At 60.3% G+C, this 56,196-nt stretch carries 53 protein-coding genes and 1 pseudogene (2 of these 54 running past the window's edge); 26 read left to right on the top strand and 28 right to left on the bottom strand.

Annotated features, from left to right (window positions below):
- A protein-coding gene (radA, locus tag CGA21_RS13520) for a DNA repair protein RadA (RefSeq protein ID WP_020798677.1) crosses the window boundary here: on the bottom strand, positions 1-397 show its start. The gene continues 971 nt to the left of window position 1, outside the view; the window shows 397 of its 1,368 coding nt (coding positions 1-397); it begins with the start codon at positions 395-397; the stop codon falls past the left edge of the window.
- A gap of 619 nt (positions 398-1,016) precedes the next feature.
- On the opposite strand from radA, the gene mscL reads away from it, so the two are divergent.
- Entirely contained in the window at positions 1,017-1,430 is a 414-nt protein-coding gene (mscL, locus tag CGA21_RS13525; RefSeq protein ID WP_110751009.1) for a large-conductance mechanosensitive channel protein MscL, read from the top strand.
- A 31-nt stretch (positions 1,431-1,461) separates the two neighbouring features.
- On the opposite strand, the gene CGA21_RS13530 is transcribed toward mscL, so the two are convergent.
- Positions 1,462-2,238, bottom strand: a complete 777-nt coding sequence (locus tag CGA21_RS13530) for a ferredoxin--NADP reductase (RefSeq protein WP_188264341.1) — start codon at positions 2,236-2,238, stop codon at positions 1,462-1,464.
- A 351-nt stretch (positions 2,239-2,589) separates the two neighbouring features.
- Between CGA21_RS13530 and CGA21_RS13535 the strand changes: the two genes are divergently transcribed.
- Both CGA21_RS13535 and CGA21_RS13540 read left to right on the top strand, forming a co-directional pair.
- Positions 2,590-3,321, top strand: a complete 732-nt coding sequence (locus CGA21_RS13535; protein WP_188264342.1) for a helix-turn-helix transcriptional regulator — start codon at positions 2,590-2,592, stop codon at positions 3,319-3,321.
- A gap of 165 nt (positions 3,322-3,486) precedes the next feature.
- Positions 3,487-4,611, top strand: coding sequence for a methyltransferase (locus CGA21_RS13540; RefSeq protein WP_188264343.1), 1,125 nt, complete (start codon positions 3,487-3,489; stop codon positions 4,609-4,611).
- A 75-nt stretch (positions 4,612-4,686) separates the two neighbouring features.
- On the opposite strand, the gene CGA21_RS13545 is transcribed toward CGA21_RS13540, so the two are convergent.
- Genes CGA21_RS13545 through CGA21_RS13555 form a run of 3 tightly spaced genes read right to left on the bottom strand, consistent with a single transcriptional unit; the run spans position 4,687 to position 7,359 of the window.
- Entirely contained in the window at positions 4,687-4,854 is a 168-nt protein-coding gene (locus CGA21_RS13545; protein ID WP_110751002.1) for a DUF2474 domain-containing protein, read from the bottom strand.
- A 57-nt stretch (positions 4,855-4,911) separates the two neighbouring features.
- The gene (cydB, locus tag CGA21_RS13550; protein WP_110751000.1) at positions 4,912-5,919 is read right to left on the bottom strand and encodes a cytochrome d ubiquinol oxidase subunit II; all 1,008 of its coding nucleotides are present in this window, start codon (positions 5,917-5,919) and stop codon (positions 4,912-4,914) included.
- 3 nt (positions 5,920-5,922) lie between these two features.
- The gene (locus tag CGA21_RS13555) at positions 5,923-7,359 is read right to left on the bottom strand and encodes a cytochrome ubiquinol oxidase subunit I (RefSeq protein ID WP_110750998.1); all 1,437 of its coding nucleotides are present in this window, start codon (positions 7,357-7,359) and stop codon (positions 5,923-5,925) included.
- A 400-nt stretch (positions 7,360-7,759) separates the two neighbouring features.
- Between CGA21_RS13555 and CGA21_RS13560 the strand changes: the two genes are divergently transcribed.
- The gene (locus CGA21_RS13560; RefSeq protein WP_188264344.1) at positions 7,760-8,998 is read left to right on the top strand and encodes an MFS transporter; all 1,239 of its coding nucleotides are present in this window, start codon (positions 7,760-7,762) and stop codon (positions 8,996-8,998) included.
- 6 nt (positions 8,999-9,004) lie between these two features.
- Here the strand turns inward: CGA21_RS13560 and CGA21_RS13565 are convergent, their stop codons facing one another.
- Positions 9,005-9,556 carry a DJ-1 family glyoxalase III gene (locus CGA21_RS13565; protein WP_188264345.1) on the bottom strand — a complete coding sequence of 184 codons (552 nt, stop codon included), beginning with the start codon at positions 9,554-9,556 and terminating at the stop codon, positions 9,005-9,007.
- A 68-nt stretch (positions 9,557-9,624) separates the two neighbouring features.
- Positions 9,625-10,074 carry a DUF4879 domain-containing protein gene (locus tag CGA21_RS13570; RefSeq protein ID WP_110750992.1) on the bottom strand — a complete coding sequence of 150 codons (450 nt, stop codon included), beginning with the start codon at positions 10,072-10,074 and terminating at the stop codon, positions 9,625-9,627.
- A 220-nt stretch (positions 10,075-10,294) separates the two neighbouring features.
- Between CGA21_RS13570 and CGA21_RS13575 the strand changes: the two genes are divergently transcribed.
- A complete protein-coding gene (locus tag CGA21_RS13575) occupies positions 10,295-11,590 on the top strand; it encodes an NCS2 family permease (RefSeq protein WP_110750990.1) in 1,296 nt (431 codons plus the stop codon).
- The gene (trmA, locus tag CGA21_RS13580; protein WP_110750988.1) at positions 11,587-12,666 is read left to right on the top strand and encodes a tRNA (uridine(54)-C5)-methyltransferase TrmA; all 1,080 of its coding nucleotides are present in this window, start codon (positions 11,587-11,589) and stop codon (positions 12,664-12,666) included. The genes CGA21_RS13575 and trmA overlap by 4 nt, the downstream gene beginning before the upstream one ends.
- Positions 12,667-12,982: 316 nt before the next feature.
- Here the strand turns inward: trmA and CGA21_RS13585 are convergent, their stop codons facing one another.
- Positions 12,983-13,189, bottom strand: coding sequence for a tautomerase family protein (locus tag CGA21_RS13585; RefSeq protein WP_008066080.1), 207 nt, complete (start codon positions 13,187-13,189; stop codon positions 12,983-12,985).
- A gap of 105 nt (positions 13,190-13,294) precedes the next feature.
- Between CGA21_RS13585 and CGA21_RS13590 the strand changes: the two genes are divergently transcribed.
- The 3 genes from CGA21_RS13590 (at position 13,295) to CGA21_RS13600 (ending at position 15,710) form a co-directional block, all read left to right on the top strand.
- Positions 13,295-14,206, top strand: a complete 912-nt coding sequence (locus tag CGA21_RS13590) for a LysR family transcriptional regulator (RefSeq protein ID WP_188264346.1) — start codon at positions 13,295-13,297, stop codon at positions 14,204-14,206.
- Between the two features lie 203 nt (positions 14,207-14,409).
- Entirely contained in the window at positions 14,410-14,859 is a 450-nt protein-coding gene (aroQ, locus tag CGA21_RS13595; RefSeq protein ID WP_008066078.1) for a type II 3-dehydroquinate dehydratase, read from the top strand.
- Complete coding sequence (locus tag CGA21_RS13600) at positions 14,856-15,710, top strand: shikimate dehydrogenase (protein ID WP_110750985.1); 855 nt, start codon at positions 14,856-14,858, stop codon at positions 15,708-15,710. Before aroQ ends, CGA21_RS13600 begins: the two co-directional genes overlap by 4 nt.
- A 94-nt stretch (positions 15,711-15,804) precedes the next feature.
- Here the strand turns inward: CGA21_RS13600 and CGA21_RS13605 are convergent, their stop codons facing one another.
- Together CGA21_RS13605 and quiC are read right to left on the bottom strand one after the other, a co-directional pair.
- Positions 15,805-16,482, bottom strand: a complete 678-nt coding sequence (locus tag CGA21_RS13605) for a TetR family transcriptional regulator (protein ID WP_110750983.1) — start codon at positions 16,480-16,482, stop codon at positions 15,805-15,807.
- A gap of 102 nt (positions 16,483-16,584) precedes the next feature.
- Positions 16,585-18,486, bottom strand: coding sequence for a 3-dehydroshikimate dehydratase QuiC (gene quiC / locus CGA21_RS13610; protein ID WP_188264347.1), 1,902 nt, complete (start codon positions 18,484-18,486; stop codon positions 16,585-16,587).
- 581 nt (positions 18,487-19,067) lie between these two features.
- Between quiC and CGA21_RS13615 the strand changes: the two genes are divergently transcribed.
- The 3 genes and pseudogenes from CGA21_RS13615 to CGA21_RS30390 all read left to right on the top strand — a co-directional run bounded on the left by CGA21_RS13615 (position 19,068) and on the right by CGA21_RS30390 (position 22,118).
- On the top strand, positions 19,068-20,405 hold the full coding sequence (locus tag CGA21_RS13615) for an MFS transporter (protein WP_110750977.1): 1,338 nt from the start codon (positions 19,068-19,070) through the stop codon (positions 20,403-20,405).
- Between the two features lie 90 nt (positions 20,406-20,495).
- Positions 20,496-21,263: pseudogene (locus CGA21_RS30385) on the top strand (MCP four helix bundle domain-containing protein); the annotation flags it as partial.
- 66 nt (positions 21,264-21,329) lie between these two features.
- A complete protein-coding gene (locus CGA21_RS30390; protein ID WP_411157071.1) occupies positions 21,330-22,118 on the top strand; it encodes a methyl-accepting chemotaxis protein in 789 nt (262 codons plus the stop codon).
- A gap of 6 nt (positions 22,119-22,124) precedes the next feature.
- Here CGA21_RS30390 and CGA21_RS13625 read toward each other — a convergent pair whose 3' ends face one another.
- The 4 genes from CGA21_RS13625 to CGA21_RS13640 form a co-directional block, all read right to left on the bottom strand.
- Entirely contained in the window at positions 22,125-23,003 is an 879-nt protein-coding gene (locus CGA21_RS13625) for a DMT family transporter (protein ID WP_110750973.1), read from the bottom strand.
- Between the two features lie 128 nt (positions 23,004-23,131).
- Positions 23,132-23,947 (bottom strand): sugar phosphate isomerase/epimerase family protein, encoded by an 816-nt coding sequence (locus CGA21_RS13630; RefSeq protein WP_188264349.1) that lies wholly within the window; start codon positions 23,945-23,947, stop codon positions 23,132-23,134.
- Positions 23,948-23,949: 2 nt separating this feature from the next.
- A complete protein-coding gene (locus CGA21_RS13635; RefSeq protein WP_188264350.1) occupies positions 23,950-25,005 on the bottom strand; it encodes a Gfo/Idh/MocA family protein in 1,056 nt (351 codons plus the stop codon).
- A gap of 243 nt (positions 25,006-25,248) precedes the next feature.
- The gene (locus CGA21_RS13640) at positions 25,249-26,025 is read right to left on the bottom strand and encodes an IclR family transcriptional regulator (protein ID WP_110750967.1); all 777 of its coding nucleotides are present in this window, start codon (positions 26,023-26,025) and stop codon (positions 25,249-25,251) included.
- A gap of 176 nt (positions 26,026-26,201) precedes the next feature.
- Between CGA21_RS13640 and CGA21_RS13645 the strand changes: the two genes are divergently transcribed.
- The 5 genes from CGA21_RS13645 to CGA21_RS13665 all read left to right on the top strand — a co-directional run bounded on the left by CGA21_RS13645 (position 26,202) and on the right by CGA21_RS13665 (position 31,784).
- On the top strand, positions 26,202-27,950 hold the full coding sequence (locus tag CGA21_RS13645) for an FAD-dependent oxidoreductase (RefSeq protein ID WP_188264351.1): 1,749 nt from the start codon (positions 26,202-26,204) through the stop codon (positions 27,948-27,950).
- A complete protein-coding gene (locus CGA21_RS13650) occupies positions 27,934-28,767 on the top strand; it encodes an aldo/keto reductase (protein ID WP_188264352.1) in 834 nt (277 codons plus the stop codon). Before CGA21_RS13645 ends, CGA21_RS13650 begins: the two co-directional genes overlap by 17 nt.
- Positions 28,768-28,915: 148 nt before the next feature.
- Positions 28,916-29,785 carry a neutral zinc metallopeptidase gene (locus CGA21_RS13655; protein WP_188264353.1) on the top strand — a complete coding sequence of 290 codons (870 nt, stop codon included), beginning with the start codon at positions 28,916-28,918 and terminating at the stop codon, positions 29,783-29,785.
- A 148-nt stretch (positions 29,786-29,933) separates the two neighbouring features.
- Complete coding sequence (locus CGA21_RS13660; protein ID WP_020798708.1) at positions 29,934-30,827, top strand: neutral zinc metallopeptidase; 894 nt, start codon at positions 29,934-29,936, stop codon at positions 30,825-30,827.
- Positions 30,828-31,784 (top strand): alpha/beta fold hydrolase, encoded by a 957-nt coding sequence (locus CGA21_RS13665; RefSeq protein ID WP_110750959.1) that lies wholly within the window; start codon positions 30,828-30,830, stop codon positions 31,782-31,784.
- Between the two features lie 36 nt (positions 31,785-31,820).
- Here the strand turns inward: CGA21_RS13665 and CGA21_RS13670 are convergent, their stop codons facing one another.
- The 3 genes from CGA21_RS13670 to CGA21_RS13680 all read right to left on the bottom strand — a co-directional run bounded on the left by CGA21_RS13670 (position 31,821) and on the right by CGA21_RS13680 (position 33,956).
- The gene (locus CGA21_RS13670) at positions 31,821-32,414 is read right to left on the bottom strand and encodes an HAD family hydrolase (protein WP_020798710.1); all 594 of its coding nucleotides are present in this window, start codon (positions 32,412-32,414) and stop codon (positions 31,821-31,823) included.
- Entirely contained in the window at positions 32,411-33,280 is an 870-nt protein-coding gene (gene tesB / locus CGA21_RS13675) for an acyl-CoA thioesterase II (RefSeq protein WP_110750955.1), read from the bottom strand. Before tesB ends, CGA21_RS13670 begins: the two co-directional genes overlap by 4 nt.
- A 106-nt stretch (positions 33,281-33,386) precedes the next feature.
- Positions 33,387-33,956, bottom strand: a complete 570-nt coding sequence (locus CGA21_RS13680; protein ID WP_110750953.1) for a GNAT family N-acetyltransferase — start codon at positions 33,954-33,956, stop codon at positions 33,387-33,389.
- 75 nt (positions 33,957-34,031) lie between these two features.
- On the opposite strand from CGA21_RS13680, the gene CGA21_RS13685 reads away from it, so the two are divergent.
- Together CGA21_RS13685 and CGA21_RS13690 are read left to right on the top strand one after the other, a co-directional pair.
- Complete coding sequence (locus tag CGA21_RS13685; RefSeq protein WP_179056078.1) at positions 34,032-34,952, top strand: histone deacetylase; 921 nt, start codon at positions 34,032-34,034, stop codon at positions 34,950-34,952.
- Between the two features lie 281 nt (positions 34,953-35,233).
- Complete coding sequence (locus CGA21_RS13690) at positions 35,234-36,475, top strand: TIGR03862 family flavoprotein (RefSeq protein WP_188264354.1); 1,242 nt, start codon at positions 35,234-35,236, stop codon at positions 36,473-36,475.
- 148 nt (positions 36,476-36,623) lie between these two features.
- Here CGA21_RS13690 and CGA21_RS13695 read toward each other — a convergent pair whose 3' ends face one another.
- Positions 36,624-37,961 carry a DEAD/DEAH box helicase gene (locus tag CGA21_RS13695; RefSeq protein WP_110750951.1) on the bottom strand — a complete coding sequence of 446 codons (1,338 nt, stop codon included), beginning with the start codon at positions 37,959-37,961 and terminating at the stop codon, positions 36,624-36,626.
- 65 nt (positions 37,962-38,026) lie between these two features.
- Positions 38,027-38,968 (bottom strand): drug/metabolite exporter YedA, encoded by a 942-nt coding sequence (gene yedA, locus CGA21_RS13700; RefSeq protein ID WP_110750949.1) that lies wholly within the window; start codon positions 38,966-38,968, stop codon positions 38,027-38,029.
- A gap of 165 nt (positions 38,969-39,133) precedes the next feature.
- On the opposite strand from yedA, the gene CGA21_RS13705 reads away from it, so the two are divergent.
- Positions 39,134-39,592 carry an Lrp/AsnC family transcriptional regulator gene (locus CGA21_RS13705; protein ID WP_020798718.1) on the top strand — a complete coding sequence of 153 codons (459 nt, stop codon included), beginning with the start codon at positions 39,134-39,136 and terminating at the stop codon, positions 39,590-39,592.
- 125 nt (positions 39,593-39,717) lie between these two features.
- Here the strand turns inward: CGA21_RS13705 and CGA21_RS13710 are convergent, their stop codons facing one another.
- The 3 genes from CGA21_RS13710 to CGA21_RS13720 all read right to left on the bottom strand — a co-directional run bounded on the left by CGA21_RS13710 (position 39,718) and on the right by CGA21_RS13720 (position 41,715).
- Complete coding sequence (locus CGA21_RS13710; RefSeq protein ID WP_020798720.1) at positions 39,718-40,329, bottom strand: PolC-type DNA polymerase III; 612 nt, start codon at positions 40,327-40,329, stop codon at positions 39,718-39,720.
- A gap of 22 nt (positions 40,330-40,351) precedes the next feature.
- A complete protein-coding gene (locus CGA21_RS13715; RefSeq protein WP_007946629.1) occupies positions 40,352-40,831 on the bottom strand; it encodes an NYN domain-containing protein in 480 nt (159 codons plus the stop codon).
- Positions 40,832-40,959: 128 nt separating this feature from the next.
- Entirely contained in the window at positions 40,960-41,715 is a 756-nt protein-coding gene (locus CGA21_RS13720; RefSeq protein WP_188264355.1) for a DUF2076 domain-containing protein, read from the bottom strand.
- Positions 41,716-41,893: 178 nt separating this feature from the next.
- On the opposite strand from CGA21_RS13720, the gene CGA21_RS13725 reads away from it, so the two are divergent.
- Positions 41,894-42,568, top strand: a complete 675-nt coding sequence (locus tag CGA21_RS13725) for a YciC family protein (protein ID WP_188264356.1) — start codon at positions 41,894-41,896, stop codon at positions 42,566-42,568.
- Between the two features lie 66 nt (positions 42,569-42,634).
- Positions 42,635-43,714: an endonuclease/exonuclease/phosphatase family protein gene (locus CGA21_RS13730; RefSeq protein WP_188264357.1), complete on the top strand. Its 1,080-nt coding sequence runs from the start codon at positions 42,635-42,637 to the stop codon at positions 43,712-43,714.
- A 9-nt stretch (positions 43,715-43,723) separates the two neighbouring features.
- On the opposite strand, the gene hrpB is transcribed toward CGA21_RS13730, so the two are convergent.
- A complete protein-coding gene (gene hrpB, locus CGA21_RS13735) occupies positions 43,724-46,243 on the bottom strand; it encodes an ATP-dependent helicase HrpB (RefSeq protein ID WP_188264358.1) in 2,520 nt (839 codons plus the stop codon).
- Positions 46,244-46,352: 109 nt separating this feature from the next.
- Here hrpB and CGA21_RS13740 point away from each other — a divergent pair, with 109 nt between their 5' ends.
- Positions 46,353-46,772: a hypothetical protein gene (locus tag CGA21_RS13740; protein WP_020798725.1), complete on the top strand. Its 420-nt coding sequence runs from the start codon at positions 46,353-46,355 to the stop codon at positions 46,770-46,772.
- 29 nt (positions 46,773-46,801) lie between these two features.
- A complete protein-coding gene (locus tag CGA21_RS13745; RefSeq protein ID WP_110750940.1) occupies positions 46,802-47,707 on the top strand; it encodes a cation diffusion facilitator family transporter in 906 nt (301 codons plus the stop codon).
- Here CGA21_RS13745 and CGA21_RS13750 read toward each other — a convergent pair.
- Positions 47,689-48,678, bottom strand: a complete 990-nt coding sequence (locus CGA21_RS13750; RefSeq protein ID WP_188264359.1) for a DUF6515 family protein — start codon at positions 48,676-48,678, stop codon at positions 47,689-47,691. The two genes, CGA21_RS13745 and CGA21_RS13750, sit on opposite strands and share 19 nt — an antisense overlap.
- Positions 48,679-49,113: 435 nt before the next feature.
- Between CGA21_RS13750 and CGA21_RS13755 the strand changes: the two genes are divergently transcribed.
- Positions 49,114-49,593, top strand: a complete 480-nt coding sequence (locus CGA21_RS13755) for an Lrp/AsnC family transcriptional regulator (protein WP_007894448.1) — start codon at positions 49,114-49,116, stop codon at positions 49,591-49,593.
- A gap of 208 nt (positions 49,594-49,801) precedes the next feature.
- Complete coding sequence (locus CGA21_RS13760; RefSeq protein ID WP_046815823.1) at positions 49,802-50,011, top strand: DUF2788 domain-containing protein; 210 nt, start codon at positions 49,802-49,804, stop codon at positions 50,009-50,011.
- Here the strand turns inward: CGA21_RS13760 and CGA21_RS13765 are convergent.
- From CGA21_RS13765 to CGA21_RS13780, 4 genes are all read right to left on the bottom strand, one after another.
- Positions 50,006-50,641 (bottom strand): pseudouridine synthase, encoded by a 636-nt coding sequence (locus CGA21_RS13765; RefSeq protein WP_020798729.1) that lies wholly within the window; start codon positions 50,639-50,641, stop codon positions 50,006-50,008. The genes CGA21_RS13760 and CGA21_RS13765 overlap by 6 nt on opposite strands.
- A gap of 69 nt (positions 50,642-50,710) precedes the next feature.
- Entirely contained in the window at positions 50,711-52,210 is a 1,500-nt protein-coding gene (gene amn / locus CGA21_RS13770) for an AMP nucleosidase (protein WP_020798730.1), read from the bottom strand.
- Between the two features lie 185 nt (positions 52,211-52,395).
- On the bottom strand, positions 52,396-54,045 hold the full coding sequence (locus CGA21_RS13775) for an acyl-CoA dehydrogenase family protein (protein WP_188264360.1): 1,650 nt from the start codon (positions 54,043-54,045) through the stop codon (positions 52,396-52,398).
- Between the two features lie 74 nt (positions 54,046-54,119).
- On the bottom strand, positions 54,120-56,196 hold the 3' portion of the coding sequence (locus tag CGA21_RS13780; RefSeq protein ID WP_188264361.1) for a hybrid sensor histidine kinase/response regulator. The gene runs 308 nt beyond the window's last position; only the last 2,077 of its 2,385 coding nucleotides appear in the window; the start codon falls outside the window, past its right edge; the stop codon is at positions 54,120-54,122.

The raw sequence follows: 56,196 nt of genomic DNA on the forward strand, positions 1-56,196 counted from the left end.
CCTGTTGCTGCGACTCTTCACCCGTGACATACAGTGCCGGCATGCTCTTGGCGAGATTGCACAAGGTTTGCAAGAGAATGGTGGATTTGCCAATTCCCGGATCACCGCCGATCAGCACCACCGAGCCATCCACCAGGCCACCACCGAGTACCCGGTCAAGCTCACTGGAAGCCGTGGAAAAGCGCGGGACCTCCTCGACACTGACTTCAGCCAGGGTCTTGATTTGCGCCTGCTGACCGGTCCAGCCAGTGCGACCGCTGGGTGCCGCTGCCCCGCCGCTCTCCACCATGGTTTCGGTGAGTGTGTTCCAGGCGCCGCACTCACCACATTGACCGGCCCACTTGGGAAAGGTTGAACCGCACTCAGTGCAGCCGTACATGCGCTTGGCCTTGGCCATCTGAACTCCCGGCAAAAACCGCGATAATAGCTCAGGTCAGCCGCCGCGGTGCGTTGCGATTGATGCCGGCCTGTCTTGAATGAGTAGTTTCAATTCAACGCTGTAAATCTTGCTCAACAAGATTTTAAACACAAACTACACACACAACATAAGGTCCAAACACAGCTTACTTATACACAAATACCGGAAACATCTGCCGCTCCGTTAATAAGCACACAAAAAAACTTGTACAAACACTAACCAATAATTACTTAAACGTACAACAACAGCATGTTGAGAATCGTCACACAAATATTATCATCTGCTTTGGGAACCGAGTGTTTCTATCCAATGGAAACACCGTCTAAAAATGACAACCAGATGACAGGTGCTGCAATAAACAAAGCCAAATCACACAGTGTAAATTATTGCGACCTTCTCGCCCTTCACTCGCCAGATCGCCAAATCCGAGAGGCGGCCGATAAGCAATGATGACGTCTGGAGAGGCGGCATTGTGTAAACTTTTTGCCAATGCTCCGGTCCTTTGCAGGCGAACCTCGCACGCAGTCGTTTCGAGCAGGATGCGATTTGCTGATTTACACTGCGTTCACCAACCTCATCTGTAACAAGGAAATGACCTATGGGCGTGTTAAACGAGTTCAAGGCCTTCGCGGTCAAAGGCAATGTGATCGACATGGCCGTCGGTATCATCATCGGCGCTGCTTTCGGCAAGATCGTGACTTCGTTTGTCGGCGATGTGATCATGCCCCCCATTGGCTTGCTGATCGGCGGCGTGGACTTCAGTGACCTGGCCATTACACTCAAGGCTGCCCAAGGCGATGCTCCGGCGGTGGTCCTGGCGTACGGTAAATTCATCCAGACCCTGATCGACTTCGTCATCGTCGCGTTTGCGATCTTCATGGGCGTCAAGGCCATCAATCGCCTCAAGCGCGAAGAAGCCGTCGCACCCACCCTGCCGCCGGTTCCGACCAAGGAAGAAGAGTTACTCGGTGAGATTCGCGATTTGCTCCGGGCCCAGAACAATCGACCCTGAATCAAACGGCGCTTGAAAGGCGCCGTTTTTTTTACCAGAAATTTTCCACTGCCACCTGACCGGGCCGCCGGCTGAGGCTCAAGTGCATGTCGCGCTGCTTGAGCAATTTGCGCGTGTCTTCGATCATTTGCGGGTTTCCGCACAACATCACCCGCGAATGTTCTGGCGTCAGCGCCACGCCAGCCACCCGCTCCAGTTCACCGTTTTCAATCAAGGTGGTGATCCGTCCGTTGAGGGCACCCGGATGCCGCTCGCGGGTCACCGTGTTGATCAACTGCAGTTTGTTGGCAAATTCCTTCAAATAATCACGCTGCGCCAAGCCTGCGATCAGCGCTTGATAAGCCAGCTCCCTGGTTTCCCGGACGCTATACACCAGGATGATTCGCTCGAATTTTTCCCAGACCTCGAAGTCCTGCAGGATCGATAGAAACGGCGCCAGACCTGTACCGGTGGATAACAACCACAAATCACGCCCATCGACGAAACGGTCGAGTGTCAGGTACCCGAACGCCTGCCGATCGACCAACAGCGTATCGCCAATGCCCAGCCGGCTGAGCTCACTGGTGAATTCGCCGCCGGGTACGACAATGGAAAAGAACTCGAGAAACTCGTCATAGGGTGAAGACACCATCGAATAGGCGCGCCACACCGTACTGCCATCAGCCTTGATCACACCCAGCCGGGCGAATTGCCCTGCGCGAAAGCGAAAACCTGCATCCCGTGTGGCGCGCAGAGTGAACAGGTTCGGCGTCAATGGCTGGACGTCGAGCAAGGTCTGGCGGGTAAATTTCTCTTCACTGGCGGTCATGGGGTGCTCCCTTCAACACATAGTCGCAGTGTCTCGCAAAGTGGCCGCCAGAAACACCGGCGATTTGTGGTGTCTTTAGCGTACGCGTTATCGAATGCGACTATATGCCAGCCACTTTATCCACCCCCTAACTAACCAGTTAATGATCACCAGCCAAAACGCCACTATATTAACATCGACATTTAATAACCACTTGCCACTCCAATACCATTTTAGAACTATATCCGATGTTATAACCCAATCCAAAAACCAAAAAGTTCTCACAACTCCGTAAGAAACATCCTACACTGCGCTCCTTGGACCTTGAATCTTGGATCCAGCATTCGAACCAATATGCTTTGGAGTTGAACAATGGAACGGTGGAAGGAATCACAGCTCAGACAGATAGCCAGCGCAACAGAGGTCGACATCGCTTACCAAGGGGCACTCAGCTTCGCGAAAAACATTGGATATAAATTTTTCGAATTTTCAGCTACTTATACAACCAAACCGGATCAACTAAATACACTGAAACTCAATAATTACCCCGCAAGCTGGAATAACGAATATGAACAGAAACAACTCCGAGACGTTGACCCAGTAGTGGCTCATTGCAATCAAAGTATGCTGCCCATCCTTTGGAGTGAAGAGCTTTTTTCCAAGATCCCTTCGATGTGGGAAGCACTCGGGTTGCATGGAATCCAGCACGGCTGGTCGCAATCGGTGCATGACGATGAAAGCGGTTTGTGCAGCATCCTGAGCCTGGCCAGGAGTCATTGTCCAATCAGTGCATTTGAGCTGTACGAGATGCTGGGCTTTTCCGTCTTCATCGCCCGGCATCTGCACGCATTGGTTGCACAAACGCTTCCCAAGCGGGGCCCAAAACCGGCTGCCGCACATTTGTCGCTGCGGGAAATTGACGTACTGAAACTTGCCGCCGATGGAAAGACGGCCGAAGAGAGCGCCAGGATCCTCAATCTCAGTGCGCGTACCATCAATTTCCATGTGCGCAGTGCGATTGACAAACTGGGTGTCAATAACAAGATTTCAGCCGTCATTGCCGCGGTCAAGGCCGGTTATCTCGGCAGCGGTGCGATGCGCTGATCACAAAACCTGCGAGTAATCCAAAAGAAAAAAACGTAACATTTGCATCCCCCTTGAGTGATGACGTGTAGAAAGTCATGTCGCAGTTCACTCGCAGGATCCCACCCGCAACAACGCCTCAGGGCCGCGGAACATCTTTGTCCATCTATCAGAGTCTCCTGCCCGATGCCCTTGCTCGAAACCCCGTTCGCCCAGCTCGACCTGATCCGCCAGCCCGAACAGCAAAACGAACCACTGCAAGCCTTTGATGCTGCAGATGAGTACCTGCTCAATCACCTGGCTGAACAACTGCCCACGGCGACTACGCGGGTGCTCGTGCTGAACGACAGTTTTGGTGCATTGGCCGTCAGCCTGGCAGGCAAGGTCAATGTGACCAGCAGCGGCGATTCGTTCCTGGCCTTGCAGGGCCTGGAAAAGAACCTGGCCCGTAATGGCCAGGCGTTTGACGCTGTGCCTCACGTACCGGCCAGCGAACCTTTCACCGGGCCATTCGACAGGGTCCTGCTCCGGGTGCCGAAGACCCTGGCATTACTGGAAGAACAACTGATCCGCCTGCAAGGCCAATTGGCTCCGGGCGCCCAGGTGATTGCCGGGGCAATGATCAAGCACCTGCCGCGCGCAGCCGGTGATCTGCTCGAACGCTACATCGGCCCGGTGCAAGCTTCGCTGGCGGTAAAGAAAGCCCGTCTGCTGATCGCCACGTCTCAAGCCAAAGCCACCGTCGTATCCCCCTACCCGACCCGCTATCGACTCGATGAGCCTGCGATCGAACTGATCAATCATGCCAACGTGTTCTGCCGTGAAGGCCTGGACATCGGCACGCGAGCCTTCTTGCCGCATTTGCCGAAGAACCTCGGCAGCGCAAGGGTCGCCGATCTCGGTTGCGGTAACGGCGTGCTAGCCATCGCCAGTGCCCTGCAAAACCCGCAAGCGCACTACACGCTGGTAGACGAATCCTTCATGGCAGTGCAATCGGCCGCCGAAAACTGGCGCGCCACGCTGGGTGAGCGGGAAGTGATCGTGCGGGCTGGCGATGGCCTGGCGGGGCAGGAGCCCCAGTCGCTGGATGTGGTGCTGTGCAATCCACCGTTCCACCAACAACAGGTCGTCGGCGACTTCCTCGCCTGGCGGATGTTCCAGCAGGCCCGGGAGGCGCTGGTGGTGGGCGGAGCGCTGTACATCGTCGGCAACCGTCATTTGGGCTATCACAGCAAATTGGCGCGGTTGTTCCGCGGGGTCGAGCAAGTGGCAGCCACCCCGAAATTCGTGATCCTCAAGGCGCGCAAATAACGCGCAAGAAAAACCCTCCAGCTCGGGAGGGTTTAATTGCGAACCTGGAGGCTGCGCGATGGGATGTCGATTGTTTCAGTGAGTGCTAAGGCCTGCGGCGTTCATGAACATCCGCATCAGGCTGGCCACAATGAACAGCGCACCGACGCTGCCAGCCCAGATCATGGCCAACCAGCCGAGCCGCTGCCACAGCGGTTTTTTTTCGGCTTGCTCAATGTCGCGCAGGGAATGTTTACCGGTCATTGCTGCGATCTCCTTGCGATCGATGGCGCCGTGGCCGACGCCAACGCGGGTGCGTGACTAGTGGTATCCGTCTTCATGGGTAACCTTGCCGCGGAACACGTAATAGCTCCAGAAGGTGTAACCCAGGATGAACGGGATGATGAACAACGTGCCCACCAGCATGAAGCCTTGGCTTTGCGGTGGTGCCGCAGCGTCCCAGATGGAGATCGACGGCGGCACGATGTTCGGCCACAGGCTGATCCCCAGGCCGCTGTAGCCGAGAAAGATCAGCACCAGTGTCAGCAGGAATGGCGTGTAGTGCGCGTTGCGGGCCACGGCACGGATCAGGCCATAAAGCGTCACCAGTACCAGGATCGGCACGGGCAGGAACCAGAACAGGTTGGGCAAGGTAAACCAGCGGGCAGCGATCTCGGCGTGGGCCAGAGGGGTCCAGATGCTGACGATACCGATCACCGCCAACAACACGAACGCCAAGGGTCGCGCCAAGTCGTGCATCTGTTCCTGCAACTTGCCCTCTGTCTTCATGATCAGCCAGGTACAACCCAGTAGCGCATACGCCACCACCAGTGCAGCGCCGCAAAACAGGGTGAAGGGTGTCAGCCAATCCAGCGAGCCGCCGGCAAACTGCCGGTTTACCACCGGCAAGCCATCGATGAATGCCCCCAGTGCAACACCCTGGAAGAACGTTGCGGCAATCGAGCCACCGATGAACGCCTTGTCCCACAGGTGACGCTTGTCATCCTTGGCCTTGAAGCGAAACTCGAACGCCACGCCGCGGAAAATCAGCCCGATCAGCATGAAAATCAGCGGTAGATACAATGCTGAGAGCACCACCGAATAGGCCAGCGGGAAAGCCCCGAACAATGCCGCACCACCCAGTACCAGCCAGGTTTCGTTGCCGTCCCAGACCGGGGCCACGGTGTTCATCATAACGTCGCGGTCGGTCTTGCCGGGTATGAACGGAAAGAGAATGCCGATGCCCAGGTCAAATCCATCCATGACCACGTACATCATGATGCCGAAGATGATGATCACGGCCCAGATCAGCGGAAGATCAATACCCATGATTCAAATCTCCTTGGTCACGATGGGGTCGGCGTCGACTTGCTCGTCGTCGGCTGCGGACAAAGGTCGGGCGGGTGTGCGTTTCTTGCCGGGGCCACCTTCAGTGGTTTCCTTGCCTTCGTCGATCTTCGGCCCCTTGCGCACCAGGCGCATCATGTAGCCGAGGCCGGCACCGAACAGGGCGAAATACACCACGACGAACAGGATCAGGGTGATGCTCATCTGCATCACGCTATGGTTTGACGACGCATCCGCCGTGCGCATCAATCCGTAGACGACCCAAGGCTGACGGCCGATTTCAGTGGTGAACCAGCCCGCGAGGATCGCAATCAGGCCGGACGGCCCCATCCACAACGCCAGGTAAAGGAACGGCCGCGAGGTGTAGAGCGTGTCGCGTTTACGCAACCACAGGCTCCACAGACCGGTGAAGATCATCAGGAACCCCAGGCCGACCATGATCCGGAACGACCAGAACACGATGGTCGAATTCGGTCGGTCCTCGGGTGGAAACTCCTTGAGCGCCGGCACCTGCTTGTCCAGCGAGTGAGTCAGGATCAGGCTGCCCAGGTACGGAATCTCGACGGCGAACTTGGTTTTCTCCTCTTTCATGTCCGGCCAGCCGAACAGGATCAGCGGAGTCGCCTCGTTTCCGTGGTTCTCCCAGTGCCCCTCGATCGCAGCGATTTTTGCCGGCTGATGTTTCAGTGTGTTGAGACCATGGAAGTCCCCTATAACGGCCTGGATCGGCGCGACGATCAGTGCCATCCACATCGCCATGGACAGCATCTTGCGGATTGCCGGGTTGTCCTTGCCGCGCAACAGGTGCCAGGCCGCCGAGGAGCCGACGAAGAATGCTGTCGCAACGAAGGCCGCCGTGGCCATGTGCATCAGGCGATAAGGGAAAGACGGGTTGAAGATCACCGCCAGCCAGTCGGTCGGAATGACCTGGCCATTGACGATTTCAAAGCCCTGCGGGGTCTGCATCCAGCTGTTGGAGGCGAGGATCCAGAAGGTCGAGATCAGCGTGCCGATGGCAACCATGACCGTGGCGAAGAAGTGCAAGCCGCGCCCGACCTTGTTCCAGCCGAACAGCATGACGCCGAGGAATCCGGCTTCGAGGAAGAAAGCCGTAAGCACTTCATAGGTCAGCAGCGGCCCGGTCACCGAGCCGGCGAAGTCCGAGAAACGGCTCCAGTTGGTGCCGAACTGATAGGCCATGACCAGTCCCGAGACCACACCCATGCCGAAATTGACGGCAAAGATCTTCGACCAGAAATGGTAGAGGTCGCGGTAGGTGTCGTTATGGGTTTTCAGCCACAAGCCTTCGAGTACCGCCAGGTAACTCGCCAGGCCGATGGTGATGGCTGGGAACAGGATGTGGAACGAGATAGTGAACGCGAACTGAATTCGGGCGAGATCAAGTGCCTCTAAACCGAACATAAGTCTTCCTCTGTCAGGTAGTACGGCTGCGGGCTCGAAGCCTGCACCCACGGCCCCCACGGATATGGAGTGTGGCGAATCTCTATTTGTTCTTTTTTTGCACGCATCACAACGCAGGGAGTCTGGCCAACCGGCCGCCGGATCAATTCCTTTTGTGGGTTTTGATCTGGATCAAGCAACGATGAAAGAGTAGTCCCATTTGCGAGGTTGACCCGCGTGGTCTTTTGCCGCGTGACAAGTTGCCTCACGGCTTCAGAAACAGATTGAAATGAATGTCCAAGGAGCCGTTGGCAAACGGCTGGCGAAATCGATGCTTGGCTAACGAATTTTTTTCCCATGGCAACTTCCTGTTACAGCTTGGTGATAACCTCGCCTTTTCCCTTCCAAGACTTGCCTTCAAATGCCGAGCCAAGAGCCCTTGCTGTTACGTCGCCATCGCCCTTTCATCGCCTTCTGGCTAGCCCGGGTCTTTACCGCCAGCGGCTTTCAGATGCTCACCGTGGCCATTGGCTGGAACCTCTACCAACTGACCGGCAACGTACTTGACCTGGGCCTGGTCGGGCTCGTGGAGTTCGCACCGCGGGTGCTATTCATGCTGCACACCGGGCATGTCGCCGATCGCTACGATCGACGCAAGGTCGCGGCCATCTGCCAGTCGCTGCAAGCGCTGATCGCCCTGTCACTGGCGATCGGCAGCGCTACCGACCATGTCACCCGGGAAATGATCTTCATCCTCGCGTTCCTGCTCGGCGCCGCACGTTCCTTCGAAATGCCGACCACTCAAGCCTTGCTGCCAAGCATCGTGCCCAGTGCACTGTTCCCCCGCGCCGTGGCCGCCGCGCAATCGGCCCAGCAATCGGCAACCATCGTCGCCCCGGCACTCGGTGGTTTGCTCTACGCCTTCGGCAGCGTCTGGGTGTACGGCCCGACGGTGATCCTGTACATCATTGCCTGCGCGCTGATGCTCAACCTGCCCGCCCGGCAAACGCCCCTGAACAAGGGCAAGGCCACTTTGGACTCACTGTTGGCAGGTATCCGTTTCATCCGCAGTCGCCCGGACATTCTCGGGGCCATTTCCCTTGACCTGTTCGCGGTCCTGCTGGGAGGTGCGACCGCGTTGCTGCCGGTGTTTGCCAAGGACATTCTGTTGACCGGGCCCTGGGGGTTGGGCCTGTTGCGATCGGCACCGGCGGTGGGCGCGTTGCTGATGTCGCTGTTGCTGGCGCGGTTTGCGGTGGAACGCAATGTCGGGCGGGTAATGTTCACCGCTGTGGGCGTGTTCGGCGTGGCGACGATCGCCTTCGGCCTGTCGACCTCGTTCTGGTTTTCCCTCGCCGTCCTGGTGGTGCTGGGCGCCGCCGACATGATCAGCATGGTGATCCGCGCATCCTTCGTGCAACTGGAAACCCCAGACGAAATGCGCGGCCGGGTGAGCGCCGTGAATGGCCTGTTCATCGGCGCTTCAAACCAGTTGGGCGAATTCGAATCCGGCCTGACCGCCCACTGGTTCGGCACCGTGCCGGCAGTGGTCATGGGCGGTATCGGTACGTTGGTGGTGACAGGGACCTGGATCAAGCTATTCCCGACCCTGGCCAACCGCGACCGGATGCATGTTCCGGTGGAAGAGGTGAAGGCCTGAGGCTCTTTACACCAACAACTCCCCCGCCACCATCGCCCGCGTGGCTTTGCCGCACAGCTGCTCCACCAGCGTCAGGGCAAATGCCAAAGCGCCACCCGAGCCTTGGGCTGTGATGCAGTTGCCGTCGACCACCACCGGTTGATCGACGAAGGTGCAACCCGAGAGTTGATGGCTGGCCGACGGCAGGCATGTCATGCGTCGCTGGCGCATCACGCCGAAGGTTTGCAGTACTGCCGCAGGCGCTTCGGCAATACCGGCGAACAGGCGCCCCGCCGCGGCCTGGTCCTTGATCAGTTGTTGCAGGGGTTGATGGGCGCTCAGATGATGCGCCCCTACGGCACCGCCAGGCAGGACGATCAGGTCGAACGGCTGGGCCAGCAAATCCACCAGCATCGCATCGCACGTCAAACGCGTGCCTCTTGCACAGGTGAGCATGCGCCGCCCCTCGATGCTGGCGACCACCACCTCGACCTTGGCGCGGCGCAATACATCGATCAAGGTCACTGTCTGCAGGTCATCAGCGCCCTCGGCGAGGGTAATCAAGGCTCGAAAAGTCATGGGAACAATCCACGGAATGGTTCTTAAAGCGTAGTCAGCTTTCCTGACACTTGTTCGGGCCCCTGTCGTTACTTGATGTAAAGCTGGGTCGACATTGTGTTGCCCGGTGCGTTGATCGAGGTGTTGCTGAAGGTGAACGTACCCTCCTGCTTACCCGCCAGATTGAAAATGTACAGGTTGCCGACGACCTTGGTCCTTTGCGAGCAGTCGGTCAGGTTGCCGTTGTCATAGGCACAGACCGGTGTGCGGGTTCCATCCACTTCGAAACCATCCAGCGCGACGTGGGGCTGGCTGCGCCCGTAGCCCACTTCCAGTACGTAGATCCTGATGTTCGGGCCCGCGTGGTTGCAGCGGGTCTGTGCCTGCCCTTTGTCAATCGTCTCAAAACCACAGACTGGCGACTCGACCTTAAGCACCTTCACCTCGGTCAACGGCGGCGCCGATGCCGCTGTCGCGGGGTGTGCCACCAGCGACAACACCAGCAAGACACCGGACATGATTTCCAGACGTTTTGTCATCCCGTTACCACCACAAAAAACCAGCGCGCAGTATGGCTGGTTTGGATTAAACGCAAAACATCGACGACGATCACCGCCATAAGCAGCCATAACCCCAAGCTGCTGGTATGATGCGCGGCTTTTTCCGGCCCACAGTAATTTCCCAGGCGCGTTCAGCGGTCTGTGCTTTGCTGTTGAGGTCGATACATTCACGGCGCCGGGCGCGCCACGGGGAGCAGACATGCTGGAAAGGCTGTTTCAACTCAAGGCACACAACACCAACGTGCGGACCGAGATTCTGGCGGGCGTCACGACCTTTTTGGCCATGGCCTACATTCTATTCGTCAACCCGAGCATCCTCGGCGAGACTGGCATGGACAAGGGCGCGGTGTTCGTCGCCACCTGTCTGGCCGCAGCCATCGGCTCCACAACCATGGGCCTGATCGCCAATTACCCGATCGCACTCGCACCGGGCATGGGCCTGAACGCCTTTTTCACCTACACCGTGGTCCTGCACATGGGCCATACCTGGCAAGTGGCGCTGGGGGCGGTGTTCATCTCGGCCGTGTGTTTCTTCCTGCTGTCGATCTTCCGCATCCGGGAATGGATCATCAACAGTATCCCGCTGCCTTTGCGCTCGGCCATTGCCGCCGGTATCGGCCTGTTCCTGGCGCTTATCGCCCTGCACAACGCCGGCATCGTCGTCAGCAACCCGGCGACCATGGTCGGCCTTGGCGACCTGAAACAACCGGCACCGATCCTCGCCACCCTCGGCTTCGCCCTCATCGTTGCCCTTGAAGCCCTCGCGGTGCGTGGCGCAGTGCTGATCGGCATTCTGGTAGTGACCATTGTGTCCATCGTGATGGGCTTCACGCCGTTCGGCGGCGTGATGTCGATGCCGCCGTCGCTGGCTCCGACTTTCCTGCAACTGGACATCAAGGGCGCACTGGACATCGGTCTGGTCAGCGTGATCTTCGCCTTCCTGTTCGTCGACCTGTTCGACAACTCCGGCACCCTGATCGGCGTCGCCAAGCGCGCCGGGTTGATGGGCAAGGACGGCCACATGCCGAAAATGGGCCGCGCGCTGATCGCCGACAGTACCGCCGCGATGGCCGGCTCCCTGCTGGGCACCTCGACCACGACCAGTTACATTGAATCCGCTGCTGGCGTGAGTGCGGGTGGCCGCACTGGCCTGACTGCCGTCGTCGTGGCAATCCTGTTCCTGCTGGCGCTGTTCTTCTCGCCGCTGGCGGCCAGCGTTCCCGCGTTCGCCACGGCACCGGCACTGCTGTTCGTCGCCGTACTGATGACATCTGGCCTGGCCGAAATAGACTGGGACGACATCACCGTCGCCGCGCCGGTCGTCATCACCGCGCTGGCCATGCCGTTTACTTATTCCATTGCCAATGGCATCGCCTTCGGTTTCATTGCCTGGACCGCCATCAAGCTGATGTCCGGTCGGGGCCGTGAGCTGAATCCGGCGCTGGTGATCCTGTCGATTCTGTTCGTGATCAAGCTCGGTTGGTTCAACGCATGACTTTTGATTCCCAGGCCTACGCCGTCCAGCTCGAAGACAAGGTCACGCGCTTGCGTGACCTGCTGGCGCCATTCGATGCACCGGAGCCGGTCGTCTTCGACTCGCCGCTGCAGAATTTCCGCCTGCGCGCCGAGTTCCGCCTGTGGCGCGAAGCCGGTGAGCGTCACTACGCGATGTTTTCCCAGGAAGACAAGCGCACACCGATCCTGATCGAACAATTCCCGATCGCCAGCCAACGCATCAATCAGTTGATGCCGCAGCTCAAGGCCGCGTGGCAAGCCAGTGCCGCCCTGAGTCACAAGCTGTTTCAGGTGGAGTTCCTGACCACTCTGGCCGGCGATGCGATGATCACCCTGTGCTACCACCGCCCGCTGGACGAGCATTGGCACACAGCGGCCTCGAAACTGGCTGCCGAGCTCAACGTCAGCGTGATTGGCCGGTCGAAGGGCAAGCGCGAAGTCATTGGTCACGATTACGTCGTCGAGAAACTTGAAGTCGGCGGCCGCACCTTCAGCTATCGCCAGCCCGAAGGTGCCTTCACCCAGCCAAACGGCACCGTGAACCAGAAGATGCTCAACTGGGCATACGACGCGCTGGGTGATCGCGCGGACGATTTGCTGGAACTGTATTGCGGCAATGGCAACTTCACCCTGCCGCTCGCCACCCGCGTGCGCAAAGTGCTGGCGACCGAAATCAGCAAGACCTCGGTCAATGCGGCGCTGAGCAACCTCAGCGAAAACGCTGTGGATAACGTCACCCTGGTGCGCCTGTCTGCCGAAGAACTGACCGAAGCGCTGAATGAAGTGCGACCGTTCCGCCGCCTGCACGGCATCGACCTCAAGAGCTATGAGTTCGGCAGTGTCTTCGTCGACCCGCCCCGTGCCGGCATGGACCCGGACACCTGCGAGCTGACCCGACGCTTCGACAACATCCTGTACATTTCCTGCAACCCGCAAACCCTGGCGGACAACATCGCCCAACTGCACGACACCCACCGCATCACCCGATGCGCGATGTTCGACCAGTTCCCGTGGACGCATCACATGGAATCCGGGGTGTTGTTGACCCGCCGGTGATTGCCCCAGGTCACAAACAAATCAGCCGTCATCACGACGGCTTTTTTGTGCCTGTTCAAACGACGACATCGACCTTGCGTGGCCTGCGAAATCCTCTACGTCGAAACTATCGAACTCAGGGTAATTCGCCACGGGCAGCAAGACGCCGCTGCCATCTTCGAAGCTTACCGCCGGACAAGGGGCAAGGAAGGTAACGGCTGGACTAGCGCTCGGCAGCGCCCTGTACCCACAACAGCCCCGATAAAATCGTAAGCATTGCTGCCATCACACCCACAAAAAAGCCGTCGTTCAGACGGCCTTTTGTTTTTCGCTGTAATCATCCCGGCAGGTTTTTTCGATACTCAGTCGTGGTAATCCCCTTATACCCCCAGTTATCGGTATCGACTTCCTCGATCACGATGTGGGTCAGCTCCGGCGGCTTGCCGAGGACGCGCTGCAAGGTCTCGGTGATCTCGGCGATGACTTGGGCTTTCTGCTCCCGGGTTACGCCGTCACGGGTGATGCGTACGCTGACAAAAGGCATGCTGCTTCTCCTGCTCGCTGATTAAGTAAGGCTGACTGTATCTGCGTACGGGCATTTGATAAATACTGATTCACAGACTTCATCTGATCCCCGGTGTAATCAATCATGCAGCGACAATTCGACGATCTTCAACTGGGCAGCATCGAGCTGTTTTGCCTGGCTGCCGAAGCTGGCAGCTTCACCGCCGCAGCGCTGGTGGCAGGGGTCACGCCTGCCGCGGTGAGCCGATCGGTGTCGCGCATGGAAGAACGCCTGGGCGTGCGGCTGTTTGCGCGCACCACTCGCAGCGTCAACCTGACCGACAGTGGTCGGCGCTACTACGAAGAATGCCGCCAGGCATTGGCGCAACTGGTAGAAGCCCAGCGCGAAGTCATGGGCCAGCAACAGGTACCGTCAGGCACCCTTCGCATCAGTATACCGACCACCTATGCCCACCACCGTATCCTGCCGTTGCTACCTGCCTTTCGCGCGCGTTTTCCGGCGGTGAAGGTCGAGTCGCACATCAGTAACCGCAACATCGATTTCGTTGGTGAAGGCTATGACATGGCGATTCGCGTGCGCGCGATTCCCGATTCCGGCCTGATCGCCCGGCAACTGGAAGACGCCGCGCTGGTGATGATTGCCAGCCCTGAATACCTCAAGCGTGCCGGTACGCCGCAAACCCTCGAGGACCTGCAACAGCACGAATGCATTCAGTACGAACTGCCCAGCAGTGGCCGACGCATTGCCTGGTTGTTCAGCGACAACGGCGTGCAACGGGAGATTCTGGCCGATGGCAACTTCGTTTGTTCCGACGATGTGTTGGGTGGCGTCACCCTGGCGAAACATGGTGCAGGGTTGTTTCAGACCTATCGCTTTATCGTCGAGAAGGAATTGGCCGATGGCTCGCTGGTGGAAGTGCTCAAACCTTATGGGGGGCGTTCGCGGCCGTTTACCCTTCTCTACCCGCAAAGTCGCCACATGCCCCTGCGGTTACGGGCTTTCATTGATTTCCTGGTCGAGCATTTGCCTCGTTAAAAGATCGCAGCCTGGGGCGGCTCCTCCAGGGAACGGGTTTCAAATAGGGGAGCTACGGCAGGCTGCGATCTTTTCTGTCCGATCACCGCACACATTACGCCCACCAGCGGGCTGTCCAATTGACCATATTAACCATCTGGTACATTTTATCTCCACAGGCTGAAACGTCGGCCAATGCCAAAAATAATATGTGGAGAACACTGATGCCCCCTATCATTCTGGTACTCAACGGCCCGAATCTGAACCTGCTTGGCACCCGCGAACCGGCGACCTATGGCCATGAAACCCTGGCAGATGTTTCCGCGCTGTGCGGCCGAGCCGCCGAAGAGTTCGGCCTGGCGGTGGAGTTTCGCCAGACCAACCACGAAGGCGAACTGCTCGACTGGATTCATGCTGCCCGCGGCCGTTGTGCCGGGATCGTGATCAATCCCGCCGCCTGGACGCACACCTCGGTGGCGATCCGCGACGCACTGGTCGCCAGCGAACTGCCGGTGATCGAAGTGCACCTGTCCAACGTTCACGCCCGCGAGCCTTTCCGTCATCACTCCTTCGTCTCGGCCATTGCCACGGCGGTAATGGCTGGCTTCGGCAGCCATGGCTATCGCCTGGCCCTGGAGCATTTCAGCCAGCGTCTGAAGGGGCAAGCAGCATGAACCAACACCAAACGGTATTGGCCGGACTGATCGGTGCCGGTATCCAGGCGTCCCGTACCCCGGCGCTGCACGAGCACGAGGGCGATGCCCAGGGCATGCGTTATCTCTATCGACTGATCGACCTCGATCAGCTGCAACTCGACAGCAACGCCCTGCCCGACCTGTTGACGGCCGCCGAGCGCATGAACTTCACCGGCCTGAACATCACCTTTCCGTGCAAGCAGGCGATCATCCCGCTGCTCGACGAGTTATCGCCAGAAGCCCGGGGCATTGGCGCGGTGAACACCGTGGTGCTGAAGGACGGCAAGCGCATCGGCCACAACACCGATTGCCTGGGGTTTGCCGAAGGTTTTCGCCGTGGTTTGCAGGGCGTTGCCGTTGAGCGCGTCGTACAAATGGGCGCCGGCGGCGCTGGCGCGGCCGTGGCCCACGCGTTGCTGAGCGAAGGCGTACGACAACTGAGTATTTTCGATGTGGAAATCAGTCGCGCGCAGAGCCTGGCTGACAATCTCAACCAGCATTTCGGCAGTAACCGCGCAGTAGCCGGCCATGATTTGGCACTGACCCTGGCCGAGGCTGATGGCCTGGTCAATACCACGCCCATGGGCATGAAAAAACTGCCAGGCATGCCGGTGCCGGTCGAGTTGCTTCGGGCTCAATTGTGGGTGGCGGAGATTGTTTACTTCCCGCTGGAAACCGAACTGCTGCGCAATGCCCGCGCACTGGGTTGCCGTACGCTCGATGGCGGGAACATGGCCGTGTTCCAGGCGGTAAAGGCGTTCGAATTGTTCAGCGGCGTGGTGCCGGATGCGCAGCGGATGCTGGAACACTTTCAGAGCATGAATGGATGATGCAATTTGTAGGAGCCGGCTTGCCGGCGATGGCGATCATACAGACGCTATCGCCAGCAAGCCGGCTCCTACAAAGGAGATTCACCCAGCTTGATTACGCCTGCAGGTATCTCAGAACCGACTCGCAAATCATCTCCCGATGACGCTGCTTAATGCTTTCGTCCGGCAAGTCGATCTGGAAGATCTCGCCAAAGGTGTGGCGGTTCGACACGCGATAGAAGCAGAACGAACTGATCAGCAAATGCACATCCAGCGGATCGAGGCCGGTGCGGAACAACCCCTGTTCGGCACCACGACGCAGGATCTCGCCCAGTGAATCGAGGATGGTGTTGTTCATCGCCTTGATCGCATCGGAGCGTTTCACGAATTCGGCGTTGTGAATGTTCTCGATGCTGACGATACGCACGAAATCGACATTGCGATCATGGTGATCGAAGGTGAACTCCACCAGACGCCGAATCGCCTCCACCGGAGCCAACTCCGCCAGGTGCAGGCGATTTTCGGTGCTGCGGATATCGCCGTAGAGTTTCTCCAGCACCTCGACGTAGAGCTGTTCCTTACTGCCGAAGTAGTAATAGATCATGCGCTTTGACGTGTGGATGCGCTCGGCGATGGCATCGACGCGAGCCCCGGACAGCCCTTGCTGAACGAACTCGACTATCGCTTCTTGCAAAATGTTCTCCCGGGTTTTCTCCGGGTTGTTCTTGCGACTCTTGCGCGGCTCGGCAATCGGTTGATCAGTTGCTGCGGAGAGTTCTGAAGTCATTGTCATTGCGGGCTCACGGCCATCACTGCACAGGCTGGCGATTATGAGCCGCGCCGCACAGTGAAGGAAGCCGTGCGGCAGCGGTTTGTCGGCGTAGTTACGATTTTCCTACAACTTTGCCTGACGCACGGCACCGCTACGGGATTTGGCCATGGCCGCCAGGCGTACCGCCACGTTGGCCGCACCGTAACCGGCATAACCGTTCTTGCGCTGAATGATCTCGAAGAAAAAACGCCCCTCGAACGGCTCGGTGTACACGTGGAACAGTTCACCGCCCTGGGCATCACGGTCGTACAGCACGTTGTAATAGGCCAGTTCGCTAAGGAATTCGTCATCGAAATCGAAGCGTGCCGCCAGGTCATCGTAGTAGTTGAGCGGAATATCCAACAGCGGCACGCCTGCCGCTTTCGCCCGACTGACTTCGGCAAAGATGTCGTCGCAATCAAACGCGATGTGGTGCACGCCGGAACCGCGATAACTCGACAACGCGTGTGAAATGGCGGTGTTGCGGTTTTCGGAAATATTCAGCGGCAGACGGATCGAACTGTCGCGGCTGCGCAGGGCGCGGCTCTTCACCAGACCATAAGGATCGGGCAGCACCACTTCGTCGTCAGCCTCGAAGTCCAGCAGGCTCTTGTAGAACAGCACCCAACTGTCGAGGCTGTCGGCGGGCAGCGCCATGGCCATGTGGTCGATGCGCTTGAGGCCGCCGCTGCTCACCGCGGCCGGCTGCAGGTTGAAGTCGGTCCCATAGACATCGGCGTCTTGATCGACGAGGTAAATCAGGCTGCCATCCGGCGCGCGCACGGCGGCCAGTTCCAGTTCATTAGGGCCGACCAGTCCGCGATACGGCTGGCCTTTGTAGGCCACCGCCCGGGCCAGCGCGCTGGCACTGTCCTTGACTCGCACGGCAGTGGCGCACAGCGATGGTCCGTGCGCCTCGAAGAAACTGTGGCCGAACGAGTAAGGTTCCGAGTTGAGGATCAGGTTGATATCGCCCTGGCGCAGCAGGCTGACGCTCTTGGAGCGATGCTGCCCGGCCTTGACGAAACCCAGCCGCTCCAGCCAATGGGAGAGCTTGGCGCCGAGGCTTTCGTCCACGGCAAACTCGAGAAACTCAATGCCGTTGTATTCGCTGGCCTTCGGTGTCTCGAACAGGATGTCGGGGTTGGCGACAGGCTTGGCGTCCTGGGCCAGGCGTTCGCGGGTTTTCTCTTCCAGGTACAACAACGAGCGCAAACCGTCAGCGGCGTTGGCCCGTGGCGGTGCGGCGCGGAAACCGTCGTTGAAGATCTCCAGCGACAATGGCCCGGTGTAGCCACTCTTGATGATCGGCGCGAGGAAACCAGGCAAATCGAATTCACCCTGGCCCGGGAAGCAACGGAAATGCCGGCTCCACTCAAGCACATCCATGGCCAGGATCGGTGCATCGGCCATTTGCACGAAGAAAATCTTGTCGCCGGGAATCTCGGCGATAGCGCTCGGATCGCCCTTGAGCGACAGCGTATGGAAACTGTCGAGCAACACGCCGAGGCTCGGGTGATCGGCCTGACGGACGATGTTCCAGACTTGCTGGTAGGTGTTCACGTGACGGCCCCAAGCCAGCGCTTCGTAACCGATGCGCAGACCGTGCGCGCCAGCGCGTTCAGCCAGCAGACGCAAATCATCGACTAAAACCAGCTCATCACCGATGGAATCGGCCGAGGCGTTGCTGCACACCAGCACCAGGTCGGTGCCCAGCTCCTGCATCAGGTCGAACTTGCGCTCGGCCCGCTCCAGATTGCGTGACAAGCGATCACGGCGGCAGCCTTCGAAATCCCGAAACGGTTGAAACAGGGTAATGGCGATCCCGAGATCGGCACACATCTGTTTAATTTCCCGCGGGCTGCCGTCGTAGTAGAGAAGGTCGTTCTCGAAAATCTCGACGCCATCGAAACCGGCGGCGGCAATGGCTTCGAGTTTTTCCGGCAGGGTACCGCTCAAGGACACGGTGGCAATGGAACGCTGCATTTTTTCGACTCCCGGTGGTGGAGGCAATCTTGTTAGGGGCACTGCATACAATCCCTGTAGCAACCCGGCTTACCGGCGATGGCGATCTGGCGGATGCCACTGCCGGTAAGCCGGGCTCCTGCAAGGATCGCGTTTAGCTTTGAGTGAATTATTGGCTGCGAGATCTCACACAGCAATTTAAAGTGTACTACCCAGTTAGTTTTGCGTGCGATTATCGAACAAAATGGGCTTTAGCGAATTGACGATTTTTTGCTCAATGCGCAACATCAACACCACATTGAGTCCGGTCATCCACCGACGGCCTCAGTTACCAACGACCCTGAACACCACATAAAAATTTCAAAAACCGGGTATATGCTCATGCGCTCATTCAACGCCTCGTTCATTCGAACCACCGTCATTACGCCCTGCCTGGCGTCCATCCGAACCTTGCGCACCGCCGGCACTCCCGTGCCGCTCGCTGAATAAACCGTCAGCCGACGAAACCAGCCGATCAGTCCTGCGCCCATCGCCATCGATTGATCACGCGCCCTTGAAGTCCCGACGAGCCTTGCTTGTCAGTCATTGAACGGATGGCACATATGAATCCTGCACCTAGCTCACGCATGGCTCCGGCCATGACCGCTGCCTCTGGCGGCATCGGCGACAAAATCCGCGGCGCCATGGCTGTCGGCAAAACCCGTTGGGGCATGCTGGCGCTGGTGTTTTTTGCCACCACCTTGAACTACATCGACCGCGCCGCCCTCGGCGTCATGCAGCCCATCCTGGCCAAGGAAATGAGCTGGACGGCGATGGACTACGCCAACATCAACTTCTGGTTCCAGGTCGGCTACGCCATCGGTTTCGTGCTGCAAGGCCGCTTGATCGACCGGGTTGGCGTCAAGCGCGTGTTCTTCTGCGCCGTGCTGCTCTGGAGCCTGGCGACCGGCGCCCACGGCCTGGCCACTTCGGCGGTCGGCTTCATGGTCTGCCGCTTCATTCTCGGTCTGACCGAAGCCGCCAACTACCCGGCCTGTGTGAAAACCACCCGCCTTTGGTTCCCGGCTGGCGAGCGCGCCGTGGCCACCGGCATTTTCAACGCCGGTACCAACGTCGGTGCGATGTTCACTCCGATGCTGCTGCCGCTGATCCTCCATGTCTGGGGCTGGCAGGCTGCGTTCTTGTGCATGTCGGCACTGGGCGGGATCTGGCTGCTGTTCTGGGGCCTGAAGTACTTCAACCCGGAAGATCACCCCCGCGTAAAACAGTCGGAACTGGACTACATCCAGAATGAAGTGGAGCCGGAACAAGCCCGCGTGCCCTTCTCGAAAATCCTGCGCATGCGTGGCACCTGGGCCTTCGCCCTCGCCTACTCGATCACGGCGCCGGTGTTCTGGTTCTACCTGTATTGGCTGCCACCGTTCCTCAATCAGCAATACAACCTGGGCATCAACGTGACCCAGATGGGCATTCCGCTGATCATCATCTACCTCACCGCCGACTTCGGCAGTGTCGGCGGCGGGATCCTGTCCTCGTTCCTGATCGGTCGCGGCGTCAACCCGATCAAGGCGCGCCTGATGTCCATGTTCCTGTTCGCCTGCTGCATCATCGGCGTGATCATGGCCGCCGGCTCCAGCAATCTGTGGGTGGCGGTAGCCGCAATCTCCTTGGCCATCGGTGCGCACCAGGCCTGGACCGCGAACATCTGGAGCCTGGTGATGGACTACACGCCCAAGCACATGATGAGTACCGTATTCGGCTTCGGCGGCATGTGTGCGGCGATTGGCGGGATGTTCATGACCCAGTTGGTCGGCCACATCCTGACCATCACCAACAACAACTACACCGTGTTGTTCACCCTGATCCCGGCGATGTACTTCATCGCGCTGACCTGGATGTACTTCATGGCACCGCGCAAGATCCCGAAAGTAGAAGACTGATGTTCCCTCGGCGCAGGCCCGGATTCGGGCCTGCGCTTTTTTTGTGCCTGTTTTTTATGAATCCGTGTTCATCGCCAAGGAGGTGAAACCATGTCGCCAGGTCACTTGAGCATCGCCAAGCGCGCCACGATCAGCTTCGGCCTCATCGCCTTGCTGGTCCTGTTGCAAGGTTTGTTCGCCCTCAAGCAGGTCGCCGAAGTACGCGCCACCGGCCAGCACACCGAGAACGTCTCCCTGCCCAGCACCCGTTATCTGGGTGAAATTCGCGACTACGTCCTGAGCATTCGCGTGCTCAGCCTGCGCATGGCGCTCAATCGCGAGCCCAAGGTGCTCGACGCGACCGTCACACGCCTGCATCAAGTGCAGGGCTGGCTTGCCCTGGCACTGGAAAAGTTCACCCCGCTCGTAGGCGACTATAACCGGGTGCCGTACGAAAATTTCGTGGCGACGGTCACCCGCTACCGCGAGGCGCTGGCGCAATACGAACGCCTGTCGCAGGCAAACCGCCTTGACGAAATGACCGCACTGCTCAATGGCGAAATCCAGGACTACTCGACTCGCAGCGGCGACCAGTTCGCCGAACTGGTCGCGCTTACCGCCAACGAAGTCAGTCAGTCCGCCGCGCAAGCCGACACGCTCTATGGCCAGGTGAAGGACACGGTGATCGGGGCCTTGCTGGGCGTGTCGCTGCTGACCGTTCTGCTCGCCTGGCTGCTGATCCGCAGTATCGTGGTGCCCATCCGCCAGGCGGTGATAGTGGCCGAGCAAGTGGCGGCCGGCGATCTCGGCACACCGATACACAGCCACGGTGGCGATGAAACCGCGCGCCTGCTCACCGCCCTGTCGATCATGCAGACCAGCCTGCGCGAAACCCTGCAACGGATCAGCACGGCGTCGAACCAGCTGAATGCAGCCGCCGAGCAAATGCAGCAGAGCACTCACGAGGATTCCGGGCGACTGCAGCAGCAACACAACGAAATCGAACAAGCCGCCACCGCAGTCAATGAGATGACGGTCGCGGTGGAAGAAGTCGCACGCAATGCCGTGTCGACATCCGACAGCACGCGTCAGTCGACACAGCAGGCCAGCCAGGGCCAGGTGCGGGTTATTGAGACACTGGACTCGATTCAGGCCATGAGCGCCGATGCCGGCATAGCCCTGCAACAAGTGCAAACCCTGGCCGAGCAATCCCGGGAAATCGGTAAGGTGCTGGACGTGATTCGCGCCATCGCCGAACAGACCAACCTGCTGGCGCTCAACGCCGCGATCGAGGCGGCACGGGCCGGGGAAGCCGGGCGCGGTTTTGCGGTGGTCGCCGATGAAGTGCGCGCCCTGGCCCATCGCACCCAGCAATCGACTCGGGAAATCGAACAGATGATCGGCCGGGTCCGGGGCGATACCGAGAGTGTGGTGCAGTCGATGCATGGCAACAGTCAGCGCGTCGCCGCCACCCTGTCGATTGCCGAAGAGGCTGGCCTCGCGCTGGCGCAAATCACCCGGGCCATGGAGCAGATCCACGAGCGCAATCTGGTGATCGCCAGCGCATCGCAAGAGCAATCCGCCGTGGCCCGCGAAGTGGACAGGAATCTGCTGAACATCCGCGACCTGTCACTGCAAAGTGCCGATGCCTCGACCCGCACCAGCGCCACCAGCCAACAACTGTCGCAATTGGCTGCAGGCCTGCAGAACCTGGTGCTGCGCTTCAGGTTCTGAGTGACCTCAGCGGCGGCTTTGTTGCCATGCCGCCGCCAGGCCACTGCAGCAAATTATGGCGATCCCGACGATGGTGGTCAGGGTCGGCGTGTGGGAAAACAGCAGCCAGCCCAGCAGGCCGGCAAACACGATCTGGCAATAGCTGAAGGGTGCCAACAAGGCCGGCGCCGCATGGCGGAAGGCCTGGGTCAAGAACAGGTGCGCGGTCATGCCGCAAGCGCCCAGCGCCAGCATCATTGCGCCGTGCATCAAGGTCGGCACCTGCCAGAAGAACGGCACCAGTGCACTCATCACCAAGGTGTTGCACAGCCCGGCAAAAAAGTTGCTGGTGGTCGGGCTGTCGATCTCACTGAGCTTGCGGGTCAGCAGTTGGTAGAAGCAGAAAAACAGCGCCGAGCACAACGGTAGCAGCACCGCCGGGGTGAACAGATCACCACCGGGGTGCACGATGATCAGCACCCCGATAAACCCGCAGATCACCGCCAGCCATTGGCCCCGGGTGACCTTCTCCCCCAGCAACGGCACCGACAACGCGGTCACCAGCACCGGTGCGAGGAAGTTGACCGACGTCGCCTCGGCCAGCGGGATGTACATCAACCCCGTAGTGAAAAACAGGCTGGTACCCAACAGGCACAACGCCCGAACCAGTTGCAGCAGCGGCCGCTTGGTACGCAGCACGCGCAACCCGGATTGCGGCAGGAATATCCCGGCCATCAGCAAGGTATGCACCACGTAACGCGCCCAGACCACCATGACAATCGGATAGAACCCGGAAAGGTACTTCGATATGGCGTCATGGCTGGAAAACAGGAAGGTTGCGACAACGATCAGCAGGATCCCTTTGAAGGGTTTGTTGACGCCGGAAAGCGGGGTGCTGACGGTCATTGGGGTTCCTTTGTGTACATCAAAAGTCAAAGCCTCACAGGCAAGCCACGCCCCCAGGAATCAGCAAAGAACCTGTGGGAGCGCGGCTTGGTCTGGGCGGCACTCCGACGATAGGTGCGCAGCACCGCTTACAGCCGCGCCAACAATTCGCGGGTTTTATCCAAAGCCATTTGCGCTCGATCCAATCCGCTCACGCCCTGCTCTAGCAGTCGCACGGTGGGAATCTCCAGGCTCAATGGAATGTTAGCCGGCAAACACCGCAACAGCCCCGGCAGATCACAATCGCCGTCGCCGGGAAAACGCCGTTCATTACGCGCCTGCCGCAAGATCTCTGCCATGTCTTGCGGCCTGGGACCCGCCACGTCACACAACTGCGCATACCGTAACCGCGAGGGGGCAATCCTGACCAGATCTTCCAGCCGCGATCCAGAGCGATCGAAGTGAAAGGCGTCGACCAGCACCGCCGCATTTTCGCGCTCAGCCTTTTCCACGATGCGCATGGCTTGCTGCAAATCGCGCGCGTCGGTCCAGGGCATGAACTCCAGGTGCGGATGCAGCCCATAAGGTGCTGCCAGATCACACAGCCGGGCAAAATTTTCTGTCATTCGTCGCTCGTCAGGATCGTTACCCGCCACCAGCAATTCACTGGCACCGAATTCGGCACCCACTGCCAGCACCCGCTCGAAATCCGCAACAACGGTGTCCGGTTTCAGCCGCAGGATTTCGACATCCAGGACACGAATGCCGGTATCGCGCAGACGTGCCAGGGTCTGGCGCCGCAGATCTTCATCGGCCACCAACGCGAAATGGTGTTCCTCTGGCGTCGCTGGCACCAGGCGCAAGCCGACATGGCTGTAACCGGCTCGTGCCGCGACTTCGACCATGTCCGGCGGTGACAACTCCAGCACAGTCAGACTGGCCAGGGAAAAGATTCGTTCACTCATGATCAATCCTCGATCAAGGCCGGTGCGCAGGCGCACCCGGTTTCAGCGGCTTGGCGAATGGCCTCGACCAGCGCCAGGGTGCGGGCTGCATCGGCGGCGCTCACCAGCGGTTCGACCTCCCCACGCGCAACGCGCACGAAGTGTTGCAACTGCAAGCGCAGCGCTTGATCGACACTGAAAGGCTCGTCAGTCGAGACCAGGGGTTGATGCCATCCACCGTCCGCTTGCGTGTAGTGCCAGCGCTTGAGCTGCGGGATGCTAAGTGCCCCGGCAGTTCCCGCCAGCAAATAGCACGGTTGATCGGCCTGACGTGGATACACCGGGTTCTCCCCGGAGCCCAGCTCCCAGCTCCAGGGTGCCGCCACCGCATCGGACCCGGTCAGGCTGCCCAGCGCACCGTTGTCGAATTGCAGCAGCACGGCCGCGCAATCTTCGTTGGCAAACCCACGCACAGCGTTACTCGTGACGGCCTGCACCTGGCGAACTTCGCCGCACAAGTGTCTGAGCAGATCGAGGTCGTGGATCAGGTTGGTCAACAACATGCCCGCACCGGGTTCACGGCGCCAGGCTGTTTCGAAATAACTATCGGGCTTGCGCAATTGCCAGAGGGCGGTAACGGTGCTCAACCGGCCCAATGCGCCGCTGTGGACAAGTTCATGGGCGCGAACGATCAAGGGATTGTGGCGTCGGTGATGGCCGACCAACACCGCAACACCGCTCGACTTAGAGGCAGCCACCAGCTCACGGGCCTCATCCAGGTGCACGCCCACCGGCTTTTCCAGCAACACCGGCACGCCGGCAGCCAGGCAATCGAGTGCGGTGCTGACGTGCAGCGCATTCGGGTTAGCGATAATGACGGCCGCAGGCTTCGCCTGCTCCAGCATCTGACGATGATCGGCGAAATACTCCACCCCCCATTCGCTGGCGAGACCCGATGCGTGCGGACCGGGGTCAGCCACTGCGCACAAGGTCGCTTCATTGAGGGCTTTCAGCTGCTGGTAATGCTGTTGGCCCATATTGCCAGTGCCGATAAGGGCTATTCGCAAGGGTGAACTCAAGGTGCGGTCCTCATTGTGATTGTTGTTGGAAAGTCGACATCAACAATCTAGAACCGAGTTCCATATTCTTACACACGCGCACATTGAAAGTGTTCGAACAGCGCACAGCTTTAGCAAGCTCAACACCGATCAAATGTGGGGAGCGGGCTTGCTCGCGAATGCGGTGTGTCATACAGCTTAAATATTGACTGACGCTCCGTCGTTCGCGAGCAAGCCCGCTCCCACAGGGGTTTTGTAGAGGCTTTAGCTGAATAGTTCTGAGGCCAGACTCGCGGCCGACAACTCCTCGGTAAACGCTAACAATAACGGCGCCAATTCATGCAGCCGCGCCCCCGGCATCCGCGCACTCGGTCCGGCAATGCTGAGCACGCCGATCACCCGGCCATCACCGGGATGACGCACCACCGCGGCAATCGCCGAGGTGCCAACCGCAGAACTCTCCTCGACACAGGCGTAGCCCTGCTCCCGTGCCAGCCGCAAGCGTTCAAGTAATTCAATGTTGGACCTTGGGGCATTCGGGCCCAGTTCCAGCGGCGGGGTCGCTGCCTGGCGCTCCACCAGCGACAAGGCTTCGGCATCGCTCATGCACGCCAGCCAGGCATGGCCGGAAGCGGTATAGAACAGCGGCGCATCCCGCCCCATATCCGGGTCATAACGCAGGCCGGAACGAGCCCCCTGGGACTTGGCGATCCAGGTCTGGCGCTCGCCTTCGATCACTCCCAGACGCACCAGTTCGCCGGTTTCCTGAGCCAACCGGTCGAGCACCGGTTGCACGATATCGGCGCCGCTACTCGACAAATAGCGGAAACCCATCGCCACCAACCGGGTCGACAAGTGGTAGCGCAAATTCTCTGGATTCTGGCGCACGTAGCCGAGTCGGATTAGCTCGGCGAGCAAGCGGTGGGTAGCACTCTTGGGGATGTCCAATTGCTCCGCCAGCACCTGCATCGGCAGGCCACGAGGGTCGCTGGTGAGGCTTTCCAGCACACTGAAAACACGTTCGATCTGACTGCCAGCCATGGGGATATCCACGCAAAATTTGTTCGATTCTAGAAGAGAACCTGAGGAATGCGAAATCTGGAACTGCCCGTGCGATAACCGCCCGTTTTATACAGTGCCGGCTTGCCGCCCCTCTTTTTGCCTCATATATTTTCTGGAATTAAATTCCAAAATAAACCAAAGCGGAGTTTCAAACCATGCCTGCCCAACCGTACTGCTCCCCCGACATCGATTGCGATGTGCTGATTGTCGGCTCCGGTGCGGCAGGCCTGGCAACAGCCGTAACGGCCGCTTGGCATGGCCTGAAAGTGATAGTGGTGGAAAAGGACCCGGTTTTTGGCGGCGCCACCGCCTGGTCCGGGGGCTGGGCGTGGGTACCGTGCAATCCCCTGGCCCGACGGGCCGGCATCGTCGAAGACGTTGAACAACCGCGCACTTACTTGAAACACGAACTGGGTGATCGCTATGACCCGGCAATGATCGACGCCTTCCTTGAAGCCGCTCCGCGCATGGTCACATTCTTCGAACAGCACACCTCGCTGCAATTCGCCGATGGCAACGCAATTGCCGACATTCATGGCGACACGCCGGGCGCCGGTACCGGTGGGCGTTCTGTCATCGCCGCGCCTTACGACGCGCGCAACGTCGGCAAGCTGCTCAAGCGCCTACGCAAAACCATGCGCGAAACCTCCTTCATGGGCATGCCGATCATGGCGGGCGCAGATCTTGCCGCGTTCCTCAACCTGACCCGTTCGTTGCAGGCGGCGTGGCACGTTACCCGACGTTTCACTCGCCATCTGTTCGACCTTGTCGTGCATGGCCGGGCGATGCAACTGGTCAACGGCGTGGCGCTTGTAGCGCGCCTGGCGAAATCCGCCGACGATCTTGGCGTGTTGCTGTGGGAATCAGCCCCCGTTACTGAGTTGTTGCGCACCAACGATAGGGTACAAGGCGCGGTGGTTCGCACTGCAAAGGGTTCGATCCGTATCAACGCCCGCAGGGCGGTGGTGCTCGCGGCCGGCGGCTTTGCCAATGACGTCGAACGGCGCAAGTCCCTCTTCCCCCGTACGCCAACCGGACACGAACACCTGGCACTGCCACCCCTCGGCGTGTCTGGCGATGGCCTGCGGCTGGGCGAAAGCGCCGGCGCCAAAGTCGATACCAACCAGGCATCGCCGGTGGCCTGGGCTCCGGTTTCACGAGTGCCATACCGTGATGGCAGTCGCGGCCACTTCCCGCACATCATCGAGCGCGGCAAGCCTGGGATCATCGGTGTACTGAGCAACGGTCAGCGCTTCGTCAACGAAGCCAACGGCTACTACGACTATGTGACTGCCATGGTAGCCAGCGCCCCGCCCGACGAAGAAGTGGCCTCCTGGCTGATCTGCAGCCATGGCTTTCAACGACGGTACGGCCTGGGTATCTCCCGGCCGTTTCCGGTGCCGCTGTCACCCTTTATCCGCAGTGGTTATCTGAAAACCGGCAAGACACTGGAGGAATTGGCACAGGCTTGCGGCATCGATCCGGTCGGCTTGCGCACCACCGTGTCGGACTACAACCGCCACGCGCGCAATGGCCAGGACCCGCAGTTCGGACGCGGCTCAACGCCCTATAACTGCAAACAGGGTGATGCGCTGCAGCAGCCCAACCCTTGCGTTGCGCCGATCGAGCAAGGACCGTTCTATGCGGTGAAAGTCGAAGCGGGTTGTTTCGGCACCTTTGCCGGGCTCAAGGTCAATCAACACGCCCAGGTCCTCGACGACTCGGGCCAGGTCATCACCGGCCTTTACGCGGCGGGAGGCGACATGGCCAGCATCATGGGCGGCCACTACCCTGCTGGCGGCATCAACCTGGGGCCGGCGCTGACGTTCGGCTACATCGCCGCGCGTCATATCGCCGGCGTCACTGCTTATGAAAAGGAGATCGACCATGCAGCACATCGTTAACGCACAGGGTTTGAACATGCCCAAGCTCGGCCTCGGCACCTGGCCGATGCTCGGCGAAGCGTGCACGCGAGCAGTTGAGCAAGCCCTGGCACTGGGTTATCGACACATCGATACCGCAGCGGCCTACAACAATGAGGACGCTGTCGGTCAGGCGCTGCTGAACAGTAAGGCACCCCGCGAACAAATCCACGTCACCAGCAAGGTCTGGTGGGACCAGTTGCAACCCGACGCCATGCGCCATTCCATGGACCGCAGCCTCAAGGCCTTGCATAGCGACTACATCGACCTTTTCATGATCCATTGGCCCAGCACCGATTGGGACTTGCCGCGTACGATCGAAACACTGGTGTCATTCAAGGAGCAAGGGCTGGCGCGCAATATTGGCGTGGCGAATTTCCCGCTCCCCCTGCTGCGCACCGTCGTCGAGGAACTCGGCGCGCCGTTGTCCGCCATCCAGGTCGAGTACCACGTGCTGCTTGGGCAAAACGCACTGCTGGACTACGCCCGTCAACACGATCTGGCACTGACGGCTTATTCGCCGCTGGCACGCAACAGGGTGACGGATGTTCCGGTTATCCAGCAGATCGCCGCCAAGCACGGGGTATCGCCGACCCAGGTCGCACTCAAATGGCTGCTGGATCAACCGAATGTGGCAGCTATCCCCAAGGCCAGTAGCGAGGCCAACCAATTGGCCAACCTGGCAGCACTTGCCGTCAACCTGGATGATCTAGACCGTGCGCTGATCGCCGGCCTGTCCAAGCGCGAGCGACTGGTCAGTCCGGACTTTGCACCGATGTGGGACGCGTTCGATCGATAACCGCGAAAAAGCCACTTTCATTGTGCGACACCTACCGCAATGACCGTGGCCTCATCAAACCTTACACATTTCACCCACACGCCTTTGCCAGTGCGGTTATTCATAGACCCGGCGCTATACGCCCCATCAATCTATGAGAGACCCCAACATGCTATGGAACAAGGCAAGACGCAGCAAAAACGTGAACGACATACGCAAGGGCAAGGATGCCCGCACGCTTACAGGGACAACACTGGCCGCTGGGCTGGCCGCCATCGCCCTGGCCAGCGCCGGGCTCTATTCGACACAGGACACGCCAGCAGACGTTACCAAGCTCGAACCCTCGTACACCCTGGATCACCCCCGCCCTCAACCATCGATCGAGCCTGAAGCAGATCTGCAGTTAACGTTTGTCCAGTCGGTGCTGGGCGATACCGAAGACACCTGGAACCAACTGTTCGCGCAAATGGGCCGGCAATATCCACATCCCACCCTGACACTGTTCAACAATGGTGTGGTTTCGGATTGTGGATTCGCCAGCGCCGGCAGTGGCCCGTTCTATTGTCCGGCCAATCGGCAGGTGTACCTCGACCTCGAATTTTTCCGCACGCTTGAGCAGCAGTTTTCAGTGGTCGGTGACTTCGCGCGCGCCTACATCATCGCTCACGAAATCGGCCATCACGTGCAGCTTGAGCTGGCCCTTTCCGAACCGTTCGAAAAAGCCTTGCTCGAGCAACAACCCGTCAGTGGCGATGGCGGGCTGGAAGTGCGTGCGGAGTTGCAGGCCGATTGCCTGGCCGGTGTCTGGGCGCACCATGCGCAACAGCGCCTGGACTGGCTGGAGCCGGGGGATATTGAAGCGGCCCTGGATGCCGCGGCAATGTTCGGAGACGACCAGTTGCAGGCGGCGCGCAATGCCCGGATTCGCCCAGAGACCTTCAGCCACGGCACCTCTTTGCAGCGCGTGAATTGGTTCAAGACCGGTTTCGCCACAGGCCTGCCGGAGGCCTGTGACACCTTCGCCGCCGAGGTGCTGTGATACCCGCCCGTCAATGAAGCCTCTAATGTCGCAGCCTGGATAGAACCGCTGCCGCTCATGGCTGTCTGACGACCGGACTGGCGCCGCTCCAACTGAGCAGCAACACTCATCCCACGGTTCTTTACCCGCAACATCAGAGGATTCCCACATGCTATGGAAAAAAGGCCGACGCAGCGACAACGTGGTCGATGCCCGTGGCGATGATGTCGGCGGCGGTGGCGGCGGGATGCGTTTTGGTGGCGGCAAGGGCCTGAGCCTGACGGCGATCCTGCTGATCGTGGGCATCGGCTGGATCACCGGCCAGGATCCGATGCAGATTCTCGGACAACTGACTGGGCAGATGAGCGAACAATCGGCGCCCACCACATCGCAGACGCGCAAGGCGCCACCGGCCACTGATGAAGGGGCCGAGTTCGTCCGCTCGATTCTCGGTGATACCGAAGACACCTGGCGGCAGATTTTCCAGCAGGCGGACCGGCAATATAAGGATCCGACCCTGGTGTTGTTCAGCAATCGGGTCAATTCGGCCTGCGGACTGGCGACGTCGGCGACCGGCCCCTTCTATTGCCCCGCAGACCAAAAGGTTTATCTGGACATGGCCTTCTTCCAGGAAATGTCGCAGCGCTTCGCTGCCGCGGGCGATTTCGCCCAGGCCTATGTGATCGCTCACGAAGTCGGTCACCACGTACAAACCTTGCTCGGTGTTTCGGCAAAGATTCAGGCTGCCCGCCAGCAAGGCCGGCAGATGGAAGGCGATGGTGGGTTGCTGGTGCGCCAGGAACTGCAAGCCGATTGCCTGGCCGGAGTCTGGGCCAACAACGCGCAGAAGCGCCTGAACTGGTTGGAGCCGGGCGATATTGAAGAAGCGTTAAACGCTGCGAACGCCATCGGCGACGATCGTTTGCAGCAACAAGGTCAGGGCCGTGTGGTGCCGGACTCGTTTACCCATGGTACGTCAGCGCAACGGGTGCGCTGGTTCAAAACCGGATTCGCCCAGGGCCAGGTTGGCCAGTGCGATACCTTTGCGGCGAAAAATCTGTAAATGAAGAAGTGGTGGTTAGTCTTACTGTTTACCTGCACAGCCTCCCAGGCTGCGGAGCATGGGGTCAAGGAAATCAGCCCCGGGCGCCTGTTGTTAAAGTCCGGTGAAATAGCGGTGGGCATCAGCCCGGCCCCGCCAAAAATCGAGCGGGTATTGATCATCGTCCATGGGCGCTTGCGCAATGCGCAGACCTACCTCCAGAGCGCCGAACGCGCGGCCGAACTGGCCGGGCAAAGCGCTACGACCCTGGTGATCGCGCCGCAATTTCTTAATGAAGACGACGTTGCACAGCACCCGGTAGCGGACACCGTCTTGCGCTGGCAAGGCAATGAATGGATGGCTGGCGGTGAATCCACAGCCCCCTTTCGCCTGAGCTCCTACGAAGCGCTGGACGAAATCATTGCCCGCCTGGGTGATCGCCAGCAATTTCCGGACTTGAAGCAAATCGTCATTGCCGGTCATTCGGCGGGCGCTCAAGTGGTTCAGCGCTACGCCTTGCTGGGCCACGACCAGCCCGCGCTGGAAACTGCCGGCGTGCAGGTGCGCTATGTGATCGCTAACCCCTCTTCCTACACCTATTTCGATGAGCGTCGGCCAGTGGCCTTCAGTCATGCGGGTTGTCCGCAATTCAACCGCTGGAAATACGGCCTGACAGATCTACCTGCCTATGCAGAAGGACAAACTGCCGCGCTGCTGCAGGAAAAGTACCTCAAGCGCAACATCGTTTATCTGCTGGGGCAGCAGGACGTCGACCCGAACCACCCGGCGCTGGATAAATCCTGCGAGGCTAAGGCTCAGGGGCCGTATCGATTGGCCCGGGGGCGCTACTACTTCGCTTACCTGAAGCGGCTGCAACCCCAAGGGCTGCAGCAGCAATTGATTGAGGTGCCCGGGGTCGGGCATAACGGGGATGGGATGTTTACTTCACCGCAGGGGCAGCAGGCGTTGTTTCCGTAGGCGCTGCCGCAGGCTGCGATCTTTGCCCCTTAAAAATCACACCGACAGCATCTGCCGCAACTCGACACAATCGCTCGCATGCCAATCGGTCAACTCGGGCCACGGATTATCCGGCAGGTTGACCAACACCGTCCGCGCTCCCGCCGCACGACCGCAGTCGAGGTCGAAACGGTAATCACCGACCATCACCATATCGCTGGCCGACACCTTCCAGGCTTCGGCCAGTTTCAGCAATCCTCCTGGATGCGGCTTCGGTGGCGCTTCATCGCGACCCAACACATCTTCTACCGCAAAGCAGTCGGCCAGGCCGATAGCCTCCAGCGTGACATGCGCGAGTTCACGGGCATTGCGCGTGAGAATGCCCAGGCGATAACCGCGCCCGGCCAATTCACGCACCAGCTCCACAGCCCCCGGTGCCGGTTTCGAACCTAGCGCCAGATCGCGCTCGTGCTCGAGCAGCCAGGCGTGCTTGGCGCTGGCTTCATCGGCCGGCAGCGCCGCCAGATGCGTCAGGATGTCGGCTTCTGGCGGGATCGCCAACGCGATGCGAATCGCTGCGAAATCATGCACAGCCACCGTCAGGGTGCCGTCCATGTCGAACACCCAATGACGTACGTCGGCCAGGCTCATGCCCAATCCTTGCGATGGCGAATCAGGCCTTCCTGGGTGACCGAGGCCACCAGTTGCCCGGCGCGGTTGAATACGCTGCCACGGGAGAAGCCGCGAGAGTTGCCGGCCCATGGGCTGTCCATCGCATACAGTAACCAGTCATCGGCGCGCAGGTCAGCGTGGAACCACAGCGCGTGGTCGAGGCTGGCGACCTGCATATCCTTGTGCCAGACCGATTTTCCGTGGGGCAGCATCGAGGTGGTCAGCAGACCGAAGTCCGACGCGTAGGCCAGCAAATACTTGTGCAATGCCGGGGAGTCGGCCAAGGCCCCGTCGGCGCGAAACCAGACGTATTTGATCGGATCGCTGGCTTTGGGGTTGTAGGGATCTTCCTCGGTGACGGGTCGGAACTCGATCGGTTTCGGGCATAGCAGTTTTTCACGCATGTGCTCGGGAATCAGGTGGGCGCGTTGCTGGATCAGTTCCAGTTCCGATGGCAGGTTTTCCGGTCCGACCACCTGCGGCATTTGTGTCTGGTGCTGGAAACCTTCTTCGTCGTACTGGAACGAGGCGCTACAGGTGAAGATCGGCTGGCCTTTCTGGATCGCCGTGACCCGGCGAGTGCTGAAACTGCCGCCGTCGCGCACGCGGTCCACGGAATAAACCACTGGCATCTTGGCGTCGCCCGGGCGCAGGAAATAACCATGCAGCGAATGCACATGGCGTGCCTCTTCAACGGTCTGACTGGCTGCCGACAGCGACTGACCGAGCACCTGGCCACCGAACAGCTGACGAAAACCCAAGTCCTGGCTACGGCCGCGGAACAGGTTTTCTTCGATCGATTCCAGGCTCAGCAGGTCGACCAGATCATCCAACACTTGGCTCATTCAGACTCTCCTCACACAACGCAATGCCGCGCAGTCCTGGCTGCGTCGGTCAATTCACTTTCTGGCCCGTGCCAACATAGGGGCCATTGTAAACGTCCGTGCCAGGTTATCCATGCAAGGTTTGCAGCCATTGTTCGCGGCTGATGCGATACAGCACGTGGTGGTGCAGAGGATGATCGAGGGCAAGCCTGGGATGATCGAAATCATCGGCCGGATCGTATTGCATGCCGATCGCCTGCATGACTTTCTGCGACGGCAGGTTGCCGACCGTGGTAAAGGACACGACTTCATCCAGAACCAGGCGATCAAACCCGCAGCGTAGAGCGGTCCATGCCGCTTCGCTGGCATAACCCAGGCCCCAATGCTCGCGCGCCAGGCGCCAGCCGATTTCAATGGCCGGTGTGAAAGGCGCGTCGAACCCGACCACGCCCAGACCGGTAAAACCAATGAACTGGCCGGTGTCTTTGCGCTCCAGCGCCCAGAAGCCAAAACCGTGCTCGGCAAAGTGCTCGCGAACCCTGCCAATCAACGAGGCACTTTCCAATCGGCTCAAGGGTGCGGGAAAATAGCGCATGACCTGTGGATCGGCGCACATCGCGGCAAACTCCGGCAAATCCTCATCGCGCCACTGCCGCAATAGCAATCGAGCGCTCGCCAGTTCGAGTATCGGCTCCATCGTTCCCTCCCCAATTCCATGCCGCCAGTCTACAACGCTGGTAGGATCCTTCACTCATTGCGCAACGAAATCATCATGCCCCTGCCGCTGATCTACCACGAAGACTACAGTCCCGAGTTCCCGGCGGATCACCGCTTTCCCATGGACAAGTTTCGCCTGCTGCGCGATCACCTGGTGGACAGCGGCCTGACGCGCGACGCCGACCTGCTGCGCCCACAGTTGTGCCCGGCGGACATTCTCGCCCTCGCCCATGACCCTTCGTATATCGAGCGCTACATGAGTGGCGACTTGTCCCGCGAGGACCAGAGGCGGCTCGGCCTGCCCTGGAGCGAAGCCCTGGCCCGGCGCACGGTGCGGGCGGTCGGCGGTTCGTTGCTGGCGGCGGAGCAGGCGCTGGAGCATGGCCTGGCCTGCCACCTGGCCGGAGGTACCCACCATGCGCATTACGATTACCCCGCCGGCTTCTGCATCTTCAATGACCTGGCGGTGATCAGCCGTTTCCTGCTGGAGAGTGGCCGGGTGAATCGGGTGTTGATCTTCGACTGCGATGTGCATCAGGGCGACGGCACTGCACGAATTCTGCATGACACTCCAGAGGCAGTGACCGTTTCCCTGCACTGCGAAAAGAACTTTCCCGCACGCAAGGCCGAAAGTGACTGGGACATCCCGCTTCCCAACGGCATGGGCGATGCCGATTACCTGAAAGTGGTGGACGATGCGCTCAACTACCTCTTGCCCCTCTATCAGCCAGACCTGGTGCTCTATGACGCAGGTGTCGATGTGCACAAGGATGATGCGCTCGGTTACCTGAAGCTGACAGACCAAGGCGTCGCCGCTCGCGATGAAGCCGTCATGCGCCATTGCCTGGGCCGCGATATCCCGGTGGTCGGCGTGATCGGCGGCGGCTACAGCAAGGACCGCCAGGCCCTCGCCCGCCGCCATGGCATCCTGCATCACAGCGCCGAGCGGGTCTGGCAGTCATCAGGCTGTCACTGAGTTGTGCATGCTTTACCCACAATGCCTGTGGAGCCGCCTGTGGATAACCTGAGTGAAAGGGACTGCAGGCCTTGCGGGGTGTGGGCTGCGGAGCGGTGGTTGTTTTTTAACCAGTCTCAATCACGCCAACGAAACCTTTGTGGGAGCGAGCCTGCTCGCGAAGGCGGCAGCACATCCAACCATGATGCGTCTGACATAACGCATTCGCGAGCAGGCTCGCTCCCACCGGGGACTGGGCTGTTAGAATGCCCGGCTTATCGGCCAAAACCGCAGTGCACCCCATGACCCAATCCCCGACCGCCTCCCCTTCCCATGTCGCCATCATCGGTGGCGGCCCCGCCGGCTTGATGGCGGCCGAAGTGTTGAGCCAGGCCGGGGTCAAGGTCGACCTGTACGACGGCATGCCTTCAGTGGGGCGAAAGTTCCTGTTGGCCGGCGTCGGCGGCATGAACATCACCCACTCAGAAGCCTACCCGGCGTTTCTCTCGCGCTACGCCGAACGCGCGCCCCAGATTGCGCCATTGCTGCGCGCGTTTGGGGCCGATGCGTTGTGCCAGTGGATTCATGACCTGGGCATCGACACCTTCGTCGGCAGTTCCGGCCGGGTCTTTCCAACCGACATGAAAGCCGCGCCGCTGTTGCGTGCCTGGCTCAAACGCCTGCGCGATAGCGGCGTAGTTATCCACACCCGTCACCGCTGGCTCGGCTGGGATGATCGCGGCGGTTTGCGCATCGACAGCCCCGATGGCGAAAAAACTGTCCAAGCCGATGCCACCCTGCTCGCCCTGGGTGGCGGCAGTTGGTCGCGCCTGGGTTCGGACGGTGCGTGGATGCTGCCACTGGAGCAAAAGGCTGTAGGACTCGCGCCGCTGCAGCCAAGTAATTGCGGCTTCGAGGTGCAGGCCTGGAGTGATTTGATGGTCAGCAAATTCGCCGGTGCGCCGCTGAAAAACATTGCGATCGGCCTCAATGATGACGCACCTAGGCTGGGTGAATGTGTGATCACTGCGACCGGGATTGAAGGGAGCCTGATCTACGCCCTGTCGGCAGCGATCCGTGAAGCGATCAACCAGCACGGCTCGGCAACCATTCACCTGGACCTTCTGCCAGGCCGACCTGTGGATAAAATCCAGGCTGCACTGAGCAAGCCGCGCGGCTCACGCTCGATGGCTAAACATTTGCACAGTCAGCTGGGCATCGATGGGGTGAAAGCGGCGTTGTTGCGGGAGCTGACATCTGCCCAAACCTTTACCGACATGGCATTGCTGGCCAAAGCGATCAAGGCGTTGCCCATGACCCTGGTGAAACCTCGACCGCTGGACGAAGCGATCAGCAGCGCGGGGGGCGTGTTGTTCGAAGCTCTGGATGAGCGGTTGATGCTCAAGCAAATGCCTGGCGTTTTCTGCGCGGGGGAAATGCTCGACTGGGAAGCGCCGACGGGTGGCTATCTGCTGACCGCGTGTTTCGCCAGTGGGCGTGCGGCGGGGTTGGGGATGGTGGAGTGGTTGCAGCGCAAGGGCTGAAGACCAAGGCGCGCCCTTCGCGAGCAGGCTCGCTCCCACAATGGGTCTGTGTCGTACACAAATACAGTGTTCACAGAAGATCAATGTGGGAGCGAGCTTGCTCCGGGCGGCGTTCCGACGAAGGCGGCCTAACAGACGCCGCCGCTAATCAAGGCTTACGCTTACGCGGCCCAGTGTTGAACACCGGCACCTTGCGCACAGGCTTGATCGAAGGCTCCGTTGGCGCAGCCTCCCCGCTATCGACCCACTTGCCGAGATTGCGCTTGCCGCCACCACCCGACGTTTTTGGCTTCTTCGGTTTCTTCGGCTTCTTGATTACCTGACCACTGGCGTCGGTGTCCGGCACGCGATGCTCTGGCTCGAAGTCCGGTTCGTTCTGACGCTTGAGCGTCTGGCGGGTCAACATCTCGATGGCCGACAGCAGATTTACTTCATCGGCGCATACCAGTGAAATCGCCTCGCCCGTGGAGCCGGCACGCCCGGTGCGACCGATACGGTGGATGTAATCCTCGGCCACGATCGGCAAATCGAAGTTGACCACCAACGGCAGGTCTTCGATATCCAGGCCGCGGGCCGCGACATCGGTGGCGACCAGTATCTGCACTTCACTGAGCTTGAAGCGGTCCAGCGCGCGCTGACGGGTCGCCTGCGGCTTGTCGCCGTGGATGCCATCGGCGTTGATGCCCAGGCCCTGGAGTTTTTCCACCAGCGCGTCCACGCCGTTGCGGGTCTTGGCGAACACCAGCACCTGCTTCCACTTGCCCTTGCGCATCAAGTGCACAAACAACTCCGGCTTGCGCTTCTTGTCCACCGTCACGATCCATTGCTTGACCGTATTGGCGGCAACGTTGCGCGGGCTGACTTCGATACTCAGCGGGTCATTGAGCATTTGCCCGGCGAGCAGGCGAATGTCGTCGGAGAACGTGGCGGAGAACAGCAGCGTCTGGCGCTTCTTAGGCAGTGCTCGATAGATATTCGCCAGTTCTTCGGAGAAACCCAGGTCGAGCATGCGGTCGGCCTCGTCCAGCACCAGGGTTTGCAGCTGATTGAACTTCAGTGCGTTCTGGCGGAACAGGTCGAGCAAACGGCCCGGGGTCGCCACCAACAGGTCGACGCCGCTGCGCAGCTTCATCATTTGCGGGTTGATACTGACGCCACCGTACACCGCGTAGGTGCGCAACGGCAGGTTCTCGGCATATTGGCGAACCGCTTCGTGAACCTGCTCGGCGAGCTCTCGGGTCGGCACCAGAATCAGCGCACGCACCGAGTTGGCGGTGACTTTCGGACCTTCCATGGCCAGCAACTGCAGCAGTGGCAGCGCGAAACCAGCGGTCTTGCCGGTGCCGGTCTGGGCGGCGGCCATCAGGTCGCGACCGGCCAGCACCGCCGGAATGGCTTGCGCCTGAACCGGCGTCGGGGTCTGGTAGCCGAGCGTCTCAAGGGAGCGCAGCAAGGGTTCGATCAGGCCAAGGGTGGCGAAAGTCATGGGAGTACCGTAGGAAAAATCAGCGCGATTACGCGAAACATGTTTGCAATGGCGCGCAGTTTACCCTAATTCACACGGGATTCTGTCGGTACCGCCGTCGGCTCCAACTTCACCACTGGCCGTTCCGGTGTGCGACGCCACTGCGGCAGGCCAATCAGCACCACGGCACTGATGATCACCAGCATGGCCAATGCTTCTTCGATGCCAATGGTTTCTCCGACAAACACAATCCCCAGCAACACGGCCACCGCCGGGTTGACGTAGGCATAACTGGTGGCCGCCGCCGGACGCACATGCTTGAGCAGATACATGTAGGCGTTGAAGGCAATGATCGAGCCGAACACGGTCAAATACGCCAGCGCCGCCCAACCCTCGATGGGCGGGACCTGCTCCAGGTGCTCGCCGCTCACCGCACTGCCGATCAGCAATACCACGCCGCCGACCAGCATTTCCACGGCACTGGCCATTGCGCCTTGAGGCAATGGCAAGTGTTTGCTCCACACTGAGCCGAATGCCCAGGTTGCCGCGGCGAAGATCAGCAATGCCGCACCCAAAGGACTCGATTGCAGGTTGGAACCGAGATTAAGCATGACGATGCCAATCATCCCGAGTGCAACACCCGCCCATTCAAGACGGGTATTGCGCGCCCCCCAGAAGTAGCCACAGAGCAAGGTAAACAGCGGCACCGTCGCCACCGCCAACGCGGCCACGCCGGAAGCCACGCCTGTGTGTTCGGCCACGCTGACCGCGCCGTTGCCGCACGCCAGCAGCAATACGCCGATGATCCCCGCGGCTTTCCATTGTGCCCAGGTCGGCGCTGGCGCGCCGCGCCAGCGCAGGAAGGCGTACATCAGGCTTCCAGCGATCACGAAGCGAATGCCGGCGAGCAGCAAGGGCGGCCAGTACTCCACACCGATGCGGATCACCAGGTAGGTCGAGCCCCAAATCACGTACAGCGCGAAAAAGGCAGCAATCAACGGTAAGGGGAAGCGACGTAGGCCGGACATGATGGGCAGCTCACAGGCAGAACAGGTGAACGGCTATTCTAGAAAGGCTAACGCTGGAAAATAAGTTACAAAACCTGTTTAAACCGCCGGTACACTTTTCAAAACACGGAGTTCAGCGCTATAAACCGTGCTTTCGAAAGTCCGACATTTTCAGGAGCTGCCTCGATGGATAAGTACGACCGCATGCTGCTCAGCGCCCTGCTGGAAAACGGACGCGCGTCTTACGCCGACCTGGCGCGCAAGGTCAACCTCTCCGCCCCGGCCGTGGCCGAACGCGTGGCGAAACTCGAAGCCAGCGGCGTGATTACCGGTTACCAGGCGAAAGTCGACATGGCCAAGCTCGGCTTGCCGATCCAGTGTGTGATTGAACTGCGGTTGAACCAGCACGGCAACCAGAAAGCCTACGACGACCTGATCAAGATCCCGCAATTGACCGAATGCCACCGCGTGACTGGTGACCCATGCGTGATCATGCAAGCGGCGGTGGGCTCGATGCCGGAGCTGGAAGAGCTGATCAACCGGATTGCCACGTTTGGTTTCAGCAAGACGTCGATCGTGTTGTCGAGTGCCATCGAGAAACGGGTGCCGTTGGGGCAGTTGGAAGGGAATGGCAAGGGCATTTAATTGTTGTAGGTGATCCCCTGTGGGAGCGAGCCTGCTCGCGAAAGCAATTGATCATTCAACATTGATGTCGACTGACACTCCGCTTTCGCGAGCAGGCTCGCTCCCACAGGGGAATCCTGTCGCGGTCAGAACCCACGATGCCGCTTCAGGTGTTCATTGACCTTCGCCGCCGGCACTTTCTGCAATTTGCACAACAGATCATGGGACAGCTCGCTCAAGCCATGCCTGTGCCGCAGCTCTTCGGCCAGGTGTACCGTCAGGTTGGCCGCCATTTCCGCATCGGCCATGGCCCGGTGAGCCTTGCCGGTGTGGGGCAGGTTGGCGAAGGTGGTGAGGGTGCCGAGCTTGTGGTTCGGAGCCGCAGGCATCAGGCGCCGGGCGAGCAACAGTGAGCAGGCAAAGTTCTGCAGCCGCGTGCGTTTGATCCGCCCCAGTTCGAAGTCCCAGAACTTCTGGTCGAATGCGGCGTTGTGGGCCAGCAAGGGCGTGGTGCCGACGAACTCGTTGACCTCGTTCATCACCTGCTCGGCCGAAGGCGCGGTGCGCAGCATGGCGTTGCTGATTCCGGTCAGTTGTTCGATGAAGCCCGGGACGCGCACGCCGGCGTTCATCAGGCTCTGGTAACGCTCGACGATGCGCCCTTGTTCAAGGATCACCACGGCAATTTCCGTGGCCCGGCAACTGCTGCTCGGAGAGATCCCGGTGGTTTCAAAGTCGATGACTGCTATGCGTTCCAAACCTGTTTGAACTCCGTAAAAATCAATTCTTGAGCAGCAACGCGCCTTCGATCGGCACGTAGCGGCTGGCGGCGCGGATCAGTGAGTTGGCCGTCAGGCCAGGTACGCCGTAGGCCACCGCTTGAACGCCGTGCTTGCTGATGATGCGTTCCAGCAGCATGTCGAAATCACCGTCGCCAGAAGCCAGCACCACTTCATCGACATGGTCGGCCGCGTCCATGATGTCGAGGGTGATGCCCACGTCCCAGTCGCCCTTCGCCGAGCCGTCGCTGCGCTGGATATAGGGCTTGAGCTTCACGGTGAAACCGAGGTTGCGCAGGATCTGCTGGAACTGCTGCTGTTTGCTGTCGCCACGATCGATCGCGTAGGCGTAGGCCTCGACAATCTCGCCTTGCTTGCTGATATCAGCCCACAACGCGGCATAGTTGAAGTGGCAGCCATAAGCCTGGCGTACGGTGTAGTAGAGGTTCTGGACATCGGCGAACACTGCGATTTTTTTCACCGGACACCTCGATAAAGCGCAGGCAGGGTCAGGCACCAGGCCCGAAAAGTCGCCCAGTATGCCAGCCAAAAGCAGAGTTTCGCGAATAATCGGCCCGAAGCGCCGCAGCGCCCCGGACGAATGGTGCATCAGACGAAGGAGTCGTCGTCGCCGCCAAAGAACGATGAGCTGTCGTCGCTGTAGTCAGCGTCGGCAAAACCGCCCTGATTGTTGGCATAGGTATCGTTGCCGGCCATGCGCTGGTCATCGCCCCAGCCATTGTTGCCCTGGTCGTTGACCTGGGCCGGTTGTTCCTTGATGACTTCGACGATTTCCTGGGGTGCCTGGTTGTGGTGGAACAGACTGCTGATGCCTTGTGCCAGCATCACGCCACCCGCCACACCGGCCGCGGTTTTCAGCGCCCCACCGAGAAAGCCGCCACCCGCCGCGGGGGCCTGTTGCTGGGGTGCATAGCCCTGCTGTGGAGAAGCACCGAAGCTCTGTTGCGGCGGCGTGTTGAACGAAGGCCGCGCCGGCTCGCGCCAGCCGCCACCGCCAGATACCGGCGCACTTTGCGCGGGCGCAGGCTGCGAACTACCACCAAAAATGCTCGACAAAAAGCCGCCGCTCGACGCCGGGGCCGGCGTTTGCGCCTTGGCTTGCTGCAGTTCGGCCTGCAATTTCTGGATTTGCGCATTCAGCTGCTGGTTCTGCCCGTCGAGGCTCTTGATCGCCGCCTCCTGCACCAGAATCGCTTGGGTCATGAAATAACCCGCCGCCGGTTGGCGCGCCAGGTGTTCCTTGATCCGCGCCTCGGCTTGGGCGTCGCGCGGGGCTGAGTCCGTCTCGGCCTGTTGCAGCCGGGAAAACAGTCCATCGATCAGGGTTTGTTCTTCGCTGTTCATGGCGACCTCGTAGATTGCCGGGAAAATCGTTGCCTTTACCCATAAAGGATAAGGCGCTCGACCTTAATGGAGGCTGAAACAAGTTGTTTCAATGAGCTTTACCGAACGTTTACGTTTGCGCCCTCCCGCGCATCATCGGTTAAAGTGGGCCACTGCTTTCAACCAGCGATACCAACCGATGAATCCGTTCGATGTACTGCGTGACTCCTTGTATTTCTTCAAACGCAATCTGGGCCAGATCGTGCAGCTGTGTCTGCCACTGATAATCATCGAGGCCCTGTTGCAACAAGTGGTCGACCATTCCACCGAGCCGGACAGTTTCCCCGGTATCAGTGTGATCGTCGGCTTGCTGGTCTATCCGTTGTACACCGCCGCCCTGATCCTGTTCCTCGATGCCCGCAGCCGAGGCGAATCGCCCAGTAACCGCGAGCTGCTGTCGAGGTCCGCCTATCTTTGGCCGCGCTTCGCCTTGCTGACCGCCCTGAACACCTTGCTGATCCTGCTGGGCTTGTCGCTGTACTTCCTGCCGGGCATCTGGCTGATGGTGACCCTGGCTTTCGGCGAGTACCTGCTGGTGCTGCGTGGCTTGGCGCCATTGCAGGCCATGAAGGAAAGCCTGCGCCTGACCCGTGGCCACTTCATGCGCATCCTGGTGTGCATCCTTTGTGTGATGGGGCCGTTGTGGCTGCTCAAGGGTGCAACGTTGGCGGCGTACCCTGAGCCGCAAAACCCGGCGATCTCGCTGCTGATCGACAGTGCCCACAGTTTCTTGCAACTGTTTACCAGCGTGGTGCTGTTCCGCCTGTTCATGCTGATCAGCGAAGTACCGGAAAAAATCGATGGACCACGTTGACCGTGGGCGACCGCTCGTCAGTCGGGTATGCTCGCAGGCAACTTCCGTAACGCGATAAGCCGAGCCATGACCCGACTACTGCGCTACACCTTGCTGGGATTGTTAATCGTCATCGGCGTAGTCTGCGTGATGACGTACAGCCTGACCTGGCGCCCCGAAGCCAGGGAAATAGCGCCGGTCGCGTGCAGTACTCAAGCGCCAGGGCTGGCACCCGGCCAGGCACTGAAGGTCATGACGTGGAACGTCCAGTACCTGGCGGGCAAGCGCTATGTTTTCTGGAATGACCTGGCCGCTGGCACCGACGATTCCCCCACACCGGAAGACATGGCCTTCAGCCTCGACGAAGTGGCGCGAGTGATCCGCGACGAGCAGCCGGACGTCGTGCTGCTACAGGAACTCGATGACGGCGCCAAGGCCAGCGACTACCAGAACCAGCTCAAATTGCTGCAGGAGCGGCTCGCCGACCTGTATCCGTGCAGCGCCCACGCCTTCGACTGGAAGGCTGACTTCGTGCCCAACCCGCACATTTTCGGCAGCGTCGGCCGGCAACTGGCGACCCTGAGTCGCTATCGGATCGAGCACGCCGAACGCCTGCAATTGCCCATCGCATCGGCCAACCCGATCAGTCGCCAGTTCCAGCCGAAAAACGCCTTGCTGGTGACGTACCTGCCATTGAGCGACGGCGGCCAGCTCGCCGTCCTCAATACCCATCTGGAGCGAGCGACCCAACCTGACGAGACGCTGCAGGCACAGGTCGCGGCCGTGGCCAAGGTTCTCGACAAGTTCGAAAGCCGCGGCACGCCCTGGCTGATCGGTGGCGACTTCAACCTGCTGCCACTGGGGCAATACCAGCGCCTGCCCAGCGAACAGCGCACCCCCTACTCCGCCGACAGCGCCCTGCATCTGCTGTGGGACAAGTACCCGATGATTCCCACCAACAACGAATCCAGCGGCATCGACCGCGCGCGCTGGCTGACCCATTACCCGAACGATGCCGGTCTGAACGGCCCGGACCGGACCGTCGACTATCTGTTCTACAGCCCGAGAATCAAACGGGTCGAAGCGACGGTGCGGCAAGACGATACCCTGCGCATCTCCGATCACCTGCCGGTGATTGCACGGTTCCTGCTGCCCGCCGCGCCGTAGATCGCGGCGTCATTGCTTGCGCGGCTTGATCCGTGCCGTGGCTTCGGCCACCAGCGGGTCGTCCGGCCAGTAATGTTTCGGGTAGCGTCCCTTGAGATCTTTTTTCACATCGGCGTAAGTGCTGCGCCAGAAGTTCGCCAAGTCCTGGGTCACCTGCACGGGCCGGCGCGCCGGGGACAGCAAATGCAACTTGACCACCTGCCGGCCACCGGCGATGCGTGGGGTTTCGGCCAGGCCGAACAGCTCCTGCAAGCGCACGGCCAGAATCGGCGGCTGTTCGCTGTAATCCAGGCGAATCGATGAACCCGATGGCACGCTCAGGTGGTGCGGCGCCAACTCGTCCAAGCGTAGCGGCAGAGGCCATGGCAACAGGTTATGAACGATGCCGGGCAGGTCAAGATTGGCGAAATGACTGAGTCGCGAGACTTTGCCCAGATACGGCATCAGCCAATGCTCAAGGGTGTTCAGCAGCGCCGCATCGCTGACATCCGGCCAATCGCTTTCGCCCTTGCCGCCCAGGTCCAGCTGGCGCAACAACGCCACCCGTGCCTGCCATTGGCGCAACTCCGGGGTCCACGGCAGCAGCTCCAGGCCTTTGCGCCGCACCAGGCTGACCAACGCCTGGCTGCGGGCGGTTTCATCGAGACCGGTCAGCGGTTCGCGGCTGAGGATGAGCTCGCCCACCTTGCGTTGGCGCTCGGCCCGCAGCACGCCTTCGCGCTCATCCCAATCCAGTTGATCGACGCATCGCACCTGTTCGGCCAGCACCGAGTCGAATAACGCCGGATCGAAATCCGCCGCCAGATAAATCCGCTCTTCACGCTGGCCCTGTCGGCTGCCGAGATCGGCGATCACCAGCCACGGCTGTTTCATCAGACTGTCGGCTTCGGCGAACAGCGCGGCGCGACCGTTGGCCAGGCGATACTCGGCGCCGCCGGCACGGCGTTGTTGCGCAACGCGGTCGGGATAAGCCAAGGCCAGCAGTGCACCGAGCCAGCGTGGATGATCGGGATCACTGACCGGCTCCGACGCCTTGGCGCGCAAATAGCCGCGGTATTGCCGCGCCAGCTGCCGGGCCCGTTGTACGCCGCCCTGGGCGCCACGAGCGCCGCGCGCTTCGCCGGACAACAGCGCCAGTCGACTGTGCAGATCGGCGCCGGCGCCACGCAGGATATCGCGCTCGCCGAGCAAGGCCGCGACATCGCAAGCCATGTCCGCCAAGCCGAGCGCCTGTCCACGTAACAACAGGTGCGCGATACGAGGATGCGCTGGCAGCTCGGCCATGGCCTGACCATGGCGTGTCAGTGCTTCGCCCTCCAGCGCGCCCAGACGAACCAGCAAGTCCTGAGCTTGTGCATAAGCGGCTGCCGGAGGTACATCAAGCCAAACCAACTGGCCCGGTGTCACGCCCCAACGCCCCAGCTGCAGCGCCAACCCGGCGAGATCCGCCGAAAGAATTTCCGCACTGCCGTAAGCCGCCAATTGTTCGTGCTGATCCTGCGACCACAAGCGATAGCACACACCCGGTTCCAGTCGCCCTGCCCGGCCCGCGCGCTGGGTAGCACTGGCCTTGGAAATACGCTGGGTGTCGAGGCGGGTCATGCCGCTGCCAGGATCGAATCGCGGTACCCGCGCCAACCCGGCGTCGATCACCACCCGCACGCCGTTGATGGTCAGGCTGGTCTCGGCGATGTTGGTGGCCAGCACCACTTTGCGTTGACCCGGCGGCGCCGGATCAATCGCCGCCCGTTGCGCGGCGAGGTCGAGCTCACCGTGCAATGGGCAGAGCAGGATTTGCGTGTTATCGCCCAGCGCATCGGCCAGTTGTTGATGCACGCGACGGATCTCGGCCTGCCCCGGCAGGAACACCAGCACACTGCCGGTTTCGTCGTTCAAGGCTTCGAGGATGGTCTGCACCAGCCGTGGCTCGATGAACTCGCCTGCCTGGAATGGCCGGCCCCAGCGCATCGCCACCGGGTACATGCGCCCTTCGCTGCGCAGGATCGGCGCATCGTCGAGCAATCCGGCCAGCCGTTCGCCTTCCAGGGTGGCCGACATCAAGAGGATTTTCAGCGGCTGATCGTCACGGAACAGTTCCCGGCCATTGAGGCTCAAGGCCAGCGCCAGGTCGGCGTCGAGACTGCGCTCGTGAAACTCGTCGAAGATCAACAGGCCCACGCCCTCAAGCGCGGGGTCATCCTGCAAACGCCGGGTGAGGATACCCTCGGTAACCACTTCGATTCGGGTGTTGGGGCCGACCTTGCTGTCGAGCCGGATGCGATAACCCACCGTTTCGCCGACCTTCTCGCCCAGCTCACTGGCCAGGCGCTCCGCGGCCGCCCGCGCGGCCAGGCGGCGCGGCTCGAGCATCAGGATGGTCTGCCCGGCCAGCCACGGCTCATCCAGCAAGGCCAAGGGCACACGGGTGGTCTTACCGGCACCGGGCGGTGCTTCGAGCACCGCTTCGTGGCGTGCAGCGAGAGCTTCACGCAGAGCGGGTAAAACTTCATCAATCGGCAAAGAAATCATGCTGGCTCCCAAACAGAGCGGCGAGTATAACGGCGAACTGCGGGGCGTTCGTCAGGGTCTTAATTTCTACCGACTACGCTTCGTTTTGAAATTACCCAGGAGATTTCACATGCGTGTTCCCTTTCGCCTGATTGGCGGTGTATTGATCGCGACCCTGCTAACCCAGATCACCGCATGCGGTTCGATTTTCTACCCTGATCGCCGTGGCCAGATCGACGGCAAGATCGACCCGGCCATTGCCGTGCTCGATGCCGTGGGCCTGCTGTTCTATATCATCCCCGGCCTGATCGCGTTCGCCGTGGATTTCGCCACCGGCGCGATTTACTACGCACCGGGCGAAACCGCACAGGTGGCGCCGGAAAAACTCAAGGAAGCCATCGGTGCCGACGGCAAGGTCGATAACCTCAAGTTGCAGACTATCCTGGAGCGTGAAACGGGCCGCAGCTTGCCGCTGGACGATCCACGCCTGATCCAGCACAAGGGTAGCGCCCAGCAACTGGCCATGTTCGGCCTGCAACCCGCCGCTTAATCGGGGCACGATAAGGAAAATCCGCACCCATGATCTCAAGCGTCGAACACGCCCGCCTGCTGCGATTGGCGACCCGTGCCTCAGTGGCGGTGGCTTGCACGCTGATCGTCGCCAAAGCCATCGCCTGGTGGCTGAGCGGCTCGGTGAGCATGCTCGCCGGGCTGACCGACTCGGCGCTTGACGGCGTGACTTCGCTGCTCAACCTGCTGGCCGTGCACTACGCCTTGCGCCCGGCCGACGACGACCATCGCTACGGGCATGGCAAGGCCGAGTCACTGGCCGGCATGGCCCAGGCGCTGTTCATCGGCGGCAGTGCGGTGTTAATCGCGCTGCAGGCATGGGACCGGCTCAAGCATCCAGAACCGGTGGGCGCACCCTGGATCAGCATCGGAGTGATCCTGTTCTCGCTGGGCCTGACCCTGGCGCTGCTGATGGTGCAGCATCGCGTGGTCAAGGCCACCGGCTCCAACGCGGTGCGCGCCGACTCCCTGCATTACCGTTCGGACCTGCTGCTCAATGGCAGCATCCTGGTGGCGCTGGTGCTCGCCGGGTTTGGCTGGCACCAGGTCGACCCCTGGTTCGGCCTGGGCATTGCCGCCTACATTTTCTGGAGCGCGGTGACGATCGCCCGGGAAAGCTTTGCGGTATTGATGGATGAGGAGCTGCCGCCGGATGTCAGCCAGCACATGCTGGAGCTGGCCTGCGGTGTACCGGGGGTACTGGGCGCCCATGATTTGCGCACGCGGATTTCCGGCAACCAGTGGTTTGTGCAACTGCACCTTGAGTTGCCGGGGGAACTGACCCTGTCAGTCGCCCATGGCATCAGCGATCAGGCTGCCGATGCGATTCATGCCGTCTACCCGCGGGCCGAAGTGCTGGTGCACGCCGATCCGCAGGAAGTCGTCAAGGCCGGGGCTCAGAACGTCACCCGATAACCGCGACTGCTCAAGCACCCGCCCTGGGCCTGACGGTAGGTTTGTACCACCGCCGGGTCCGGCTGATAGGTATCGACCCTCGGATCAAAACCACTCTGCTCGACTGCCCAGCGATAGCAATCATAGCCATCCTGGTTGACCTGCTCCCGTGACTGTCCGTTCGCTGGATAAGCCTCTACATCGTAGCCATTGCCGATCGCCAACGGTTGACCAGGCGGCTCGACCACCCTGTAGTCCTGGGTACTGTCCTGATAGGCGTAGTAGGAGCCGGCCGCGAAGAACAGCAATGAACCCCCTATCCAGACTTCACGGGCATAATCGGGCAGGTACTGGACGCGAATTCCGCGCGGCGGCTGCACCACCACGTAGCGCGGGCCCTGCGGGCGATACCAGTAGCCGCCGGAATAGTAGTAATCCCGGCCCCCATAAGGCACACGGTAGTCGCGGTCCGGGAAGCGGTCGATCACATGCCCCGGACGATACTGCGGGCCGGGGCCCCAACCGTTGCCGTGGCCACTGGGACGGCCCTGCCACTGGTTGCTGTCGTTGGAAGGTGCGCCGGTATAGCCACGCCAGTGCGCGTTGGAATCGTTGCGCCGCGGCTCATCCTGATAGTAACCACGCCGAGGCTGTTGGGTCTGTTGCACGGTGTCCGGGCGAGGCTGGATGGGCAGGTCATTGGCCGGCAGTTGCGGCGGCGGTGGCGGCGAACGCACACGGCTGTTGTAGTCCGGCGCTGGACGGGTCTGCCATTGGTCGTTGGCTTGATTTTGGCTCTGGCCGTTGTGCTGAATCGGTTGCTGGCCATTCTGCGGACGCGGCGGGTTGTTGCCATCATGGCCCGGATGGCCACCGTCCTCCTGTTGTCCGCCATCCGGGCCGCGGTTTTGCGGCTGGTCGGCCAGCGATTGCGCGGTAACACTGACACACAACAGCCCAACACCGACCAAACGCCAGATGCGCGATCTCATGCTTTTCCTCTATACGGGTCAGGGCCTGTAGGTAAGACTGGAAATGCACAGGCCGGTTCTGCAACAGGTTATCAGTCGCGAAACTTATTTATTGAGGGCGGGTGCCAAATGACGGGCAAGAAAAAGGGGAGACCCGTCGGCCTCCCCTTGAGAACTTCGTCCGTGCTCGACGCTTTTGACGTCGGCTCACCTCACGCCGTCTTCTGGACAGTGTGCAGCTCGGGGGCCAGCACATCCCCTGTGGGGGTGGCGACCGCGGCGGGCCTGATTCGGCGGGCCGCATTGGACTGTTTGTCCGAGCAGTGATTCTGGTGATAAGAATAGGCCCGGAGCACCGGCAGAGGATTGCGAATATTGCTCAAATAAACATCACTTGCGCAATTTTTAACCCTGGATAGATAATCTGTCGCAATAGTTATGACAAGGGACCGTTCGATGAGCAAACTTGACCGATATGACCTGAGCATTTTGGCTGAATTGCAGCGCGATGCGCGCATCTCCAATCAGGAGTTGGCCGAACGCATTGGCCTGTCGCCCTCCCCCTGCTCGCGGCGGGTCAAGCAACTGGAAGACGACGGCTACATTACCCGCCAGGTCGCCCTGCTCGACCGCAAGATGCTTGGGCTGAGCCTGACGGCGTATGTGCTCATCGGCATGGATCGGCACACGCCGGAACGATTCGAAAACTTCGAGGCCGCCATTCGCACCTTGCCACAGGTGCTGGAGTGCAGCCTGGTGACCGGGATGGATGCCGATTATCAACTCAAGGTCGTGGTGCCGGACATGGACCATTACCAGAAATTGCTGCTGGGGCATTTGACGCGGATTGAAGGGGTGACCAGTGTGCGGTCGAGTTTTGTGCTCAATCAGGTTTTAAACAGCACTGAGTTACCGCTCACTCATCTGCGCAGCTGAACTGCTTCTGTAGGAGCTGCCGAAGGCTGCGATCTTTTGATCTTGTTTATTAAAAGCAAAATCAAAAGATCGCAGCCTTCGGCAGCTCCTACGAGAGCAGGTCGGGCGACGAATAGCTGCGACACACTGCCGCAGGTCAACTCATAGCCAACATCCATTGGCGTATACTCGCCGCGCCCTTTTAGCCTCGCCCGCGCGGAGATGTTCAATGGATCCTGCAGTTTTCGAAGAGTGGATGATGACCGGCCTGGTCAGCATACTGATCATTTTCATGGGTTTCATCGTCTGGGATCTGGCGAAGAAGTCCAAGGCCGGACGGTTTGGCTCGTTTATCCTGTTTTTCGTGCTGGGCCTTGGCGTTGCTGCATTTGTGATCAAGAGCGTGGTGATTGGCCTGATCGAAACCGGCACTTTATAAGCGCGCTGGCACTTCCTTCCACTGGCCCTGATCGAGCCCTTCGATCGTCCAGTCGCCGATCCTGACACGCACCAACCGCAACGTCGGCAGCCCGACCGCCGCCGTCATCCGCCGCACCTGCCGATTGCGACCCTCGCGAATCACCAGTTCCAGCCAACTGGTCGGCACACTTTTACGAAAGCGTACCGGCGGGTTACGCGGCCACAACGGCGGCTCATCCAGTTGCCGCGCCTGCGCAGGCAAGGTCATGCCATCGTTCAATTCGACACCGTCACGCAAGCGTTGCAACTGTTCGGCACTCGGCTCGCCTTCAACCTGCACCCAGTAGGTCTTGGCCAGTTTGTGTTTCGGGTCGGCGATGCGTGCCTGGAGCTGGCCGTCGTTGGTCAGCAGCAGTAGACCTTCGCTGTCGCGGTCCAGCCGTCCTGCGGGGTAAATCCCCGGGACATCAATGTAGTCCTTGAGGGTCGCGCGCCCTTCTGCGTCACTGAATTGCGTCAGCACATCGAAGGGTTTGTTGAACAGGATCAGCCTGGGCGCAGCGGGAGGCGCCTTGGCGACACGGCGCGGGGCTGCAGGGGATGGCTTTGCGCCAGGGCGGCGGGAAACAGGACGTTGCACACGGGACATGGTGAAGGAACATCTAACGGTCAGGGCTGCTAATGCTAGTAGCCCGACCGTTAAATGACCATCGCCAAATCAGCGGAACGGCGGCTCGTCGAAGCTGCGCAGTTTGCGCGAGTGCAACGAGTTGAGCTCTGTGCGCAACAGGTCCACGGCTTCGATACCGATTTTCAAGTGCTGGCTGACCGCGCGTTCATAAAAGGCGTTGGCTGAACCAGGCAACTTGATCTCGCTGTGCAGGGGCTTGTCCGACACACAAAGCAGCGTGCCGTAAGGCACCCGCAAGCGATAACCCTGGGCCGCGATCGTGCCGCTTTCCATGTCCACTGCCACGGCGCGGGACAGGTTGATCAGTGGCCGTTCCTGGGCCCAGCGCAGCTCCCAGTTCCGGTCGTCGTAAGTCAGCACGGTGCCGGTACGCAGGCGCTTTTTCAGCTCGTCGCCCTTTTCGCCGGTGATGTTGGCCGCCGCCTGTTGCAGTGCGAGTTGCACTTCGGCCAGGGCCGGAATCGGAATATTTGGCGGCACGACCCGGTCGAGAATGCCGTCACGACGCATATAGGCGTGGGCCAGCACGTAGTCGCCAATGGTCTGGGACTGACGCAACCCGCCGCAGTGGCCGATCATCAACCAGCAATGCGGACGCAGTACCGCCAGGTGGTCGGTGATGTTCTTGGCGTTGGACGGGCCGACGCCGATATTGACCAGGGTCACGCCGTGACCATCAGTGGCAATCAGGTGGTAGGCCGGCATCTGGTAGCGATGCCAGACCACACCCGCGGCAATCGCCGAGGCTTCACCGTGATCCATGCTCTTTTCGATGATCACATTACCCGGCAGCACCATGCGCACGAAGCGTGGATCTTTGCGCAGTTGCTCCAGGCCATGGACGATGAACTGGTCGACGTAACGGTGATAGTTGGTCAGCAGGATCCATGGCTGCACATGCCGCCAGTCGCTACCGGTGTAATGCACCAGACGGCGCAGGGAAAAATCCACCCGGGCGGCATCGAACAGCGCCAAGGGCAGCGGATCGGTGTTTTCCCAATCGTACAAGCCGTCGGCAATACCGTCGGTCGCTGCCGACAGGTCGGTGCTCGGGAACACCCGTGCCAGCACGGCGGCGGTGACACCGGAGCCGGCCAACTCATCGCCCTGCTCGACTACGTATGGATAAGGAATGTTCTGCTGGCTGACACCGACCTCTACGGTCACGGTGAAGTCGTGCATCAACGGCACGAGTTGCTCCAGCAGATATTTACGGAAGGCAGCGGGATGGGTGACGGTGACGCTGTAGGTGCCTGGCAACTGGACCTTGGCATAGGCCCGCGTGGTCTGCGGGACTTCGCCCTGACAGTGGTAGGTCAGACGCAGTTCGGGATAACGAAACATTGCCCGTTGTTCGGCGTCCGGCTCGACACGATCCTTGAGATAACGCTTGAGCGCCTGGCTCAGAGCGGTGGTTGCACGATTGTGCAAGAGCGCAAGCCGGTCTACAGCTTGCTCGGCGGTTTGAACGACAATAAAAGCTTCGGTCACGATCAGCATCCTGTGTTCTGACTTGCAGGCCTTCATCTTGCCTGTATCGTCGCTTCACGGGAACAGTGGCCAGTGTACAAATAGAATGTTCACCGACGATCAAATGTGGGAGCGGGCTTGCTCGCGAAGAGGGAGTGTCAGCTACATTGATGTCGACTGACACTCCGTCTTCGCGAGCAAGCCCGCTCCCACAGGGTTGGGTGGTGCTCATCTGATTGCGATCAAAATCCTTGCGGGGCGGACCGAGCGACTATCGCCTCAACATCCACCCCACGCGGCAACGCACCGTACACCCGACCGCCACCATTGAGGCGACTGGCGATAAACCCGTCACTCACCGCCGTATTCCCCGCCTCCAACAACAGCTTCGCCTGTAACCCTAGGGCAATGTCTTCGGTCAACTGCCGGGCACGGTATTGAATATCGTCGGTATCCTTGAAGGCCGACTGCAATTGGGCGATGTGCGCGGCCAGGCGTTTATCGCCATGACCATCGCCCAATTCGCTGAACAATGCATCGAGCACGCCCGGTTCCTTGGACAAGGCGCGCAGCACATCAAGGCATTGCACGTTGCCGGAGCCTTCCCAGGTCGAATTCACCGGAGCCTCGCGGTACAGGCGCGGCAAGATGCTGTCTTCCACGTACCCCGCCCCGCCCATGCATTCAGCGGCTTCGTTGATCATGGCCGGCGCGCGCTTGCAGATCCAGTACTTGCCCACCGCAGTCACCAGCCGGGCGAACCTGGCTTCCTGTGAGTCGTCCAGATGATCGAGCGCCCGCCCCATGCGCAGGCTCAAGGCCAGGGCGGCTTCGCTTTCCAGCGCCAGGTCCGCCAGCACGTTCTGCATCAGGGGCTGTTCGCTGAGCAACTTGCCGCCAACCTTGCGGTGGGCGCAGTGGTGGCTGGCCTGGGTCAGCGCCTGGCGCATCAACGAACTTGAGCCGACCATGCAATCGAAACGGGTCATGGCGACCATCTCGATGATCGTCGGCACGCCGCGCCCTTCCTCACCGACCATCCATGCCAAGGCCCCGCGAAATTCCACTTCGCTGGAGGCGTTGGAACAGTTGCCGAGTTTGTTTTTCAGGCGCTGGATGTAGAACTGATTGCGCGTGTCGTCCGGCCGATGGCGCGGCAGCAGGAAACAGGTCAGCCCTTTGTCCGTCTGCGCCAGGGTCAGGAAGGCATCGCACATGGGCGCCGAACAGAACCACTTGTGCCCCACCAATTCGTACGCCTGGCCAGGACCGCTGGCGCCCACCGGATAAGCCTTGGTGGTATTGGCGCGGACATCGGTGCCGCCCTGCTTCTCGGTCATGGCCATGCCAATCGTGACGCCGGCCTTGTGGGCCATGCCGACATTACGCGGGTCGTACTCAGTGGACAGGATCTTCGGCAGCCATTGATCCGCCAGGTCCGGTTGCAGGCGCAGCGCCGGGACGCTGGCGAAGGTCATGGTCAACGGGCAACCGCTGCCGGCTTCGGCCTGGCTATGCAGGTAGGTCATGGCGGCGCGGGCGACATGCGCACCGGACTGTGGGTGCGCCCAGGGCAACGAGGTCAGGCCATGCTCGATCGCTGCGCGCATCAGTTCATGATAGGCCGGGTGAAACTCCACCAGGTCGATACGATGTCCATAGCGGTCATGACTGCTGAAAATCGGCTTGTTCTGATTGGCCAGGAAACCCGCCGCCATCAGCGGTCCACCAGCGAGCGCGCCGTACGCATCGATCCGCGATTCGGCCCAACCGGCCCCGAAACGCCGCGCCCACTCCTGCAGGGGCAGGTCGATGCGATACAGGTTGGCGCCATCCAGCGACGGTGGCTGGTTGGTGACTTCGTGGGTTTCGGCGAACTGATGCAGGTTCATGACGGGGCTCCTTTGCTCAGCCAAGGGACTTCAGTTAAGCACCGCCCCTTGGCCGATCAAAGTGTCATATCTGCCTAACTGTCGGCGCTTTCGCCCTGCTCGGAACAGAGCACGCGACGATAAAGCGCGACCTGCAAGTCCTCGAATTTCACCGGCTTGCTCAAATGGTCAATCATCGCGCCGCTCTCGCAGCGCTCCAGATCAGCCCCCAGGGCGATCATGAATATCGGCACTTGCGCGTAACCGGGCAATGCCCGGATCCGGCAGCACACGGAAACGCCGTCGAGCGCCTGCAACTGACAATCGACCAGCACCGCATCGAAGGTTTCGCGCTGCAAAAAATCCAGCGCGGCCAAGCCGCTGTCGGCGGTGCGCACGCGAAACCCGAGCTTGAGCAACATGCCGCGCATCACCAACTGGTTGACGTTGCTGTCATCCACCAGCAATACGCTGCAATCCTGAGGCTGGCGCAGCCGGGACGATTCCCGCGGCGCGATCGGTGTGGCAGGTCGCTGCGGTGTGGCAATGTCGAATTCGACATCAAGCTGGAAACGACTGCCGCGCCCGGGCTCGGAGCGGTGCGTCAGGCGTCCGCCGAGCAATTCCACGAGTTGCCGGCAGATGGCCAGGCCTACACCCAGGCCGCCGTACTCGCGCGTCATCGAACCATCGAGCTGGAAGAAGCGCTGATACATCGTCGCCTCTCCAAGGTCAGTGAAGCCGATACCGGTGTCGATCACCGCAAAGGACAACGCCAGTCGCTCTGGGTTGACTGGTTTCCCGGTGACCCGTAACGCCAGCCCGCCGACCCGGGTAAACTTGATGGCGTTATCCAGCAGGCACTCCAGGCATTGCGCCAGCTTGGCGCTATCGCCCTCCAAGCGATCCGGCACACCCGGTGCCACGTCGACCTTGAAGTCCAGCGACTTGCTCGCGGCATTACCGTAGAACTGGGCGCGCAATGCCTCTACCACGGTGCGCAAGCTGAAGGTGGTCGCAGAAGCCTTGAGCTTGCCCGCCTGCAGTTCGGTCAGGGTGAGAATGCCATTGACCATGCGCATCATGTCCCGCGCCGATCCGGCGGCCGTTTGCTGATATTGCTCCAGCTCAGGGTCCATCTCGACGGTCTGCATCAGCTCCAGCGAACCGATCACGCCGTTCATGGGCGTACGCAATTCGTGGGTCAGGGTGGCGAGGAATTCGTCCTTGAGCTTGTTGCTGTGTGCCAGCTGCTGGTTGAGCGCCTCAAGTTTTTGCCCGGCGTCGAGCAGGGTTTGCGCCTGCTGCTCGCGCATGGCGTTGATACGGTCGGCCAGGGCCATGGACAGCAGCGCCACTTCGATGGCCGAGCCAATCTGGCTGGAGTACATGGTCAGGAACACATTCGGCAGGTAACCGAGCACCATCAATGTATTGATGATGCCGCCGAGCAGAAACGCCGACCAGGCAATGATGAAATAGCGCGCAACCCGCAACCCGCGCAACCAGGCGAAAATCCCCGCGGCAAAAATCACCACCGTGAAGGTCAGGGCCAGGGTCGTGGCCAGGCGCAAGGCCAAGGCATAGCTGGTCATCAGGGACAACCCGACTACCAGCGCGCCGAATGCCACCAACGCCAGCAGCAAGCGGTCCATCCAGCGGCTGAGGGTGGCGGTCTGCAGGAAGCTGCGGGCGAACTGGCTACCGAACAATCCGGCACAACCGATGAAAAAAGGCGTCGAAGCGTTGGCCCACCAGGGATTGTCTGGCCAGAAATACTGCACGGCCGCGCCGTTCACCGACAGCTGATACAAGCCAAACGAGGCGATGTAGAAGATGTAGTAGAGATAGCTGGTATCGCGCACGCTGAGGTAAATGAACAGGTTGTAGACCAGCATGCCCAGCAATACACCGTAGATCAGCCCCAACACATAGAGGCGCACCGGTTGGTCTTCGAGATAGGCCGTGCTGGACCACAACGTAACTGGCGCCTGGATCGACCCCTGGCTTTGCAGGCGCAAGTACAGGGTTTGCACTTGGTCAGGCGTAAAATCCAACGTGAACAGGTAGTTATTCTGGCGTATTTCACGACTGGCGAACGGCAAGGCGTCGCCGGTTTGCCTGGCCAATTGATAGTTGCCGCTCGCGTCAGGCAGATACAAGTCAAGGTGA

The sequence above is a fragment of the Pseudomonas sp. PSB11 genome (assembly GCF_014596605.1).
Taxonomy (GTDB): domain Bacteria; phylum Pseudomonadota; class Gammaproteobacteria; order Pseudomonadales; family Pseudomonadaceae; genus Aquipseudomonas; species Aquipseudomonas umsongensis.

Excerpts from the sequence above, each read along its gene's own strand:
- CGA21_RS13645 (WP_188264351.1), top strand. The coding sequence starts at position 26,202 with ATGCCTGCCCAACCGTACTGCTCCCCCGACATCGATTGCGATGTGCTG.
- CGA21_RS13565 (WP_188264345.1), bottom strand. The coding sequence starts at position 9,556 with ATGACTTTTCGAGCCTTGATTACCCTCGCCGAGGGCGCTGATGACCTG.
- mscL (WP_110751009.1), top strand. The coding sequence starts at position 1,017 with ATGGGCGTGTTAAACGAGTTCAAGGCCTTCGCGGTCAAAGGCAATGTG.
- CGA21_RS13725 (WP_188264356.1), top strand. The coding sequence starts at position 41,894 with ATGAATCCGTTCGATGTACTGCGTGACTCCTTGTATTTCTTCAAACGC.
- hrpB (WP_188264358.1), bottom strand. The coding sequence starts at position 46,243 with ATGATTTCTTTGCCGATTGATGAAGTTTTACCCGCTCTGCGTGAAGCT.
- CGA21_RS13750 (WP_188264359.1), bottom strand. The coding sequence starts at position 48,678 with ATGAGATCGCGCATCTGGCGTTTGGTCGGTGTTGGGCTGTTGTGTGTC.
- CGA21_RS13775 (WP_188264360.1), bottom strand. The coding sequence starts at position 54,045 with ATGAACCTGCATCAGTTCGCCGAAACCCACGAAGTCACCAACCAGCCA.
- CGA21_RS13685 (WP_179056078.1), top strand. The coding sequence starts at position 34,032 with ATGCCCCTGCCGCTGATCTACCACGAAGACTACAGTCCCGAGTTCCCG.
- CGA21_RS13745 (WP_110750940.1), top strand. The coding sequence starts at position 46,802 with ATGATCTCAAGCGTCGAACACGCCCGCCTGCTGCGATTGGCGACCCGT.
- CGA21_RS13605 (WP_110750983.1), bottom strand. The coding sequence starts at position 16,482 with ATGACAATGACTTCAGAACTCTCCGCAGCAACTGATCAACCGATTGCC.
- CGA21_RS13740 (WP_020798725.1), top strand. The coding sequence starts at position 46,353 with ATGCGTGTTCCCTTTCGCCTGATTGGCGGTGTATTGATCGCGACCCTG.
- CGA21_RS13615 (WP_110750977.1), top strand. The coding sequence starts at position 19,068 with ATGAATCCTGCACCTAGCTCACGCATGGCTCCGGCCATGACCGCTGCC.
- quiC (WP_188264347.1), bottom strand. The coding sequence starts at position 18,486 with ATGCAGCGTTCCATTGCCACCGTGTCCTTGAGCGGTACCCTGCCGGAA.
- CGA21_RS13530 (WP_188264341.1), bottom strand. The coding sequence starts at position 2,238 with ATGACCGCCAGTGAAGAGAAATTTACCCGCCAGACCTTGCTCGACGTC.
- CGA21_RS13575 (WP_110750990.1), top strand. The coding sequence starts at position 10,295 with ATGCTGGAAAGGCTGTTTCAACTCAAGGCACACAACACCAACGTGCGG.
- CGA21_RS13650 (WP_188264352.1), top strand. The coding sequence starts at position 27,934 with ATGCAGCACATCGTTAACGCACAGGGTTTGAACATGCCCAAGCTCGGC.
- CGA21_RS13625 (WP_110750973.1), bottom strand. The coding sequence starts at position 23,003 with ATGACCGTCAGCACCCCGCTTTCCGGCGTCAACAAACCCTTCAAAGGG.
- CGA21_RS13690 (WP_188264354.1), top strand. The coding sequence starts at position 35,234 with ATGACCCAATCCCCGACCGCCTCCCCTTCCCATGTCGCCATCATCGGT.
- CGA21_RS13755 (WP_007894448.1), top strand. The coding sequence starts at position 49,114 with ATGAGCAAACTTGACCGATATGACCTGAGCATTTTGGCTGAATTGCAG.
- CGA21_RS13680 (WP_110750953.1), bottom strand. The coding sequence starts at position 33,956 with ATGGAGCCGATACTCGAACTGGCGAGCGCTCGATTGCTATTGCGGCAG.
- CGA21_RS13665 (WP_110750959.1), top strand. The coding sequence starts at position 30,828 with ATGAAGAAGTGGTGGTTAGTCTTACTGTTTACCTGCACAGCCTCCCAG.
- aroQ (WP_008066078.1), top strand. The coding sequence starts at position 14,410 with ATGCCCCCTATCATTCTGGTACTCAACGGCCCGAATCTGAACCTGCTT.
- CGA21_RS13630 (WP_188264349.1), bottom strand. The coding sequence starts at position 23,947 with ATGAGTGAACGAATCTTTTCCCTGGCCAGTCTGACTGTGCTGGAGTTG.
- CGA21_RS13590 (WP_188264346.1), top strand. The coding sequence starts at position 13,295 with ATGCAGCGACAATTCGACGATCTTCAACTGGGCAGCATCGAGCTGTTT.
- CGA21_RS13640 (WP_110750967.1), bottom strand. The coding sequence starts at position 26,025 with ATGGCTGGCAGTCAGATCGAACGTGTTTTCAGTGTGCTGGAAAGCCTC.
- CGA21_RS13765 (WP_020798729.1), bottom strand. The coding sequence starts at position 50,641 with ATGTCCCGTGTGCAACGTCCTGTTTCCCGCCGCCCTGGCGCAAAGCCA.
- CGA21_RS13730 (WP_188264357.1), top strand. The coding sequence starts at position 42,635 with ATGACCCGACTACTGCGCTACACCTTGCTGGGATTGTTAATCGTCATC.
- CGA21_RS13695 (WP_110750951.1), bottom strand. The coding sequence starts at position 37,961 with ATGACTTTCGCCACCCTTGGCCTGATCGAACCCTTGCTGCGCTCCCTT.
- yedA (WP_110750949.1), bottom strand. The coding sequence starts at position 38,968 with ATGTCCGGCCTACGTCGCTTCCCCTTACCGTTGATTGCTGCCTTTTTC.
- trmA (WP_110750988.1), top strand. The coding sequence starts at position 11,587 with ATGACTTTTGATTCCCAGGCCTACGCCGTCCAGCTCGAAGACAAGGTC.
- CGA21_RS13705 (WP_020798718.1), top strand. The coding sequence starts at position 39,134 with ATGGATAAGTACGACCGCATGCTGCTCAGCGCCCTGCTGGAAAACGGA.
- tesB (WP_110750955.1), bottom strand. The coding sequence starts at position 33,280 with ATGAGCCAAGTGTTGGATGATCTGGTCGACCTGCTGAGCCTGGAATCG.
- cydB (WP_110751000.1), bottom strand. The coding sequence starts at position 5,919 with ATGGGTATTGATCTTCCGCTGATCTGGGCCGTGATCATCATCTTCGGC.
- CGA21_RS13655 (WP_188264353.1), top strand. The coding sequence starts at position 28,916 with ATGCTATGGAACAAGGCAAGACGCAGCAAAAACGTGAACGACATACGC.
- CGA21_RS13600 (WP_110750985.1), top strand. The coding sequence starts at position 14,856 with ATGAACCAACACCAAACGGTATTGGCCGGACTGATCGGTGCCGGTATC.
- CGA21_RS13560 (WP_188264344.1), top strand. The coding sequence starts at position 7,760 with ATGCCGAGCCAAGAGCCCTTGCTGTTACGTCGCCATCGCCCTTTCATC.
- CGA21_RS13555 (WP_110750998.1), bottom strand. The coding sequence starts at position 7,359 with ATGTTCGGTTTAGAGGCACTTGATCTCGCCCGAATTCAGTTCGCGTTC.
- CGA21_RS13585 (WP_008066080.1), bottom strand. The coding sequence starts at position 13,189 with ATGCCTTTTGTCAGCGTACGCATCACCCGTGACGGCGTAACCCGGGAG.
- CGA21_RS13545 (WP_110751002.1), bottom strand. The coding sequence starts at position 4,854 with ATGACCGGTAAACATTCCCTGCGCGACATTGAGCAAGCCGAAAAAAAA.
- CGA21_RS13720 (WP_188264355.1), bottom strand. The coding sequence starts at position 41,715 with ATGAACAGCGAAGAACAAACCCTGATCGATGGACTGTTTTCCCGGCTG.
- amn (WP_020798730.1), bottom strand. The coding sequence starts at position 52,210 with ATGAAGGCCTGCAAGTCAGAACACAGGATGCTGATCGTGACCGAAGCT.
- CGA21_RS13570 (WP_110750992.1), bottom strand. The coding sequence starts at position 10,074 with ATGACAAAACGTCTGGAAATCATGTCCGGTGTCTTGCTGGTGTTGTCG.
- CGA21_RS13540 (WP_188264343.1), top strand. The coding sequence starts at position 3,487 with ATGCCCTTGCTCGAAACCCCGTTCGCCCAGCTCGACCTGATCCGCCAG.
- CGA21_RS13760 (WP_046815823.1), top strand. The coding sequence starts at position 49,802 with ATGGATCCTGCAGTTTTCGAAGAGTGGATGATGACCGGCCTGGTCAGC.
- CGA21_RS13670 (WP_020798710.1), bottom strand. The coding sequence starts at position 32,414 with ATGAGCCTGGCCGACGTACGTCATTGGGTGTTCGACATGGACGGCACC.
- CGA21_RS30390 (WP_411157071.1), top strand. The coding sequence starts at position 21,330 with ATGCAGCAGAGCACTCACGAGGATTCCGGGCGACTGCAGCAGCAACAC.
- CGA21_RS13660 (WP_020798708.1), top strand. The coding sequence starts at position 29,934 with ATGCTATGGAAAAAAGGCCGACGCAGCGACAACGTGGTCGATGCCCGT.
- CGA21_RS13535 (WP_188264342.1), top strand. The coding sequence starts at position 2,590 with ATGGAACGGTGGAAGGAATCACAGCTCAGACAGATAGCCAGCGCAACA.